This is a genomic window from Microbacterium sp. AC026 (assembly GCF_979258475.1).
Map to the genome: position 1 here is coordinate 1881438 of NZ_OZ409857.1, position 57009 is coordinate 1938446.

45 protein-coding genes and 8 pseudogenes (2 of these 53 running past the window's edge) are annotated in these 57009 nt (G+C 69.3%); 20 read left to right on the top strand and 33 right to left on the bottom strand.

All coding sequences use genetic code 11. The features are described from left to right. The 3 genes and pseudogenes from kdpC to ACZZ93_RS09335 all read left to right on the top strand — a co-directional run. On the top strand, positions 1-428 hold the 3' portion of the coding sequence (kdpC, locus tag ACZZ93_RS09325) for a potassium-transporting ATPase subunit KdpC (RefSeq protein WP_463510933.1). Its footprint begins 172 nt before the window's first position; the window shows 428 of its 600 coding nt (coding positions 173-600); its start codon lies off the left edge, out of view; it ends in the stop codon at positions 426-428. 14 nt (positions 429-442) lie between these two features. Further along, a pseudogene (locus ACZZ93_RS09330) lies at positions 443-2964 on the top strand (ATP-binding protein). Next, positions 2961-3632 carry a response regulator gene (locus ACZZ93_RS09335; protein ID WP_053098537.1) on the top strand — a complete coding sequence of 224 codons (672 nt, stop codon included), beginning with the start codon at positions 2961-2963 and terminating at the stop codon, positions 3630-3632. The pseudogene ACZZ93_RS09330 and the gene ACZZ93_RS09335 overlap by 4 nt, the downstream one beginning before the upstream one ends. Positions 3633-3761: 129 nt before the next feature. Here ACZZ93_RS09335 and ACZZ93_RS09340 read toward each other — a convergent pair whose 3' ends face one another. Both ACZZ93_RS09340 and ACZZ93_RS09345 read right to left on the bottom strand, forming a co-directional pair. Continuing rightward, positions 3762-4556: a TspO/MBR family protein gene (locus ACZZ93_RS09340; RefSeq protein WP_463510934.1), complete on the bottom strand. Its 795-nt coding sequence runs from the start codon at positions 4554-4556 to the stop codon at positions 3762-3764. A 98-nt stretch (positions 4557-4654) separates the two neighbouring features. Beyond that, positions 4655-5218, bottom strand: coding sequence for a TetR/AcrR family transcriptional regulator (locus ACZZ93_RS09345; RefSeq protein ID WP_056277669.1), 564 nt, complete (start codon positions 5216-5218; stop codon positions 4655-4657). Between the two features lie 94 nt (positions 5219-5312). Between ACZZ93_RS09345 and ACZZ93_RS09350 the strand changes: the two genes are divergently transcribed. Next, a complete protein-coding gene (locus tag ACZZ93_RS09350; RefSeq protein WP_056276350.1) occupies positions 5313-6155 on the top strand; it encodes an alpha/beta fold hydrolase in 843 nt (280 codons plus the stop codon). A gap of 63 nt (positions 6156-6218) precedes the next feature. Here ACZZ93_RS09350 and ACZZ93_RS09355 read toward each other — a convergent pair whose 3' ends face one another. The 5 genes and pseudogenes from ACZZ93_RS09355 to ACZZ93_RS09375 form a co-directional block, all read right to left on the bottom strand. Then, complete coding sequence (locus ACZZ93_RS09355) at positions 6219-8993, bottom strand: glycosyl hydrolase 53 family protein (protein ID WP_463510935.1); 2775 nt, start codon at positions 8991-8993, stop codon at positions 6219-6221. Between the two features lie 29 nt (positions 8994-9022). Further along, positions 9023-9933, bottom strand: a pseudogene (locus tag ACZZ93_RS09360) (sugar ABC transporter permease). Next, positions 9933-11555 carry an ABC transporter permease subunit gene (locus tag ACZZ93_RS09365; RefSeq protein WP_463510936.1) on the bottom strand — a complete coding sequence of 541 codons (1623 nt, stop codon included), beginning with the start codon at positions 11553-11555 and terminating at the stop codon, positions 9933-9935. Before ACZZ93_RS09365 ends, ACZZ93_RS09360 begins: the two are co-directional and overlap by 1 nt. 64 nt (positions 11556-11619) lie before the next feature. Next, positions 11620-12846, bottom strand: a complete 1227-nt coding sequence (locus ACZZ93_RS09370; RefSeq protein ID WP_056276340.1) for a sugar ABC transporter substrate-binding protein — start codon at positions 12844-12846, stop codon at positions 11620-11622. Positions 12847-12972: 126 nt separating this feature from the next. After that, on the bottom strand, positions 12973-14979 hold the full coding sequence (locus ACZZ93_RS09375; protein WP_463510937.1) for a beta-galactosidase: 2007 nt from the start codon (positions 14977-14979) through the stop codon (positions 12973-12975). 215 nt (positions 14980-15194) lie between these two features. Here ACZZ93_RS09375 and ACZZ93_RS09380 point away from each other — a divergent pair. Next, positions 15195-16201, top strand: a pseudogene (locus ACZZ93_RS09380) (LacI family DNA-binding transcriptional regulator). Positions 16202-16412: 211 nt separating this feature from the next. On the opposite strand, the gene ACZZ93_RS09385 reads toward ACZZ93_RS09380, so the two are convergent. Further along, positions 16413-16820, bottom strand: a complete 408-nt coding sequence (locus ACZZ93_RS09385; protein ID WP_463511780.1) for a hypothetical protein — start codon at positions 16818-16820, stop codon at positions 16413-16415. A 14-nt stretch (positions 16821-16834) separates the two neighbouring features. Next, positions 16835-17143, bottom strand: a pseudogene (locus ACZZ93_RS09390) (alpha/beta fold hydrolase); the annotation flags it as partial. Here ACZZ93_RS09390 and ACZZ93_RS09395 point away from each other — a divergent pair. Then, complete coding sequence (locus ACZZ93_RS09395) at positions 17027-17365, top strand: hypothetical protein (RefSeq protein WP_463511781.1); 339 nt, start codon at positions 17027-17029, stop codon at positions 17363-17365. The pseudogene ACZZ93_RS09390 and the gene ACZZ93_RS09395 overlap by 117 nt on opposite strands. 212 nt (positions 17366-17577) lie before the next feature. Here the strand turns inward: ACZZ93_RS09395 and ACZZ93_RS09400 are convergent, their stop codons facing one another. From ACZZ93_RS09400 to ACZZ93_RS09440, 9 genes are all read right to left on the bottom strand, one after another. After that, the gene (locus tag ACZZ93_RS09400) at positions 17578-18534 is read right to left on the bottom strand and encodes a siderophore-interacting protein (RefSeq protein ID WP_285363758.1); all 957 of its coding nucleotides are present in this window, start codon (positions 18532-18534) and stop codon (positions 17578-17580) included. After that, entirely contained in the window at positions 18524-19324 is an 801-nt protein-coding gene (locus ACZZ93_RS09405; protein WP_053098527.1) for an ABC transporter ATP-binding protein, read from the bottom strand. The genes ACZZ93_RS09400 and ACZZ93_RS09405 overlap by 11 nt, the downstream gene beginning before the upstream one ends. After that, positions 19321-20403 carry a FecCD family ABC transporter permease gene (locus ACZZ93_RS09410; protein ID WP_083569254.1) on the bottom strand — a complete coding sequence of 361 codons (1083 nt, stop codon included), beginning with the start codon at positions 20401-20403 and terminating at the stop codon, positions 19321-19323. Before ACZZ93_RS09410 ends, ACZZ93_RS09405 begins: the two co-directional genes overlap by 4 nt. Beyond that, complete coding sequence (locus ACZZ93_RS09415) at positions 20400-21449, bottom strand: FecCD family ABC transporter permease (RefSeq protein ID WP_463511733.1); 1050 nt, start codon at positions 21447-21449, stop codon at positions 20400-20402. Before ACZZ93_RS09415 ends, ACZZ93_RS09410 begins: the two co-directional genes overlap by 4 nt. A 26-nt stretch (positions 21450-21475) precedes the next feature. Continuing rightward, on the bottom strand, positions 21476-22510 hold the full coding sequence (locus ACZZ93_RS09420; RefSeq protein ID WP_463510938.1) for an iron-siderophore ABC transporter substrate-binding protein: 1035 nt from the start codon (positions 22508-22510) through the stop codon (positions 21476-21478). Between the two features lie 263 nt (positions 22511-22773). Continuing rightward, entirely contained in the window at positions 22774-22977 is a 204-nt protein-coding gene (locus ACZZ93_RS09425) for a cold-shock protein (protein WP_042538190.1), read from the bottom strand. 77 nt (positions 22978-23054) lie between these two features. Then, positions 23055-25967 (bottom strand): helix-turn-helix transcriptional regulator, encoded by a 2913-nt coding sequence (locus tag ACZZ93_RS09430; protein ID WP_463510939.1) that lies wholly within the window; start codon positions 25965-25967, stop codon positions 23055-23057. A gap of 68 nt (positions 25968-26035) precedes the next feature. Beyond that, positions 26036-26287: a hypothetical protein gene (locus ACZZ93_RS09435; protein WP_053098524.1), complete on the bottom strand. Its 252-nt coding sequence runs from the start codon at positions 26285-26287 to the stop codon at positions 26036-26038. Between the two features lie 184 nt (positions 26288-26471). After that, positions 26472-26927, bottom strand: coding sequence for an SRPBCC family protein (locus tag ACZZ93_RS09440; protein WP_053098523.1), 456 nt, complete (start codon positions 26925-26927; stop codon positions 26472-26474). A gap of 117 nt (positions 26928-27044) precedes the next feature. Here ACZZ93_RS09440 and ACZZ93_RS09445 point away from each other — a divergent pair, with 117 nt between their 5' ends. Continuing rightward, the gene (locus tag ACZZ93_RS09445; protein WP_230100845.1) at positions 27045-28079 is read left to right on the top strand and encodes an FUSC family protein; all 1035 of its coding nucleotides are present in this window, start codon (positions 27045-27047) and stop codon (positions 28077-28079) included. A gap of 22 nt (positions 28080-28101) precedes the next feature. Here ACZZ93_RS09445 and ACZZ93_RS09450 read toward each other — a convergent pair whose 3' ends face one another. Continuing rightward, positions 28102-28299, bottom strand: coding sequence for a hypothetical protein (locus ACZZ93_RS09450; RefSeq protein WP_053098521.1), 198 nt, complete (start codon positions 28297-28299; stop codon positions 28102-28104). Between the two features lie 101 nt (positions 28300-28400). Here ACZZ93_RS09450 and ACZZ93_RS09455 point away from each other — a divergent pair. Next, positions 28401-29068, top strand: a pseudogene (locus tag ACZZ93_RS09455) (DNA alkylation repair protein). A 51-nt stretch (positions 29069-29119) separates the two neighbouring features. Here ACZZ93_RS09455 and putP read toward each other — a convergent pair. Further along, positions 29120-30631, bottom strand: coding sequence for a sodium/proline symporter PutP (putP, locus tag ACZZ93_RS09460; protein WP_187248979.1), 1512 nt, complete (start codon positions 30629-30631; stop codon positions 29120-29122). Positions 30632-30737: 106 nt separating this feature from the next. On the opposite strand from putP, the gene deoD reads away from it, so the two are divergent. Together deoD and ACZZ93_RS09470 are read left to right on the top strand one after the other, a co-directional pair. Next, positions 30738-31451, top strand: coding sequence for a purine-nucleoside phosphorylase (gene deoD / locus ACZZ93_RS09465; protein ID WP_053098518.1), 714 nt, complete (start codon positions 30738-30740; stop codon positions 31449-31451). 172 nt (positions 31452-31623) lie between these two features. After that, complete coding sequence (locus ACZZ93_RS09470) at positions 31624-34137, top strand: DEAD/DEAH box helicase (protein ID WP_056276305.1); 2514 nt, start codon at positions 31624-31626, stop codon at positions 34135-34137. Here ACZZ93_RS09470 and ACZZ93_RS09475 read toward each other — a convergent pair. The 3 genes and pseudogenes from ACZZ93_RS09475 to ACZZ93_RS09485 all read right to left on the bottom strand — a co-directional run bounded on the left by ACZZ93_RS09475 (position 34134) and on the right by ACZZ93_RS09485 (position 36876). Further along, positions 34134-35127, bottom strand: a pseudogene (locus ACZZ93_RS09475) (D-alanine--D-alanine ligase family protein). The gene ACZZ93_RS09470 and the pseudogene ACZZ93_RS09475 sit on opposite strands and share 4 nt — an antisense overlap. Before the next feature lie 34 nt (positions 35128-35161). Then, positions 35162-36271, bottom strand: coding sequence for an alanine racemase (gene alr / locus ACZZ93_RS09480; RefSeq protein WP_463510940.1), 1110 nt, complete (start codon positions 36269-36271; stop codon positions 35162-35164). Beyond that, on the bottom strand, positions 36268-36876 hold the full coding sequence (locus ACZZ93_RS09485; RefSeq protein ID WP_187248983.1) for a M15 family metallopeptidase: 609 nt from the start codon (positions 36874-36876) through the stop codon (positions 36268-36270). Before ACZZ93_RS09485 ends, alr begins: the two co-directional genes overlap by 4 nt. Positions 36877-36978: 102 nt before the next feature. Between ACZZ93_RS09485 and ACZZ93_RS09490 the strand changes: the two genes are divergently transcribed. Next, positions 36979-37650 (top strand): response regulator transcription factor, encoded by a 672-nt coding sequence (locus ACZZ93_RS09490; RefSeq protein WP_053098514.1) that lies wholly within the window; start codon positions 36979-36981, stop codon positions 37648-37650. A 28-nt stretch (positions 37651-37678) separates the two neighbouring features. After that, positions 37679-38739 (top strand): annotated as a pseudogene (locus tag ACZZ93_RS09495) (sensor histidine kinase); the annotation flags it as partial. Positions 38740-38951: 212 nt separating this feature from the next. Here ACZZ93_RS09495 and ACZZ93_RS09500 read toward each other — a convergent pair. Then, positions 38952-39608, bottom strand: a complete 657-nt coding sequence (locus tag ACZZ93_RS09500; RefSeq protein ID WP_187248984.1) for an FMN-dependent NADH-azoreductase — start codon at positions 39606-39608, stop codon at positions 38952-38954. Between the two features lie 79 nt (positions 39609-39687). Here ACZZ93_RS09500 and ACZZ93_RS09505 point away from each other — a divergent pair, with 79 nt between their 5' ends. Continuing rightward, entirely contained in the window at positions 39688-40026 is a 339-nt protein-coding gene (locus ACZZ93_RS09505; RefSeq protein ID WP_053098511.1) for a winged helix-turn-helix transcriptional regulator, read from the top strand. A 162-nt stretch (positions 40027-40188) separates the two neighbouring features. On the opposite strand, the gene ACZZ93_RS09510 is transcribed toward ACZZ93_RS09505, so the two are convergent. The 3 genes from ACZZ93_RS09510 to ACZZ93_RS09520 form a co-directional block, all read right to left on the bottom strand. Continuing rightward, positions 40189-41706, bottom strand: a complete 1518-nt coding sequence (locus ACZZ93_RS09510; protein WP_187248985.1) for an SDR family NAD(P)-dependent oxidoreductase — start codon at positions 41704-41706, stop codon at positions 40189-40191. Positions 41707-41887: 181 nt separating this feature from the next. Continuing rightward, positions 41888-43093 (bottom strand): hypothetical protein, encoded by a 1206-nt coding sequence (locus ACZZ93_RS09515; RefSeq protein WP_463510941.1) that lies wholly within the window; start codon positions 43091-43093, stop codon positions 41888-41890. A gap of 66 nt (positions 43094-43159) precedes the next feature. Further along, entirely contained in the window at positions 43160-44377 is a 1218-nt protein-coding gene (locus ACZZ93_RS09520) for a hypothetical protein (protein ID WP_463510942.1), read from the bottom strand. Positions 44378-44616: 239 nt separating this feature from the next. On the opposite strand from ACZZ93_RS09520, the pseudogene ACZZ93_RS09525 reads away from it, so the two are divergent. The 4 genes and pseudogenes from ACZZ93_RS09525 (at position 44617) to ACZZ93_RS09540 (ending at position 46637) form a co-directional block, all read left to right on the top strand. Further along, positions 44617-45680: pseudogene (locus ACZZ93_RS09525) on the top strand (M4 family metallopeptidase). Next, on the top strand, positions 45655-45960 hold the full coding sequence (locus tag ACZZ93_RS09530) for a protealysin inhibitor emfourin (RefSeq protein WP_053098506.1): 306 nt from the start codon (positions 45655-45657) through the stop codon (positions 45958-45960). The pseudogene ACZZ93_RS09525 and the gene ACZZ93_RS09530 overlap by 26 nt, the downstream one beginning before the upstream one ends. 35 nt (positions 45961-45995) lie before the next feature. Further along, entirely contained in the window at positions 45996-46334 is a 339-nt protein-coding gene (locus ACZZ93_RS09535) for a hypothetical protein (RefSeq protein ID WP_187248989.1), read from the top strand. 60 nt (positions 46335-46394) lie between these two features. Beyond that, the gene (locus tag ACZZ93_RS09540; RefSeq protein WP_053098504.1) at positions 46395-46637 is read left to right on the top strand and encodes a hypothetical protein; all 243 of its coding nucleotides are present in this window, start codon (positions 46395-46397) and stop codon (positions 46635-46637) included. 9 nt (positions 46638-46646) lie between these two features. Here ACZZ93_RS09540 and ACZZ93_RS09545 read toward each other — a convergent pair whose 3' ends face one another. Then, complete coding sequence (locus ACZZ93_RS09545) at positions 46647-47702, bottom strand: mechanosensitive ion channel family protein (RefSeq protein ID WP_056276280.1); 1056 nt, start codon at positions 47700-47702, stop codon at positions 46647-46649. Between the two features lie 85 nt (positions 47703-47787). Here ACZZ93_RS09545 and ACZZ93_RS09550 point away from each other — a divergent pair, with 85 nt between their 5' ends. Both ACZZ93_RS09550 and ACZZ93_RS09555 read left to right on the top strand, forming a co-directional pair. Continuing rightward, positions 47788-48525 carry a ribonuclease H family protein gene (locus ACZZ93_RS09550; RefSeq protein ID WP_463510943.1) on the top strand — a complete coding sequence of 246 codons (738 nt, stop codon included), beginning with the start codon at positions 47788-47790 and terminating at the stop codon, positions 48523-48525. A gap of 38 nt (positions 48526-48563) precedes the next feature. Further along, a complete protein-coding gene (locus tag ACZZ93_RS09555) occupies positions 48564-48986 on the top strand; it encodes a DoxX family protein (protein WP_053098501.1) in 423 nt (140 codons plus the stop codon). 78 nt (positions 48987-49064) lie between these two features. Here the strand turns inward: ACZZ93_RS09555 and ACZZ93_RS09560 are convergent, their stop codons facing one another. Next, positions 49065-50042 carry an SRPBCC family protein gene (locus ACZZ93_RS09560; protein WP_463510944.1) on the bottom strand — a complete coding sequence of 326 codons (978 nt, stop codon included), beginning with the start codon at positions 50040-50042 and terminating at the stop codon, positions 49065-49067. A gap of 1 nt (position 50043) precedes the next feature. After that, positions 50044-50439 carry an ArsR/SmtB family transcription factor gene (locus ACZZ93_RS09565; RefSeq protein ID WP_053098499.1) on the bottom strand — a complete coding sequence of 132 codons (396 nt, stop codon included), beginning with the start codon at positions 50437-50439 and terminating at the stop codon, positions 50044-50046. Positions 50440-50595: 156 nt separating this feature from the next. Between ACZZ93_RS09565 and ACZZ93_RS09570 the strand changes: the two genes are divergently transcribed. Continuing rightward, positions 50596-51642 (top strand): NAD(P)-dependent alcohol dehydrogenase, encoded by a 1047-nt coding sequence (locus tag ACZZ93_RS09570; RefSeq protein ID WP_053098488.1) that lies wholly within the window; start codon positions 50596-50598, stop codon positions 51640-51642. A 138-nt stretch (positions 51643-51780) separates the two neighbouring features. Here the strand turns inward: ACZZ93_RS09570 and ACZZ93_RS09575 are convergent, their stop codons facing one another. The 3 genes from ACZZ93_RS09575 to ACZZ93_RS09585 all read right to left on the bottom strand — a co-directional run. Beyond that, complete coding sequence (locus ACZZ93_RS09575; RefSeq protein WP_463510945.1) at positions 51781-53907, bottom strand: heavy metal translocating P-type ATPase; 2127 nt, start codon at positions 53905-53907, stop codon at positions 51781-51783. Positions 53908-53973: 66 nt separating this feature from the next. Continuing rightward, a complete protein-coding gene (locus ACZZ93_RS09580; protein ID WP_463510946.1) occupies positions 53974-56235 on the bottom strand; it encodes a heavy metal translocating P-type ATPase in 2262 nt (753 codons plus the stop codon). 68 nt (positions 56236-56303) lie between these two features. Continuing rightward, on the bottom strand, positions 56304-57009 hold the 3' portion of the coding sequence (locus ACZZ93_RS09585; protein WP_463510947.1) for an Ig-like domain-containing protein. The gene runs 257 nt beyond the window's last position; 706 of the gene's 963 nt are visible here — the last part of the coding sequence; the start codon falls outside the window, past its right edge; the stop codon is at positions 56304-56306.

The following is a 57009-nucleotide window of genomic DNA, read 5'->3' on the forward strand; positions in this document are numbered from 1 at the left end:
TGATCGGTCAGTCCTTCACGGATGCCGACGGCGACGCGCTGCCCGAGTACTTCCAGTCGCGTCCGTCGGCCGCCGGTGACGGCTACGACGGGGCCGCGTCCAGCGGCAGCAACCTGGGCCCCGAGAACCCCGACCTCGTCGCGGCGATCGACGAGCGCCAGGCGGCCATCGCCGAGCGCGAGGGCGTGAGCACGGATGCCGTGCCGGCCGACGCTGTGACGGCATCCGGATCCGGCCTCGACCCGCACATCAGCGTCGCGTACGCGCTGCTGCAGGTGCCGCGGGTGGCGGCCGAGCGCGACCTGCCCGCGCAGCAGGTGCGCGACCTCGTGGAGTCTAGGATTCAAGGGCGGGATCTGGGATTCCTCGGCGAAGAACGCATCAACGTCGCCGAACTCAATCTCGCGCTCGATGAGCAGGAGGGCTGATGACGGCAGAGCGGATGCCGCGGCGCGGCCGACTCCGCGTGCTGCTCGGCGCAGCCCCCGGTGTCGGCAAGACCTTCGAGATGCTGGTCGAAGGGCGCCGGCTGCTCGACGAGGGCCGCGACGTCGTGATCGCGATCGTCGAGACGCATGAGCGCGCGGCGACCGCCGCGCAGACCATCGGCATCCCCGAGGTCCCCCGTCGCACCGATCTGCACCGGGGCGTGCCGCTCAGCGAGATGGACCTGGATGCTGTGCTCGCACGCCGACCCGAGATCGCGCTGGTCGACGAACTCGCGCACACCAACACCCCCGGCTCGCAGAACCCGAAGCGCTGGCAGGACGTCGGTGCGCTGCTCGACGCGGGCATCGACGTCGTCACGACCGTGAACGTGCAGCACATCGAGTCGCTGAACGCGGTGGTCGAGAAGATCACCGGCATCGCGCAGCAGGAGACGATCCCGGATGCCGTGGTGCGCGCCGCCGACGAGATCGAGGTCGTCGACCTGGCACCGCAGTCGCTGCGCGACCGTCTCTCCGCCGGACTCGTCTACCCGGCGGAGCGGATCGACGCGGCCCTGTCCAACTACTTCCGTCTGGGCAACCTCACGGCTCTGCGTGAACTCGCACTGCTGTGGCTCGCCGACGAGGTCGACAGCGCGCTGCGCAGCTACCGGGCCGACCACGGCATCGAGGGCACCTGGCAGGCGCGCGAGCGCGTGGTCGTCGCCCTCACCGGCGGACCCGAGGGCGAGACGCTGCTGCGCCGAGGGGCCCGCATCGCCGCACGCTCGGCCGGCGGCGAACTGCTCGCCGTACATGTGGCTGCGCAGGACGGGCTGCGCGATGAGACGCCCGGCGCCCTCGCCGCGCAGCGGTCGCTCGTCGAATCCCTCGGCGGCAGCTTCCACCAGATCATCGGCGACGACATCCCCGGCACGCTCGTCGAGTTCGCCCACGGGGCGGATGCCACTCAGCTCGTGATCGGTGTCAGCCGGCGTGGGCGTCTCGCGGCGGCGCTGACGGGACCGGGCATCGGCTCGGAGGTCATCCGCCGCTCCGGCGACATCGACGTGCACATCGTCACCCACGCCGCCGCGGGCGGCCGCGTCGCACTCCCCGCATCACCGGCGGCGCCCTCGGCTGGCGACGTCAAGCGCTCGGGTTCGCACTGGCGCTCGTCCTCGGCCCGCTGCTCTCGTGGGCGATGTTCGCGTTCCGCAGCCCCGAGTCGATCACGGTCGAAGTGCTCGCCTTCCAGCTGCTCGTCGTGATCGTGGCCCTGGTGGGAGGCGTGCGGCCTGCCGTCTTCGCGGCGGTGCTGTCGGGCATCACCCTCGACTTCCTGTTCGTCGCCCCGCTCTTCACCATCACGATCGCGCACCCGCTGCACGTGCTCGCCCTCGCGCTGTACGTGACCATCGCCATCCTCGTCAGCATCATCGTCGACCAGGCCGCCCGGCGAGCCCGCACCGCCCAGCGCGCCGCCGCAGAGGCAGAGCTGCTCGCGGCCGTGGCCGGCAACGTGCTGCGCGGCGACAACGCGGTGCTCGCCCTCGTCAGCCGCACGCGCGAGGCGTTCGGACTCACCGGCGTCCGCCTGCTCACCGCCGACGGCGAGGTGCTGGCCAGCGACGGCGAACCCGTGCCCGACGGACGCGCCACGACGATCCCGGTCGGTGCCGGAGGATCGGCGCCCGCCGTGCTCGAGCTGCACGGCGAACCCCTCGACACCCCCGCCCGACGCCTGCTCGACGCGATCGTCGCGCAGCTGGCGGCGGCCATCGAGCACACCGACCTGCGTGCCACGGCGCGCGAGGTCGCTGCCCTCGCCGAGACCGACCAGGTGCGCAGCGCCCTGCTCTCGGCGGTCAGCCACGACCTGCGCCGCCCTCTGGCCTCGGCCGTCGCCGCGATCGGCGGACTCCGCGGGGCGCACGCGCTGTCGGCATCCGATCGGGAAGAGCTGCTCGCGACGGCCGACGAGAGCCTCGCGACCCTGTCGTCGCTCGTGACCGACCTGCTCGACGTCAGCCGGGTGCAGGCCGGAGTGCTCGCCGTCTCGACCATGCGGCTCGATGTCGCGGGCCCCGTGCTCGCTGCCGTCGACGAGCTCGGCCTCGGGCCGTCGGATGTCGAGCTCGCGCTCGATGCCCGGCTGCCCGCCGTGTCGGCCGACCCGGTGCTGCTGCAGCGAGTGCTCGTCAACGTCATCGCGAACGCCCACCGTCACGCGCCCGCCGACAGCCGGGTGATCGTCTCGACGAGCACGATCGGCGACCACGCCGAGATCCGCATCATCGACCGCGGTGCCGGCGTTCCCGCCGAGAAGCGCGACGAGATCTTCCAGCCGTTCCAGCGCCTCGGCGACACCGACAACACCACCGGCCTCGGCCTCGGCCTCGCCCTCTCGCGCGGATTCGCCGAGGGCATGGGCGGTACCCTGACACCCGAGGACACCCCCGGCGGTGGACTCACCATGGTCATCTCGCTGCCCCTCGCAGCAGAGCCCGACATCATGCAGGAGGAGACGGAGTGAAGCTCCTCATCGCCGACGACGACCCGCAGATGGTGCGCGCACTGCGCATCACCCTCGCCGCCCACGGGTACGAGGTGGTGGTCGCGCCCGACGGCGCGGCCGCCGTAGCCGTCGCCGCACAGACTCACCCCGACCTCATCATGCTCGACCTCGGCATGCCGCGGCTCGACGGCATCGAGGTGATCCAGGCGCTGCGCGGCTGGACGACCGTGCCGATCATCGTCGTGTCGGGTCGCACCGGGTCCGCCGACAAGGTCGAGGCGCTGGATGCCGGAGCGGACGACTTCGTCACCAAGCCCTTCCAGGTCGACGAGCTGCTCGCGCGGCTGCGGGCGCTGTCTCGTCGGGCGGTGCCCGCGGGCGGAGAATCCACCGTCGGGTTCGGCGATGTGGTGGTCGACCTCGCGACGAAGACCGTCACCCGGGCGGGTGCGCGCGTGCACCTGACACCGACCGAATGGCGCATGCTCGAGCACCTCGCCCGGCATCCCGGAGCCCTGGTCACCCGGCAGGACCTGCTCAAGGAGATCTGGGGCAGCGAACAGGTGTCCGACTCGGGCTACCTGCGGCTGTACATGTCGCAGTTGCGCAAGAAGCTCGAGGCCGAGCCGAGCGCACCGGTGCACCTGCTCACCGAGTCGGGCATGGGCTACCGTCTCGTGCTCTGAGACCTCTGCCATTCTCGTCATTCTCGGTTCACAACTCAGCACGAGCTGCTGTCAACCGACGGAATCGGCGGGTTCACCTCGTCGCACGCACGATCTGTGCTGAGTTGTGAACGCCGACCGAGCGCAGAGTCAGAGGGCGATGTCGGCGCGAGGGCGGCGCAGCACTCCCCAGACACCCGCGGCGACGAGGGCGACCGCGACGACGATCGCGACGATCGCGGTCACCGTGCTCTCGGGTTCGCCGGTCAGACGACCGACGGCGAGCCATCCGAGACCCCATGCGGTCGCGAGGGCAGGGGCGATGCGCTTGGTGACGAGGGCGCTGGCAACCCCGATCACGAGCACGACGGCGAGCACGGCGACCGCCCAGATCTCGGCCTGATCAGCCCAGCTCTCGGGCGCGATCTGCGTGAGCCAGGCAGTGGTGTTCGCGACGGTCGCGATGGTGACCCAGCCGAAGTGCAGGCCGTTCGCGCCGTCGACGACGATGCGCTCGGGCCAGGTGCGGGCACGGCTGCGGCCGAGGATCACGATGACGCGAGCGAGGGTCGCGAGCAGCAGGGCGATCACGATGACCGTCAGCGGCAGCGACAGGAACTGCGCCGTCACGAGCCAGAGCCCGTTGAGGATCATCGACGCGGCGATCCATCCGCCGACAGCTCGCTGGCGCTCATCCGCCCGCTGCGCCGGGAGCGCCTGCCACACCGTGTATGCGATGAGGCCGATGTAGATCAGCGACCAGATCGAGAAGGCGGGGCCGGCCGGCGCGAGGTATGAGCCCTGCGCCGAGAGCGCTCCATCCTGCAGCTCGCTGACCGAGGTGCCACCGAAGGCACCGGATCCGACGGCCGCTGCGATGAGCATGAAGGTGGCCGAGGCGATGATGATCGTCTGGCGGGCGATGTCCTGCGTCCGGGAGTCCATGCTCGCAACATACGCGCGCGAGGGCGCAAACGCACCAGCCTTGACACCGGGATGCATAAACGCTAGCCAAGCTAGCTAAATCTGCTCTCCCGTTGCGGTCAGGCGGCGACGGCGGCGTCGATCAGCACTTCGGCGGCGTTGCGCGCCTGCACGGCGACCTGCGGGTCGGCGGCGATCGCCGCGGTGCTCTGCGCACCCTCGGCGAGGATCGACAGCTGCGCGGCGAGGGATGCCGGCGCTCCGGCCGCCACGACGAGGTCGGCCATGTACGCCTGGAACGACGCCTTGTGATCGCGCACGATCTCGGCCACCTCGGGATTCGTGCCACCGAGCTCGCCGAACGCGTTGATGAACGCGCAGCCGCGGAAGTCGTCAGTGCAGAACCAGTCCTCGAGGTATCCGTAGACAGCGAGCAGGCGTTCACGGGGGTCTGCCCCGGCATCCGCCACGGCTCCCGTGAGTCCCGATTCCCACTCTCGGTGCTTGCGCGCGAGGACGGCCGTGACGATGTCGGTCTTGGATGGGAACAGGGCATAGAGGCGACGCAGCGACACGCCGGCCGCAGCCCGCAGCTCATCCATCCCGACGGCCGCGTATCCCTTGCGGTAGTAGAGCTCGTCGGCCGCCGCGAGGATCTGTTCACGCACTGTGTCGTCGGTCATCACCCCAGTGTACTTGACATGAGAACGAGCGTTCTCTACAGTGAAGACATCAGCGAGAACGACCGTTCTCACCGGACCGAAAAGGATCAGGACCATGGGCTACATCACCGTCGGAAACGAGAACAGCACCCCGATCGAGCTCTACTACGAAGACCAGGGATCGGGTCAGCCCGTCGTCCTGATCCACGGGTACCCGCTGAACGGCCACAGCTGGGAGCGCCAGACCCGTGAGCTGCTCGCTCAGGGCTACCGCGTCATCACCTACGACCGCCGCGGTTTCGGCCAGTCCTCGAAGGTCGGCACCGGATACGACTACGACACCTTCGCCGCAGACCTCAACACCGTGCTCGAGACCCTCGACCTGCGCGACGTCGTGCTCGTCGGCTTCTCGATGGGCACTGGAGAGCTCGCCCGCTATGTCGGCACCTACGGTCACGAGCGGGTCGCCAAGCTCGCCTTCCTCGCCTCGCTCGAGCCGTTCCTCGTGCAGCGCGATGACAACCCCGAGGGCGTGCCGCAGGAGGTCTTCGACGGCATCGAGGCTGCAGCCAAGGGCGACCGCTACGCGTGGTTCACCGACTTCTACAACAACTTCTACAACCTCGACGAGAACCTCGGCAGCCGCATCAGCCAGCAGGTCGTCGACGCCAACTGGAACCTCTCGGTCACCAGCGCCCCGGTCGCGGCCTACGCGGTCGTCCCGAGCTGGATCGAGGACTTCCGCGGCGACGTCGACGCCGTGCGCGACGCCGGCAAGCCCACCCTGATCCTGCACGGCACGAAGGACAACATCCTTCCGATCGACGCCACCGCCCGCCGGTTCCACCAGGCCGTGCCCGCCGCGACCTACGTCGAGGTCGAGGGCGCACCCCACGGTCTGCTCTGGACCCACGCCGACGAGGTCAACGCCGCGCTGAAGGACTTCCTCAGCAAGTAGTCCGCGAACGGCCCGAGAGCCCGGCATCCGCCTCAGGATGTCGGGCTCTCGGGCGTGTTGACGTCAGCGCTTGACCGCCACCGTGAGCGTCTTGCTCTGGGTGCTCCCGGCCGCGTTCACGAACTCGACGCGGTAGGTGTGCTTCCCCACCGCACGATCAGCGACCGGCACCGTCACCCGTTGCGCGGCGGGGCTGTTCGCGACCATGTCGCCCTCGGAGATCAGCATGCCGTCCTCATACAGGCGATACGAGGTCGCATTGGTGCCCCACCACATGTCGGCGGTGAGAGTGTATGAGCCGTCCCCGTCCCAGTTGTCGGCCGAGAGCACGGGCGTGCCGGGCGCGGCATCCTTCACCGTCACCGTCACGGGCTTCACCGCCGTCACACCGCGCGAATTGACCAGCTCGCCACTGTAGACGTACGAGCCATTCGTCTTGCCGGTCACGGCGATCTGCGCGCTCTGCGCGGAGGTTCCCCCGAAGGTGAGCGGCACGGTCTTGACCAGCACACCGTTCTCGAACACCCGCAGCTTCGTGGCGTTCTGCCCCCACCACAGGTTCATGGTGAGCGTGAAGTCGCCGTCGAGCAGCCCCGTATCGTGACCGTTGTCGTGCGACAGCACTCCGCGAGCGGGCGCGGTGGTCGCCGCATCCTGAAGCAGGAGCGCGTCGACTGCGGCAGCCAGTGCGTCCAGCGCCCCCGTGACCGCTGACGCACTCGGACTCGCGGCAGCCAGCACGATGTCGGCGCGAGCGACCGCTCCGGGCAACGCGACGGTCGACGACTCGACATAGGCATCGAGGTCGAGAGCCGCGGCCGCATCGCGCCGCTCTCGCAGCTGCGAGGTGTCGGCACCGGGCACCGGTGCGCGCACGAGTTCGAGATCGTCGATCGTCCCCCACGCCCCCGCCGGAAGCGCCGCGGAGACTCGCACGACAGCCGTGCCGTCAGCGCCCACCTGCAGCGCTTCGGTCATCGGCGTCGACCACACGCGCCAGCCGTCGAAGCCGAACGCCGCAGCGGCGCCGGCGACGGACGCAGACGACAGCGACAGCGACGCACGCCCGTCGGCACCCTCCCCGTCGCCCTGCAGCGATGCCCGTGCGACATACGACCCCGCGGGCAGTCCGGAGACCGTCTGCGAGAGATCGAACGAGTATCCGGTACCCGCATAGAAGTGCGCCGAGTGCGTGCCGCTCCGAGGGTCGTCCCACGCGCGCAGCGTGAGCCCCGATCCGGTGACGCTCCACATGCTCGTGTCCGCGTCCTCGAATCCGGGGTTGCGCAGGTAGTTGCGCGCCGAGACGGTGACGGTGGCCGACGCCGCGAGGCCGGCATCCGTCGCGCCCGAGATCACGTACTCGCCGGCGCCCTCGATGAATCCGGCCGCCGACGACCAGGTGACGGGCTGCTGCTCCGACGACCCGTCGTTGTAGAGCACCGTGACCTCGTCGGGCAGCTCGACGGCATCGCCCTCGGTCACCCGCAGCGCGACCGCCTGCACCGACTCGACGGCCCGCGGGGCCTGGGCGCCGCTGCGCACGTACGAGAAGATGTTCAGCGCATCGGATGCCGTGCCGTCGAAGCCGAACAGCGCCTGGTTGTCCCACGCGGATCCGCCGAACCAGTGCCCCGCGTCCTCGGGCTCGTACTCGCCGGCGAAGCTCGACGCCCAGCCCGATCCGTCGCGCTCCCACAGCGTTCTGTTCTGCTCGAGCTGTGCGGGCGGACCCACCGGCAGCCATGCGGGCTCCCAGTAGTAGACGCCGAGTCCCGCCTCACCCACGTCGGCGACGGCCTGCACGACCGCGCGCACCGCATCGGCCTGACCCTGCACGCTCACCGGGTACTGCGTCGCCTCGGACGCCAGGTCGACGACGTTGCCGTGACCGTCTCCGTCGTCGAGCGTGAACGCCCACGAGGTCTCGGCGACCATGACCTTCTTGCCGTAGGTCTCGGCGACGTGCGAGAGCACGGCCGTGAGGTTCTCGGGAGTCCCGTGCCAGAACGGGTAGTACGACGACGCGAACACGTCGTAGTCGACGTCGCGGCGATCGAGCTGCGCGGCGACGTCGGCGTAGAACCCGGCGCGCTCGGGGTTGGTGAAGTGCAGGGCGACGAGCGTGTCCGGCGCCTCGGCCCGCACGGCGGCGGAACCGGCCGAGAACACCTTCGCCATGTCATCCCAGCCGCGCACTCCGGCGACTCCGCCGTTCGTCTCATTGCCGACCTGCACCATGCGGAGGTCGACACCCGCATCGACCAGGCGACGCACCGCATCGCGCGTGAAGGCACCCACCTCGGTCGCCACCTGGTCGGCGGTCATCCCCTCCCACGCCTTGGGCGCCTGCTGCTTCGCGGGGTCGGCCCAGAAGTCGGAGTAGTGGAAGTCGACGAGCACGCCGAGGCCGGCATCCGTCGCTCGCTGCGAGATCTCGATCGCCCGATCGACGTCGACATCGCCCCCGCCGTAGCCGTTGCCGTTCGCGTCGAACGGGTCGTTCCAGACGCGCACGCGGACGTCGGTGACCCCGGCGTCCGCGAGGATCTCGAACAGGTCGCCCGGCGCGCCCTGGGCGTCGCGGAACACCACGCCCGACTCCTCGAGCGACAGCACCGACGAGACGTCGACGCCGCCGATGAAGTCGTCCGGCAGGTCCTCGACCCGGGGGACGGTGATGGCGGCCTCCACCGGCCCGTCGACCGAGACAGCCGCAGGAGCGAGAGCGGATGCCGCCGGCGAGGCGGCCGACGCCGGCAGCGCGACGCCGATCAGGGCGACGGCGGTGACCGTGGCCAGGGCGGTGGAGAGAAGGGAACGCGTGCGACGGTGCATGACGGCCTTTCGAGCGATGGAGGTGCGGATCAGCCCTTGACGGATCCCTGGGTGAGCCCGCCCACGATGTACTTCTGCAGCGAGAAGAACAGCGCGAGCACGGGCACGGCGGCGACCACGACGCCGGCGGCGAAGAGCCCCAGCGTGAGGTCAGCTGGTTCGAGACCCACTGGTACATGCCGACGGCGAGGGTCCAGTTGTCCTCGGACGTGAGGATGATCTTCGACAGGATGAAGTCGCCGAACGCCGCGAGGAACGCGAGCAGGGCGACGACCGCGAGGATCGGCACGACCAGCGGCATGATGAGCCGCCAGAAGATCTGCGCGTGGCTGGCCCCGTCGATCTTCGCCGACTCGTCGATCTCGACGGGGATCGTGTTGAAGAACCCGTACATCAGGAAGGTGTTCGCGCCGAGCGCGCCACCGAGGTACACGCAGATCAGGGCGATCTTCGAGTTGATGCCGAGCGCCGGCACGACGTCGCCGATCGTCTGCAGCATCAGGAAGATCGCGATGAACGCGAGCGCCTGCGGGAACATCTGCAGCACGAGCAGGGTGGTGAGGCTGGCGCGTCGTCCGCTGAACCGGAACCGGGAGAACGCGTACGCGCCGCAGGCGCCCATGAGCACCGAGCCGACTGCGGTGACGCCGCCGATCAGCAGGGTGTTGCCGAACCAGACCCAGTAGCGGGATTCACCCAGAGCGATGTAGTTCGCCGGGTCGAACGCGCTGAACAGCGCACTGGATGCCGCAAGGCTGCCGTTCGGGTTGAGCGAGGCCGAGAGGACGTAGACGAGCGGGAACGCGGCGAAGAACAGCACGCCGGCGGCGAGGATGTACTTCCAGCCGACCTCGCCCCACCATCGACGCCGACGTGCACCCGCGCGCGCGGCCTCGGCATCCTTCGATGAACCGGTCACGATGACTCTGGTCTCACTCATCACTGGTACTCCTCGAGCTTGCGGGTCTGTCGGAAGCTCAGCGCTGAGATGAGACCGACCACGATGAAGGCGATGATCGACAGCGCACTCGCGAGGCCGTAGTCGGCCGCACCACCCGAGACGCCTGAGACGTCGTAGATGGCCGAGACGAGGATGTCGGTCGAACCCAGTGCGTAGGGCGCTCCGGCGATCGCCGGCCCGCCGTTGTTGAAGGTGTAGATGACGGTGAAGTTGTTGAACGCCACCGCGAACGAGGCGATCAGCAGCGGAGCGGTCGAGACGAGCAGCAGCGGCAGCACGATGGCGCGGAAGCGCTGCAGCTTGTTGGCCCCGTCGATCTCGGCGGCCTCGAGCGTCTCGCCGGGGAGCGACTGCAGGGCTCCGGTGCAGACGAGGAACCAGTAGGGGTAGCTCAGCCAGACGTTGACGAAGATCACCGCCGCACGGGTCAGCCACGGGTCGCCGAGCCAGTTGATCTGCGACCCGAAGAAGAACAGGTCGTTGATGACGCCGAACTCGGCGTTGAACATGCCGCGGAACAGCAACGCGGCCATGAACGCGGGGAACGCGTAGGGCAGGATGAACAGCGCTCGCAGGAACCGGCGACCCTTGACCCGCGGGTCGTTGTAGACGATCGCGAGGCCGAGCCCCACGGCGAAGCTGAGGACGACCGAGAGGATCGCGAACGCGAAGGTCCAGACGGTCACGCTCAGCAGAGTGCCCGCGAGATTCGCGTCGGTGAAGAGCTTCAGGAAGTTGGCGAAGCCGACGTTGACCGACCAGCCCGTCGGCAGCGCCGTGCCGTCCTCGGCCACGAACGCGCCGAGTTCTGTGGCGGTGTAGACCGTGCCCGACTGCGTGTCCGTGATGGTCTGCGCCTCGGCATCCCACACCAGCGTCGGTTCGTACACCGAGCCGGTCGAGCCCTCCCGTGTGCGGATGGAGCCGTCGTTCGGGTCGTCCGACACGGGAACCCTGAGGTCCTTGATGGTCGCGCCGAGTGCCGGATCGGTCAGCACGGTCGCCCTCGGGACGACCTCCCAGCCGGGCACCTCGCTGGGGGCGCCGGTCGCGCCGATCTCGGCACCGGATGCGGTGCTCAGCGGCTCGGTGGCCGAGCCGACCTGCACGTCGCCGTCGTCATCGACGATCGCGAAGCCGAGCTCTGCGCCGCGCTGCACGATCGACAGCGGGTAGTCGGACGAGCCCTCGATGCGGCGCTCGCCCTGGATCAGTGCGGCCTCGACCGCCTGCTCCTGGGTGCCGACGTGACCGGTGCCGTAGTTCGTGAAGGCGATGTAGGCCGTGTAGCCGAAGATGAAGATCTGGAAGACGAGCAGGAAGATCAGCCCGGGCAGCAGGTACTTCAGCGGCAGCGCCCTGCGGGTGAAGTACACCCAGTCGGCGATGATCACCAGCAGCACGACGACGCCGAGCACGATCCACGACTCGGCGCTCCAGGCCGAGATGGCCGTCATGATGCCGAAGGCGTTGACCAGCGCCATGAGCGCGAGCTTGATGAGGAAGCCCCAGCCGAGGCCGCGGAAGCGGCGGGCATGGGACTCGCGCGAGGGCTTCACCACGGGAGTGGGCGCCTCGGCGGGCGGTGCCTGGATCGTCATGTGTGCGTCCTGTCTGAGGATCGCAGGACGGGGAGGGGTTCGGGCCCCTCCCCGTCCGGCGGGGTCAGCCGGCGAGGGTCGTCTCGAGGTCGGCGACCATGGTGTTCCACGTCGACACCGGGTCGGCGCCGTTGATGATCTGCGCCTGCGCGGCGTTCCACAGGTCCCAGACGGAGCCCATCTCGGGGATCGACGGCATCGGGACACCGGTCTGCGCCGAGGCCACGAATCCGGCCGTGATCGGGTCGGACGACACCTCTTCGGCGAGCGTGGTCCACGCCGGGATGCGCGGGTCGGCCTCGTACAGCGCGCGCTGCGCGTCTTCGGTGCCGAGGTAGTTCACGAGGAACTCCTGCGCGAGCAGCGCGTTCTTGCTCTTGCTCGAGAGGTAGAAGCCCTGCACGCCGACGAACGGCGCAGCGGTCTCGCCACCCGCAGACGGGATCGGGTTCACGGCGACGTTGACGCCCTCGAACGCGCTGATGGCCCACGGGCCCTGGATCGTGTACGGGGCCTTGCCCGACGCGAACAGCTCGTTGTTGATGTCGTAGTCGACCGTGGTCGAGATGTAGCCGGTGCCGTTCGACCCGTTGGCTCCGAGCCACGTGGCGAACGCCTCGCCGGGCGCGCCGCCCATGCCGACCTCGCTCGTGTACGAGCCGGTGTCGTCCTGCACGAAGACGGGGGCGCCGAACGAGGTCTGCAGTCCGTACATCGTGTATCCGTCGCCGGTCTCGCCACCCGTGTTGATGACGAACGGGCGCTCGGTGCCGGCGGCGACGCCCTTGGCGATCATGTCGTCCCAGCTGGCGGGAGCCTCTGCGCCGACCAGGTCGACGTTCTGCACGAGGGCGATGGTCTCGAGCGAGTACGGCATCGCGTACAGCTGACCGTCGTACGTCATGGCGTCGAGCGCGACCTGCTCGAACTCCGACGCCTTGTCGCCCAGGTCGATCGTGTCGACGACACCGGCCGCGACGAGCGCGCCGAGCCAGTCGTGGGCGCCGACCGTGATGTCGGGGCCTTCGCCGGTCGGGACCTGTGCGATGAAGTCGTTGCGGAGGTCCTCGAAGTTCTTCTGCACGAGGGTGACCTTCGCGCCGGTCTCCTCCTCGAACGCCTCTGCGGCGGCGGTGATCGCGGCTTCGCGCTCGGCGTCCGTCCAGATGACGAGTTCCGCGCCGTCGCCGGATGCGGCGTCGTCGCCGCCTTCGGGTGCGCCGGCGGAGCAGCCCGCGAGGACCACGGCCGCGGCCAGAGCGAGTGCGCCGACTCCGATGTGCTTGCGCATGCGTTTTCCTATTCTGTCGTGGCCGACGATGCGCTGCGCGTCATCGCGACCGGTGAGTGGGTGGTGCTGGGTGAAGCGGGTGGTGCAGGGTGGTGCGGGGTGAAGCGGTTCGTGCGGTTCGTGCGGTCAGTGGGAGGTGCGGATGACGGCGACGCCGCCCGCCGCGATGGTCAGGGCGCCCGAGACCTCGGCGCCGCTGAGGAGCTCGATGCCCGAGGCATCGAGCTCGACGTCGTCGTCACGGTGGTTCACGGCGATCCGGTAGACCGCGTCGGCGCCGTGACGCGTGATGACCTCGAGGCCGTCGGCGACACCCGACGGGGTGATGTCGGCATCCGCGTAGACCTCGTGGAGAAGGGCGCGCATGCCCGCGGCATCCAGACGGGTGCCGACGTACCAGCCGGTCCCGGCGCCATGCGCGTTGCGGGTGATCGCCGGCTCGCCCTCGCCGGGTCCGCCCGAGAAGTTCGCGACGACCTCGGCGCCTTCGAGCGCGATGTCCTCCTGCCAGACGTCGGCGACGATGCCCTCGTGGTCGACCCAGTCGAGGCCGTGGCTCTCGCCCTCGCGCAGCGGCAGGAACTCCTCGACCGTGAGGCCGAGCGCCTCGCGCAACGGCGCGACGAAGCCACCGGCGTGCACGGCGTCGTTCTCGTCGACGATCGCCGAGAAGAACGACACGAGCAGGGTGCCGCCGTCGTTGACGTAGGCGGTGAGGTTGGCGGCATCCGCCGTGCTCAGCAGATACTGCGCCGGAGCGACGACCAGGCGGTAGCCCGAGAGGTCCTGGCCGGGCAGGGCGAAGTCGACCGTGATGCCGTCACGCCAGAGCTGCTCGTAGAAGCGGCGCACCTGGGCGGCGTGCGTGACGTCTTCGGACGGGCGCCACTCGAGGTCCTGCGCCCAGAACGATTCGAAGTCCCAGAGGATCGCGACGTCGGCTTTCACGACGCTGCCCTGCACCTCGTCGAGGCGGCCGAGTGCTGCACCCAGATCGACGACCTCGCGGAAGACCCGCGACTCGGTGCCGGCGTGCGGCAGCATCGCCGAGTGGAACTTCTCCGCACCGGAGCGCCCGGAGCGCCACTGGAAGAACAGGATGCCGTCGGCCCCGCGACCGAGGTGCGTGAGCGAGTTGCGCTTCATCTCTCCCCGGCGCTTCGCGATGTTGCGCGGCTGCCAGTTCACGGCCGAGGTCGAGTGCTCCATGAGGATCCACGGCTTGCCGCCGCCCACCGAGCGGCTGAGGTCGGCGGCGATCGCCAGGCCGATGTGAGCGTCTTCATCGGCGGCCCACAGGTAGTGGTCGTCCGAGACGATGTCGACCTCGCGGCCCCACGCCCAGAGGTCCGTGGTCCAGCTCTGGTTCGCCATGAAGTTGGTCGTGATGGGCTGGGCGGCGTGCGCGCGGATCGCGTCGCGCTCGGCGATGAAGCACGCGCGCAGCTGGTGATCGGTGAAGCGCGCGAAGTCCAGGCGCTGGGCGGGGTTCACGACGCTCGGGGCGATGGCCGGGGCGCCGACGTGCTCCCATGCCGAGTAGTGCTGGCCCCAGAAGGCGGTGCCCCACGCGCTGTTCAGTGCGTCGAGCGAGCCGTACTTCTCCTGGAGCCAGAGCCGGAAGGCGGCGACCGCGTTGGGCGAATAGTCCTCGCCGACGGGAACGCCGTACTCGTTGTGCACGTGCCACAGCACGACGGCAGGATGCTGTGCGTAACGCGCCGCGAGAGCATCCGCGATCCGCACGATCGCCTCGCGGTAGGCCGGCGACGAGTGCGAGGCCATGCCGCGCGAGCCGAAGCCCATCGTGCGGCCCTCGCGGTCGATGACGTGCGCGTCGGGGTTGCTCGCGAAGAACCAGGCGGGCGGCGAGGCCGTCGGGGTGCCGAGGTCGACCCTGATGTCGTTCTCGTGCAGCAGGTCGAGCAGCTCGTCGAGCCAGGCGAAGTCGAACTCGCCCTCGGAGACCTCGATGAGCGCCCACGAGAAGATGCCGACACTGACCAGGTTCACCCCGGCCTCGCGCATCAGGATGACGTCTTCGCGCCACGTCTCGGGCGACCACTGCTCGGGGTTGTAGTCGCCGCCGTAGGCGATTCCGCGCAGGTCGGGCCAGGCGTGGGGCGAGGTCATCGGCACTCCATCGGGTCGGTGTGGTCGTGGTGCGGGTCCCGACGTGCTGTCGCTCATTCGACTGGGACCGGTCTCAGGTTGTCACGGGGACATGACTGGGACCGGTCTCAGTTCTACCCCAGGTTCGGCGTCGACCACAACCGCCGTTACCGAACTGAGACCGGTCCCAGGTTGGACTACCGCTGGACGGGATGCTGTGGGTAGAGTCACAGCAGATGAGTGATGTCAGCGCGAAGCGCAAGCCGACGATCCGCCAGATCGCGGCGCAGGCGGGGGTGTCCCGCAGCACGGTCTCGCGAGTGATCAACGGCGGACACTGGGTGTCCCCCGACGCCAGGCAGGCCGTCGAAGAGGCGATCCTCGCCACCGGCTACACCGCCAACCACCATGCCCGCAGCCTCGCCACCGGCCGCGCCGGATCGCTCGCCTTCCTCCTGACCGAGCCGCAGCAGCTGCTGTTCGACGATCCGACCTTCGCGCTGCTGCTGCGCGGGGCCGCCGAAGCGCTCGCCCAGCGGGCCATGACCCTCGTGCTGCTCGTCGCCGGAACCCCCGCCGAGCGCGAGAGCGTCGCCCAGTTCCTCAGCGCGGGACACGTCGACGGCGTCATGCTGATCTCGTCGCACGAGTCCGACCCGCTGCTCGATCAGCTGATCGAGGTCGGCATCCCGACTGTGTGCTGCGGCGTGCCGCTCGGGCACGAACGCGAGCTCTCGACGATCTCCGTCGACGAGATCGCCTCCGCCCGCACCATGGCCGCGCACCTCGTGACGCAGGGACACCGCCGCATCGGCATGATCGCCGGCCCTGACGACACCCCCGGTGGCCGCTATCGCCTGGTCGGCTTCCGCGAAGAGCTCGGCGACCTCTACGACGAATCGCTGGTCGAGCGCGGCGACTACTCGTACGAGTCAGGACTCGCCGCCATGACGCGGATGCTCGAGCACGACGTCGACGCGGTGTTCGCGGCATCCGACCGGATGGCGGCCGGAGCCATCGCCGCCGCCCGCCGCGCAGGGCGCCGCGTGCCCGAGGACATCGCGATCGCCGGCTTCGACGACTCAGGCCTCGCCGCGACGCACGAGCCCCCGATCACGACCATGCGCCAGCCGTGGGATCAGATCAGCGCGAAGATGGTCGCCGTGCTGCTCGAGGTCATCGCGGGAGCATCCCCCACTCGGTCATCCTCGACACCGAGCTCGTGGTGCGCGACAGCGCGTAGGCGGCATTCGCTCCCGCTCCCGCTCCCGCTCGTGCGCGCGCTCCCGCTCCCGCTCGCGCTCCCGCTCCCGCTCGTGCTCGTGCGCGCGCTGCGAAGGTGATCTCCCGCAGCGAAGGGCCGAAGGCCGCGTGAGGCCCTTCGCAGCGCGAGATCTCCTTCGGTGCGTGCGACGGCTGACGACAGGACGCGTCGACGAGGTCTCGCTCGCCCCCTACGGCCGGTCGAGCACCTCGCGGAGCGTGGCGGCGAAGGCCTCGGGCTGCCCGGCATAGCCGAACTCGCCACCCATGAAGCCGCCGTGGTGACTGGGGAAGACCGTCGCCTGCTGTCCGAGCTTCTCGGCCAGGGCGAGCGCGGTGCGGCCGGTGTAGCCCTTCAGCGACTCCTCCCCGACAGCGACGACGATCCGAGTCGGGGATGCCTTCAGCGCTTCGAGATCCGGCTCGTAGAGCGGCACCGCCCACGAGAGTTCGGACAGCAGTGGATCATTCCGCGAGCCGTCGTCCTCCGTCGGCATCCCGAATGCCGCGGGGTCGGGGGCCGGCTGGGCGAGGAACTCCTCGGTGACCTCTCCTCCCACGACGTCATCGCGACGAACGCCGCCATTCCGGCACCCCATCCTCGCTCCTGATATGCCCGGGCATAGGCGATTCGCGCTCGATGCACCGCTTCGGCATCAGGCAGTACGCTGTCGATCGGCGGCTCGTGGGCGACGAGAGTCACCACGTCCTGAGGGTGCGCGGTGACCAGAGCGAGTGCGCTCACGGCTCCACCGCTGCTCGCGAACATGTCGACAGGGCCTGCACCGAGCGCCTCGATGATCGCGTGGACATCCTCGGCCTGGACATCGGGCTCGTTCGTGACTCCGCCGTCCTTGCGCACGCTTCGGCCCAACCCTCGTGGGTCGTAGGTCACGACGGTGCGATCGCCGAACAGCTTCACCTGCGCCTGGAAGCCGCTCGCATCCATCGGCTGGCCGATCATCATCAGCGGAGGGCGGCCATCCTTCGTCGGGAGTGGCCCATGCACGTCGTAGACGAGGTCGACGTCCGGGAGCTCGAGGGTGTGCTGCGTCATCGGGTGGCCTCCTCGGCGTCGAACGATTCCACTGGGATGCTACGGCGCGGCATCCGCTGGCGCCAGCGCTTCGACACTTCTTCGTGACAGCCGACCGCACCCCGTCTCAGCCGACCGCATCCCGTCTCAGCCGACCGCATCCCGTGTCAGCCGACCGCATCCCGTGAAGGAGATCTCGCTCGGCGAAGGATCGGATGCCGGATCCGCTCCTTCGTTGCGTGAGATCTCCTGCGATGCGCGAGCGCGAACGAGAACGCGAACGCGAACGCGAACGAGAACGGCCCCTGAGCCGACCGGCCTCAGCCGCGCATGGCGACGCCGCGTCGCCAGTAGCCCATGAAGGCGACCTGCGAGCGGTCGATGCCGAGATCCTTGACCAGGTGGCGCCGCAGCGTCGTGACGACGCCGCTCTCGCCGGCGATCCAGAAGTAGCGCTCGGCGGGAGCATCCGCCTCCGCGATCTCCTCGCCGAGACCCGAGTAGTCGGGGGTCTCCCAGAGCAGGGCCTCCGTGTCGATGTCCTTCACGTCGATCTCGTCGGCGGCATCCGCATCTCCGAGGTACTCGAGCACGGCGGGAATCAGCCGCACACCGTGGGGCTCACCCGCATCGCGAGGCAGCCAGTGCACCTCGACCCCGGCAGGCGCGTCGATGCGCAGGACGTCGGCCGGGGACGGCACCTCGATGAAGGCGCAGCCTCGAAGGTCGCTCGGGGCGTCTTCGAGGATGCGCGCGATCGCGGGAGCCGCCGTCTCGTCACCGGCGAGGACGACCGACGTCGCGGTGCCCGGCTCGTACTCGGCGCCGCCGTGTGCGGCCGCGGCGACGCCTCGACGTGGTCCGACGATGAAGAGCTCCTTGCCGACCGCGGCCGCATCGGCCCAGCGCGACGCCGGGCCCGTGAGTCCGGGCGCCAGGTGCAGCACGAAATCGACATCGATCTCGGTGCCCGCATCCGTCGCCCGCAGGTCACGCACCGAGTAGGTGCGCATGGATCCGCGGTCCTCCTCGGGGACGGCGAGGAAGGAACCCCACCAGTCGTCGGTCTCACGATCGAGATCGGGGAGGATGCCGGATGCCGGCGGGAACACGATCTTGATCCGGGAGTCGAAGACGTCACCCGGCGTGCCGAACTCGAGAAGGTCGTCGCCGCCGAACGTGATCCGCACGAAGTTCGGCGACACCCGTTCGACCCCGCGCACCTCGGCGCGAGCGAGCACGTAGGTGGGGCGTTCGGTCGTGGTCTCAGCGGACATGATGCCTTCCGATCGGAGTGACCATCGGCTTCCCGGAGACCGGGTCGATGGTGATCTGGTTCGCGAGGTCGAAGACCTCTTCGACGAGCTGGGCGGTCACGACATCCTGCGGAGCGCCGGTGGCGTGCACCCTGCCCTCCTTCATCGCGACGAGCTCGTCGGAATACCTCGCGGCGAGGTTGAGGTCATGCAGCACCATCACGATCGTGGTGCCGCGCGAGACGCTCAGGTCGGTGAGCAGATCGAGGACCTCGACCTGGTGAGCGACGTCGAGGAACGTGGTCGGCTCGTCGAGCAGCAGGATGTCGGTCTCCTGCGCGAGCGCCATGGCGATCCACACGCGCTGACGCTGGCCGCCCGAGAGCTCGTCCACGCTGCGGTCGGCGAGCTCGGTGGTGCCGGTGGCGGCCAGAGCATCCGCGACGACCTCGTAGTCGTGAGCGCTCCAGCGAGCCAGCATCTTCTGATGCGGATGCCGACCGCGGCCGACGAGATCCGCGACGGCGATGCCCTCGGGAGCGACGGGCGACTGGGGCAGCAGGCCGAGGATGCGCGCGACCTCCTTGGTGGGGCGCGCGTGCACAGACTTGCCGTCGAGCACGACCTGACCCGCCGTCGGCGAGAGCAGACGCGCGAGCGAACGCAGCAGGGTCGACTTGCCGCATCCGTTCGCGCCGACGATCGTGGTGATCTTGCCCGGCGCGATCGCGAGGTCGAGGCCGTCGATGATCGTCCGGTCGCCGTAGGCGAGAGTGACGGACTCCGCCGTCAGAGTGTGCGCCTCGGTCACAGGGAGCCTCCCGAGCGGTTCGTGCGGATGAGCAGGTAAATGAGGTACGGAGCGCCGAGCACGCCGGTGATCACGCCGACCGGGTAGCGCTCGCCGAACGCGAACTGACCGATCAGGTCGCCTCCGAGCACGAGCACAGCGCCGATGAATGCGCTGGGGACGAGCAGGTTCGCTCCCGGCCCCGTGATGCGGGCCGCGATCGGACCCGCCATGAACGCCACGAACGCGATGGGGCCGGTCGCGGCGGTGGCGAACGCCAGCAGTGCGACTGCGCCGAGGATGAAGAGCAGACGAGTCGTGTTGACCCGCACCCCGAGACCGGATGCCGAATCGTCGCCGAGCTGCATCGCCCCGAGCGCCCTGCCCTGCAGGAGCAGCAGCGGCACGATGATGACGGCGGCGATCGCGAGCGGCATCACGCGTTCCCACGAGGCGTTGTTAAGGCTTCCGGTGAGCCACTGCATCGCGGTCTGGATGTCCCAGTTCGCCGCCCTCGACAGCATGTACGAGATGATGCTCTGCAGCATCGCCGCGACACCGATGCCGATCAGGATCAGTCGAGTGCCCGCGAAGCCGTTCTTGATCGACAGCAGGTAGATGACTCCTGCTGTGACGATCGCACCGCCGAGCGCGAGCAGCGAGACGATCGGCCCGTTGAGCGACAGCACGATGATGCCGAACACCGCCGCGGCGCCGGCGCCGTTCGAGATGCCGATGATGTCGGGCGAGGCGAGCGGGTTGCGCAGCAGCGTCTGGAACGAGACGCCGGCGATGCCGAACGCGAAACCCGCGAGGATCGCGAGCACCGCGCGGGGCAGGCGCAGCTCGCCGACGGTGAACGACGCCCCCGGCACGGTCTCGCCGAGGATCACGCGGATCACCTCGTCGAGCGGATAGAACGTGTTGCCGATCATGAGCGCCACGGCGAACAGCACGAGCAGCAGCGCACCGAGCACGATCGTGGCCGTGGCGTGGCGGCGGTGGCGCGAACGGCGGCCCGCGACGAGCGCGGCGACCTCGTCGCGGGTGCGGTCGGATGCTGCGGGAGTGTGGGCGGCAGCCCGGTCGATGGTGCTCACAGTTCACGCACCTTCTGACGACGGACGATCCAGATGAAGAACGGGGCGCCGATGATGGCGGTGATGATGCCGACCTGGATCTCCTCCGAGGTCGGCGCGATGACACGGCCGACGATGTCACTCGCGAGCAGCAGGGCGGCGCCGGCCATGGCCGAGAACGGCAGCAGCCAGCGGTGGTCGGTGCCGATCAGCATCCGGCAGACATGCGGGATCACGAGACCGACGAATCCGATGGGCCCGGCGATCGCGGTGGCTGCTCCGGCGAGGATCACGGCGCCGACCGCCGACATGAGGCGCGTGCGGAAGACGTGCTCGCCGAGTCCCTTCGCCATGTCGTCGCCGAGAGCGAGGGAGTTCATGCCCCGGGCGCTGGCGAAGCAGATCAGTGCGCCGAGCGCGAGCACCGGGGCGGTGATCGCGATGCGCGGCCACTCGGCACCGCCCACTCCGCCGATCTGCCACGACTGGAACGCCTGCAGCAGGTCGACGCGCGGCAGCATGACGGCGCTGATGAGCGAGGCGAAGGCGGCCGAGGTGGCGGCACCGGCGAGCGCGAGCTTGAGGGGCGTGGCACCGCCGCGTCCGAGCGAGCCGACGGTGTAGACGAACGCCGCGGCCAGGGCGGCGCCGATGATCGCGAGCGCCATCTGGCTGTAAGCGTCGGTGAGACCGAGGAAGGCGAGGCCGAAGACGACGGCGAGCGAAGCGCCGTTCGAGACGCCGAGGATGCCGGGGTCGGCGATCGGGTTGCGGGTGACCGCCTGCATCGTCGCGCCGGAGAGTGCGAGCGCTGCACCGACGAGGATCGCGAGCACCGTGCGCGGAAGGCGCTTGATGATCGCCGCCTGGGCGAGGGTGTCATCCTGCCCGGCGAGGGCGGCGAAGATGTCGTCGATGCTCACGGAGCGCACGCCGAAGCAGATCGACAGGATGCAGAGCACGAACAGCACTCCCAGGCCGACGAGCAGCCAGAGCGTGCGCGCCCATGCCGGGCGTCGCAGATCTGCGACGCCCGGCAGGGGAATGGTGACAGCGGTCACGGGAATTCAGTGTGCGAAGGTGACGCCGACGGTCACTTCGCGGCGAGCGGTGCTGCCAGCAGGCCGAGGTAGTCGGACAGGCCCCACTGGATCGACAGCGGCGACGGGTTCGCCGACGCCGCGATGGGGGTGGAGTCGGGCAGGATCACGATGTTGCCGGCGGCGATCGCGGGGATCTTCGACAGCAGCGGGTCGGCCTGCATGGTGGCGATGAGCGAGTCGTCGCCGTAGGTCACGAAGACATCGACGTCGTCGAAGGTGTCAGCCTCTTCGGAGCTCACCGACAGGTAGAACTCCTTGCTGTCTGCGTTCTCCTCGACGATCGACGGAAGCGGAAGACCCAGGTCGTCGTGCAGGTAGCCGGGGCGCGTGTCGATCGCGGTGTAGTAGCCGACCTGGCTCAGGTCGCTCGGGTCGACGTAAGCGAACAGCACTTTCTTGTCCTTGAGGGCGCTGTTCTCCTCGAGGGCGGCCTCGGCGTCGGCGTGCAGCTCTTCGATGAGGGCGTCACCCTCACCCTCGAGGCCGAGCGCCTTCGAGTTCATCTCGATCATGTCGTCGACCGGGGTGCCCCAGGCGACCTCGGGGTAGGCGACGACCGGTGCGATCTTCGAGAGCTGGTCGTACTCCTCCTGCGTCAGACCCGAGTACGCCGCGAGGATGACGTCGGGCTGCGTGTCGGCGACGGCCTCGTAGTCGATGCCGTCGGACTCGTCGAACAGCACGGGCTCTTCGCCGCCGAGCTCGTCGAGCTTGTCCTCGACCCAGGGCAGGATGCCGTTGTCGTCGTCGTCGCCCCACGTGGCCTTGCTCATGCCGACCGGGACGATGCCGAGAGCGAGGGGAACCTCGTGGTTCGCCCAGGCGATCGTCGCGACGCGCTCGGGCTTCTCCTCGATCGTGGTCTCGCCGAACACGTGCTCGATCGTGACGGGGAAGGCACCGTCATCGGCGGGGTTGCCGCCGGCGGAGTCGGAGTTCGAGTCGGTCGACGACGTCGCGCAGGCCGTGAGGCCGACGGCCAGAGCCGCGGCGACACCGGCGGCGATGAGACGAGAGGTGCGCACAGGCGTTCCCTTCGGGTTGGGATGAGGGGTGCGGCGCGGAGGGGCGCCAAGGCTTTGGTAAGCCTGGCCTAATCTAACAGAAAGTTAGGCAAGCCTCATCTTGGGTCCCTGGCCCCGGCGTCATCCTCGCCTCTCGCGCGGGGTCGACATCGCACCGCACCGCCCGATGCGGGGGGCACGGGCACGGGCAGAAAACACCCGGACATGCAGAAAGCCGGCCGGATCCGTGAGGATCCGACCGGCTTCAGGAAGCCTATGCGCGCTCAGAGAGCGCGGATGTTCGCAGCCTGCATGCCCTTGGGGCCACGCTCAGCGTCGAATTCGACCTTCTGGTTCTCACGAAGCTCCTTGAAACCGGAGCCGGTGATTGCCGAGTAGTGGGCGAAGAGGTCGTCCGTGCCGTCATCGGGAGCGATGAAGCCGAAGCCCTTTTCCGCGTTGAACCATTTCACAGTGCCAGTGGCCATGTGTTTTCTACTTTCTGTTTTCAAACGGCCGCTTGCGCGGCCCGCGCCGTGACGGAACGTCCGACATACGCGCCTGCTCAACGTACCACGGCAGGCTGACCGGTGTCCCGGAAGTTCGGATTCTTCTGAAGAACAGCCGCCTCGGTGCGGGTGCTCACCCCGAGTTTGCGCAGCACGGCCGACACGTGGACGCTCACCGTCTTGACGCTGATGAAGAGCCGCTCCCCGATCTGGCGGTTGCTCAGACCCTCGGCGATCAGCTCGAGCACCTGCCGCTCGCGGGCGGTGAGCGGGTCGGCATCCGGTTCGACGCCGGCGGTGCCGGATGCTGCGGTGCCGGATGCGGTGCCGGATGCTGCGGCGAGGCCAGCCGCCGCTTGGAAACCACCGACGATCCGCCCCAGGGGAACGTGGCCGAGGCGCTCCGCCTGGCGCATCGCGGCCGAGAGCACGGCGCTCGCCTCCCCTCGGTCTCCTGCGTCGACGAGTGCGCGAGCGAGAGCCAGACGCGTGGTCACCGCGAACGTCACGGGCACATCGCGGTCGTCTGCGTGCTCGACCGCCTGGCGCAGGGCTGCGACGGACGGGAAGAGGAATGCCTCGAGGATCGTCTCCCACCTGTCGCCTCGCAGCTGCGGAGGTTGGGCGCGCCACGCGTCGCGCACGTCTGCGACCGCCGCCTCGACCTCGACGCCGGATGCCCGCAGCTCGGCGATGAACCATGCCGCCTCGAGCAGCAGTCGACGCTGATGCAGGGACACCGGCCCCTGATCGGCGAGCATCGCCCTGACCTCACCGAGAGCACCCGCGAGGTCGCCCCGCCCCTCGGCGACGGCCACGCGCATCATGACCTCGTCGTACCAGATCTGACGTTCGACCCGACCGGTCTCCTCGAATGCGGGGTGCCACTCGCGAAGGATCTCGGCCGCCTCCTCGTGTCTGCCTCGCCAGGAGAGCACCCGCACGCGCGTCATCGTGGAGTACATGTGCGAGATGCGCAGAGTCCGCTGAGCGAGCTCGCGCGCCAGCATCCCCTCGACCCGTTCGATCTCGCCCATCTCGAGCAGTGGCACGGCCATGTTCTGCGTCATCAGCGCGCCCGTGGTGCGCTCGACGCCGAAAGCGCGCGCGGGCGCGAGCCCCTCTTCGGCGACCCTGACGGCATCGCGATAGCGCCCCAGCAGGCCGAGCAGATCCGAATAGTTGACCCGGTATCTCATCTCGGCGTTCGTGCCTTTGGCGAGCTGCAGGGCGAGCGCGTACTCGCGGTGCCCCGCGTCGAGGTCGCCGAGGTGGGCGCGGGCTCCGCCCCGGACGTTCGCGGCGATCGATGCCTCGTCGTCCGACCCGGCGCGCGCGGCCCGCTCGCCCGCCTCCGCGGCCAACGCGATCGCCTCGTCGAGTCGCCCCGAGATCATGTAGCGACTGGCGAGCTGGTTCAGCACCGAGGCGCGCAGCCGGTCGTCGTCGACGCCCGCCTCGAGGATCTCGAGCGCCTGCTGCAGCAGCGGGACCGCGCCGGCGCGGCCGAGGTTCATCGTGTAGTACGCCTTGTCGCGCAGCAGCCGGGCGTGCATGCGGGGGTCGACCGTCGTCGGATCGACCTCGGCGAGCGCGAGGTCGACCACGGCGAGCGCCCGTTCTCCGTCTCCCGCGTTGCGCAGCACGGAACCGAGAGTGCGCAGCACCTCGAGGCGCGCCACACCCACGACGGCCTCGGCATCCGGCACCTGGATCCACAGGTCGAGGGCGAGCTCGCCGAAGCGGGCAGCGCTCGCGAAGGCGAACCGCGACTTGGCGTCGGCCATCGCGGTGACGGCCGCGGCGAGCGCTCGCCGGTCGTCTTGCGCGAGCTGCCAGTGATAGGCGAGCGCGGCGGAGTCGGCGGTTTCGGCCCCTGAGCAGTTCTCCTCGAGCGCCTCGGCATACGCCCGATGCAGCCGCGCTCTCTCGCCCGGGAGCAGATCGTCGTGCACGGCTTCGCGCAGCAGCGCATGCCGGAACCGGTAGTCGTCGTCGACCACGACGAGGATGCCGCTGAGCGTCGCCTCGCGGATCGCCTCGTCGAGGCGGGCTTCGGGCAGACCCGCGAGGCGGGTGACGAGCGGGTGGGTCAGCGGACGCTCGGCTCCCGAGACGACCTGCACCACCCGCCGGGCGTCATCGCTGAGACGGTCGAATCGGGCGAGCAGCAGGTCGCGCAGACTGCCGGGCAGGGGACCGGTCGAGCACCCGGCGAGCTCTTCGACGAAGAAGGGCACGCCCTCGGCTCGATCGTGGATGCGATCGAGCGCCGCGTCTGTCACGGGCTGCCCGGTGAGCGATTCGACGAGCGCACGGACAGCCGAGGTGCCGAGCCGATCGATCGCGACCCTCTCGAGCAGACGCGCGCGGGTGGACTCGCCGATGAAGCGGCTCACGGCATCGCCGCGTCGCACGTCGTCGGAGCGGCAGGTCAGGATCAGGAGGATGCGGCCGTGCCCGAGGGTGCGCAGCAGGAAGGAGAGCAGCGCCAGGGTCGACTCGTCAGCCCAGTGCAGGTCTTCGACGACGAGCACCTGCGGCGCGTGTTCGGCGGCCGCCTCGATGAGCGCCGCGATCGCATCGCGCAGGCGGTCAGGGCTGGTCTGCGATCGCTCGGTGGGGTTGAGCTCCGGCAGCAGCATGCCCAGCGCCTCGACGCCGACGCCGATCTCCTCCCGCACCCGGTCGGCGCCCATGCTCGCGACGATCGACCGGAGGATGCCGGCGAGCGGCCCGAAGGGCGTGCGCGACGCCCCGAGATCGAGGCACCAGCCGACATGCACGTCTGCGCGGTTCGCCACCTCGGCGCTGAACTCGCGCAGCAGTCGGGACTTGCCGATGCCCGCCTCGCCCTCGATGAGCGCGGCCACCGGGACCCCGTCGACCGCTCGCCGGAACAGCTCGCGGATGGTCGCGAGCTCGGTCTCTCGGCCGACCATCGCGGCGCTGGGAGCGGACGGGGGCATGAATTCATCGTGCCACTCCCCTCCGACATCCGGCGTCGCGCTGCCGTCTGCCCGCAGCGGAGCGACGATCACCGGGCGGGTGCCGGTTCGCGGCCCGCGGATGCGCGGCGCTCGGGCTGCCGTGCAGCATCCGTCGCCGCGTCGCGCGATGCGTCGGTCGTGTGCAGCAGCCGGCCGGCCAGACGCCGGACCGGGCCGGGCTGTCTGCGGACCAGCTGATCGCTGCGCTCCTCGATGACGCGACGGCGTTCTGCCGCGCGAGCGAGCTGCTCCTGGTCGAACTCGGTCGATCTGTAGGCGAGATACGGGTGCTCGAACATGACATCTCCTCGGTGTGCGATGTCCTCAGAATCCGCTCTGAGTCACCCCGACGACATCGGGAGGATGCCCTATCTTCCGTTCGTGAGTTCCCTAGTCGACGCCGGGCGTGCCGTCCGCCGGGCAGCGAAAGAGGTCCGAGCGGTGATGGGGGCACCACCGCTCGGACCTCAGCTCAGGGGTCGATCAGGCGTCGACGTCGCCGCGCCACGCACCGGTCTCGGTGCCGCGCTTCTCCATGAACTCCTTGAAGTTCTGGAGATCCTTCTTCACCGCGTGCGAGCCCGCGCCCACGAGAGAGCCGACCTTCTCGAGAAGCCCCTCGGGCTCCCAGTCGATCTGCACGGTCACGCGGGTCGTGAGGTCTTCGAGCTTGTGGAACGTCACGACGCCCGCATGCTCGGTCTCACCGCCGATGCTGTTCCACGCGACTCGCTCGTCGGGGTGCTGCTCGGTGATCTCCGCGTCGAACTCGCGCGTCGCGCCGCCCACGTTCACCTTCCAGCGGGTGTGCGTGTCGTCCAGCTGGACGATCGACTCCACCTCGTCGAGGAACTGCGGGAAGCTCTCGAACTGCGTCCACTGGTTGTACGCCACGTCGATGGGAACGTGTACGTCGATGGTCTCGATGATCTGCACCATGTGATGCTCCTCACTGTTCGTCGGTCGTGTCATCCCATTCAGCGGCGTTCGACGACTCTTGGCGACGGGGTTGACATCTCCCCTGACGGCACTCGCTAGCCGAGTAGCGTTGCAGGCATGCGCATCCACGCCGCGATCCGCGCCTCGAAGCGCTCACCCCTGCTGCAGGTGGTGAAGTCCGCCGCAGCGACGATCGCCGCATGGATGCTCGCGGGATGGGTGGTTCCGGGACAGCTCCCCGTCTTCGCCGCGATCGCCGCTCTGCTCGTCGTGCAGCCCAGCGTCAACCAGTCGCTGTCGAAGGCGCTCGAACGCAGCATCGGCGTGATCGTCGGCGTGGTGATCGCGGTCGCCCTGGGCCTTCTTCTGGGGTCACCGAGCTGGATCGTGCTGCTCGCCATCGTGGTGGCCATGCTCGTCGCGTGGGCCTTCCGGGCGACGCCCGGCACCGGCAACCAGGTGGCCATCTCGGCGATGCTCGTGCTCGCGCTGGGCTCGACTCCCGACTATGCGATAGCGCGCATCTTCGAGACCCTGATCGGCGTGGTCATCGGCATCGTCGTGAACGCCCTGATCGTGCCGCCCGTGCTGGTCGCCCCGGCCCGACGCGATCTCGGGCTGCTGGGCAGCGAGCTCGCCTCGAGCCTCGACCGACTCGCCGATGCGCTGCCCGAACCCCAGACTCCCGCCACGCTGCATCAGCTCATGCTCGAAGCCAGACTGCTGCGCCCGATGAAGGACGCGGCAGAGGCATCCATCGCTGCGGGTGAGGAATCCCTCACTCTGAACCCGCGCCGGTCGACGCACCGTGAAGAGCTCGTCGAGATGCGCGCACTGCTCGAACGGCTGACGCCCATCGTGACGCAGACCATCGGGATGACGCGCGCCTACTTCGACCACTACGACGACTCCATCGGGGAGGAGCCGGCCGTCACGGCCATCGCGGAGCAGCTGCGGCGCGCAGGGCACGATGTGCGACTGGCTGTGCAGATCGCCGACGTGTCCCCGGAGCCCGAGGCCCTGACCTCGGCGATCCCGGCACTGACCGCGCCTCTCGTCATCCGGCCGCCCTCGTCGACGCACTGGATCCTCATCGGGTCGCTGATGGAGGACCTCAGGCGCATCCGCGCGGAGCTCGTCGACGAGGAATGACAGGGCGACGCGGCGGCGCCGGTCAGTCCTGCTCGGGGTCGTCGGCGAGCACGTCGCCGTCGTCGTCGTCGCTCTCGTCGCCCGAGCCGGAGGGGACGACCGTCGGCGGCTCTCCCTTGTTGTCCTCGGCGCCGAGGTTGTCGTTCTCCTCGGGGCCGGGCGACGGCTCCGTGCTGATGTCGTTGCGGTCGGTGCTGATGTCGTCGCTGTCGCGAGTCATGGCATTTTCCCTTCGTCGGAGTTCGATCTCCTGCGAGATTAGGGCCGCATGCCCGCAGAAAGCCCGGGCCTTGACAAGCGCTCCGGGCCTACCCTGGTGACATGTCCGACATGACCGTTCCCGAGGCTCTGGCCGAGCTCGCCGCCCTCGAGGATCCGAAGATGCGCGCCGCGAACGAGAAGCGCGGCGACGACCACGGCATCAATCTCAGCCGCATGCGCACCCTCGCGAAGCGCATCAAGACAGACCAGCCCCTGGCGAAAGAGCTGTGGGCGACCGGCGACACCGCCGCCCGGCTGCTGGCGCTGCTGATCTGCACGCCGCGCGCGTTCACCGCCGACGAGCTCGACGCGATGCTGCGACAGACTCAGGCCCCCAAGGTCAACGACTGGTTCGTGAACTACGTCGCGAAGAAGACCCCCTCGCGGAGGAGCTGCGGCTGCGCTGGTTCGACGACTCCGACCCGACCGTCGCCGCGGCCGCATGGTCGCTCACGACGGTGCGCGTCGCGAAAGATGCCGAGGGCCTCGACCTCGATCACCTGCTCGATCTGATCGAGCGCGATCTGCAGAACGCGCCCTCGCGGTTGCAGTGGGCGATGAACGAGACGCTCGCCAACATCGGCATCTTCCACCCGGAGCTGCGGTCCAGGGCGCTCGAGATCGGTGAGCGCCTGCAGGTGCTCGCCGACTACCCCACCGCGCCCGGCTGCACCTCGCCGTTCGCGCCGATCTGGATCGGCGAGATCGTGCGGCGGCGCGAGGGCTGAGACCCGATGCGAGGGCTGATCCTCGCATCCGGCGACTCAGCCCTGCGTCCGTCAGCGAGCGCTGCCGACTGCGGCCCGCGGTGCCGTCAGCATCGCTTCGGCGTCCGTGAACTCCTTCTCGATGTCGTCGTTGCGCGTGTAGGTGACGAGGCTCACCACGACGGCCGCGACGAACGCGAACACGAACGCGGGGAGCAGCTCGTACAGGTCGGTGTCGAGGGCCTTCCAGACGAACACCGTCACCGCTCCGACGAACATGCCCGCCAGAGCACCCCAGTTCGTGAGCTTGCGCCAGAACAGGCTGAGCAGGATGATCGGGCCAAACGCGGCACCGAATCCCGCCCAGGCGAACGACACGAGCCCGAGGATCGAGTCGTTCGGCGTGATCGCGAGGATGATCGCGATGATCGCGACGACGAGCACCGCCAGGCGGCCCAGCAGCACCAGCCGCTTGTCGGACGGCGGGGTCTTGCGCACCACCTTGTAGAGGTCCTCGACCAGCGCAGACGAGCACACGACCAGCTGGCTCGACACGGTGCTCATGATCGCCGCGAGCACGGCCGCCAGCACGAGTCCGGCGACGAACGGATGCAGCAGCGTCTGCGACATCAGCAGCACCACGGTCTCGGGGTTGTCGAGGGTGATGCCCTGCTGCGCCATGTAGGCGATGCCGACGAGGCCCGAGATGATCGCGCCGAACATCGAGACGACCATCCAGGAGATGCCGATGCGACGCGCGCTCTTCGCCTCCTGCGGCGAGCGCAGCGCCATGAAGCGCACGATGATGTGCGGCTGCCCGAAGTACCCGAGGCCCCACGCCAGGGCCGAGGCGATGGCGAGGAAGGTGCCGCCGGTGACGGCCCCTCCGCCGAGCAGCGACAGGAATCCCTCTCCGGCGTTCTCGGTGATGAGCGTCGACGTCTCCTCGAGTCCGCCGATCGCGATGACGGCGGCGACCGGCACGACGATCAGCGCGATCACCATCATCAGCCCCTGCACGACGTCGGTGAGGGAGGCCCCGAGGAATCCGCCGAAGAGCGTGTACAGCAGCGTGATGCCGCCGACCAGCAGCATCCCGAACAGGTAGTCGCCGTTGAACGAGCTCTCGAAGAAGACGCCGGCGGCGACCATGCCCGACGAGATGTACAGCGTGAAGAACACCAGGATGATGAGCCCCGAGACGATGCGCAGCGACCGGCTGGTGTCGCGGAGCCGGTTCTCGAAGAAGCTCGGGATCGTGATCGAGTTGCGAGACACCTCGGTGTAGGCGCGAAGCCGTGGGGCCACCAGCAGCCAGTTGAGGTAGGCGCCGATCGTCAGCCCGATCGCGATCCAGGCCTCGATCAGTCCAGCGGCGTAGATCGCGCCGGGAAGACCCATCACGAGCCAGCCCGACATGTCGGCCGCACCGGCGCTGATCGCGGCGACCCACGACGGCAGGTTGCGTCCGCCGAGCATGTAGTCCTCGTGGTCGGAGGTGCGCTTGTAGGCGAAGTATCCGATGAGCAGCATGCCGGCGAAGTACAGCCCGAGCGCCCCGTACAAGAAGATCTGATCGGACATCGTCGTCCCTTTTCCGCGGTGCCGATCACCGCTCGGTACCGATGATCTCAAGGCGGACGCTGTGGTCCGGGCGCGCCACGCAGAGACCGCTGGTTACGCTGAAGCCATGAGCACGCACATCGCCGCACAGCCCGGTCAGATCGCCCCCGTCGTCCTGTTCCCCGGCGATCCGCTGCGGGCGAAGTGGATCGCCGAGACCTTCCTCGACGACGCCGAGCTGTACTCCGAGACCCGCGGGATGCTGGGCTTCACCGGCACCTGGGAGGGCCACCGCGTCTCGGTGCAGGGTTCGGGCATGGGTCAGCCGTCGATGGCCATCTATGCGACCGAGCTGTTCGAGGAGTACGACGTGCAGACGATCGTGCGCGTCGGCTCGTGCGGGGCGCTGACCGAGAAGCTGCAGGTGCGGGACATCATCATCGCGAACGGCGCCTGCACCGATTCGGGCATCAACAGGGTGCGCTTCCACGGACTCGACTACGCACCTGTCGCGGACTTCGGACTGCTGCGCGCGGCGGTCGAGGCGAGCGAGGCCGAGCCCCTGGACTCGGCCGTCCACGTCGGTCTGCTGTTCTCGAGCGACCAGTTCTACAGCACCCGACCCGAGCTGACCGAGCCGTTCGTGCAGCACGGCGCCCTCGGAGTGGAGATGGAGGCCGCGGGGCTGTACACCCTCGCCGCGTACCACGGGCGTCGCGCTCTGGCCATCTGCACGGTGTCGGATCACATCGTCACCGGCGAGCAGACCACCGCTCAGGAGCGCGAGCAGACCTTCGGCGACATGATCCGCATCGCGCTGCGCGCCGCGACGTCCGTCTGAGTCGTTGCGGGCCGGGGCCGGCGCGCTCGCTCGCTCGCAGGCTCGCAGGCTCGCAGGCTCGCAGCGAAGGAGATCTCACGCTTCGAAGGACCGCATCCAGCATCCGCTCCTGCACAGCACGTGTTCCCCTTCGCAGGAGGTGCCCTGCCGGAGGTGGGATGATCGACAGACCATGCCTGCGATCCTCGACCACACGACGCTGACCGACGGATCCGATGCGGATGCCGTCTACACGGCGTTCGTCGAATGGGCCGAGTCGACCGGCATCAGCCTCTACCCCGCCCAGGACGAGGCGGTCATCGAGATCGTCTCCGGCAACAACCTGATCCTGTCGACGCCCACCGGCACCGGCAAGTCGCTCGTCGCGGTCGGCGCGCATTTCGCCGCGCTGGTCGAGGGGCGCCGCTCGTTCTACACCGCCCCGATCAAGGCGCTCGTGAGCGAGAAGTTCTTCTCCCTCGTCGACGTCTTCGGCGCCTCGAACGTCGGCATGATCACGGGCGACTCCTCGGTCAACCCGGATGCCCCGATCATCTGCTGCACGGCCGAGATCCTCGCGAACCTCGCACTGCGCCAGGGCACGGATGCCGCGGTGCATCAGGTCGTCATGGACGAGTTCCATTTCTATGCCGACCCCGACCGCGGGTGGGCCTGGCAGGTACCGCTGCTCGAGCTGCCGCAGGCGCAGTTCATCCTCATGTCGGCCACCCTGGGCGACGTGTCGCAGCTGTCGAGCGACCTCACCCGCAGGACGGGCCGTGACACGGCATCCGTCACTGGCGTCGAGCGCCCGGTTCCGCTGCACTACTTCTATGAGACGACGCCGATCCACGAGACGATCGACGACCTGCTGGGCACGGGCCAGGCGCCGATCTACGTCGTGCACTTCTCGCAGGCCGCTGCGATGGAGCGGGCCCAGGCGCTGTCGAGCACGAAGGTCGCCACGCGCGAGCAGCGCGACGAGATCGCGGCCCTGATCGGCGGTTTCCGCTTCACGACCGCCTTCGGCAAGACCCTCTCCCGCTTCCTCCGCGCGGGCATCGGCGTGCACCATGCCGGGATGCTCCCGAAGTATCGACGTCTGGTCGAGCAGCTCGCCCAGCGAGGTCTGCTGCGCGTGATCTGCGGCACCGACACGCTCGGCGTCGGCATCAACGTGCCGATCCGCACGGTGCTGCTGACCGCTCTGACCAAGTTCGACGGCACCCGGATGCGGCAGCTCAGCGCCCGCGAGTTCCACCAGATCGCCGGGCGGGCGGGCCGCGCGGGCTTCGACACGGCCGGCACCGTCGTCGCCCAGGCTCCGGAGCACGAGAGCGAGAACGTCGCCGCGATCAAGAAGGCCGGCGACGACCCGAAGAAGAAGCGCAAGATCGTGCGCAAGAAGGCTCCCGATGGCTTCGTCTCGTGGGGCGAGCCGTCGTTCCGCAAGCTGATCGATGCCGAGCCCGAGACCCTCACCTCGCACATGCAGATCACGAGCGCCATGATGCTCAACGTGATCGGGCGCGGCGGCGACGTCTTCGGCAACATGCGTGCACTCGTCTACGACAACCACGAACCTCGCAAGCGTCAGCGTGAGCTCGCTCTTCGCGCCATCGGCATCTACCGCACGCTGCTCGAATCGGGCGTCGTCGAGCAGACGGCCGACGGCGAGATCCGCCTGACCGTCGATCTGCAGCCGAACTTCGCCCTGAACCAGCCGCTGTCTCCGTTCGCTCTCGCCGCCTTCGAACTGCTCGACCGCGACCCGGCTGCCGGCACCGGAACCGGGTCGTACGCCCTGGACATGATCTCGATCGTCGAGTCGACGCTCGATGATCCGCGGGCGATCCTCGGACAGCAGGAGTTCCTGGCACGGGGCGAGGCCGTCGCCGTCATGAAGCGCGAGGGCATCGAGTACGACGAGCGCATGGAGCTGCTCGAGGAGATCACATATCCGAAGCCTCTCGACGAGCTGCTGACCGCCGCATTCGAGACGTTCAGCGCCGCGCAGCCGTGGATCCGCGACTTCGAGCTGCATCCGAAATCCGTCGTCCGCGACATGTACGAGCGAGCCATGTCGTTCGGGGAATATGTCGCGTACTACAAGATCGCGCGGTCGGAGGGCGTCGTGCTGCGCTACCTCTCCGACGCCTATCGGGCGGCCTCGCAGACCATCCCCGAAGAGGCGAAGGACGAGGATCTCCGCGACCTGATCGAGTGGTTGGGCGAGCTGGTGCGCCAGGTGGATTCGAGCCTGCTCGACGAGTGGGAGGAGCTGGTCAACGGCGTGCTCCACGGCCCGGACGACGAGCCGATCGTTCCGCCGGCGCCGAAGAGACTGACATCGAACGTCCGCGCCTTCCGCACTCTCGTGCGCAACGAGCTGTTCCGTCGGGTGCAGCTGGCCGCCCGCGAAGACGTCGCCGCCCTCGCCGAACTCGACCCGACCTTCGGCGCCGACGCCTGGTCGGATGCGCTCGACGGATACTTCGCCGATCACGACGAGATCCTCACGGGCGCGAACGCCCGCAGTTCTCAGCTGCTGCTCCTGACCGAGGGTGCGACGGAGTGGACCGTCCGTCAGATCCTCGACGACCCGGCAGGCGACCACGACTGGGGCATCTCGGCCACCGTCGACCTCGCAGCCTCCGACGAAGAGGGCGCGGCCGTGGTCACCGTGACGGGCGTCGACCGCCTCTAGGCGACCCGCTCGAGGCCGGCCCTCCGGCGCGCACCGTCACCGCCTGGCACCTCAGCGGCTCGCACGAGGCGCGACACGAGGTCGACGTACGACACATCGGCCGCCGCGAACATGCGCGGCGCCTGCGAGGCCGCGGTGAGCCCCGGCATCGTGTTGACCTCGTTCAGCACCGGGCCCTCGGCGGAGAGGAAGAAGTCCATCCTGGCGACCCCGGCGCATCCGAGGGCGTCGAACATGGTCAGTGCCGCACGCGTGAGCGAGGTCGTCTCGGCCGTCGACAGCTGCGCGGGCACGGTGAATCGCGCGCTGCCGTCGTACTTCGTGGCGGTGTCGAAGAGGCCGGCGGCGTGGATCTCGAGCGGCGGCGCCGCCCAGCGGACGCCACCGGCTTCGCGCAGGACGGCGACATCGATCTCCTCCCTGCACGACCTCTTCGATGAGGATGCGGCGGTCGAACCGCGCCGCCTCGCGGAGCGCCGGCCCCAGTTCATGCTCTCCCCGCACGAGCGAGACGCCGTAGCTCGAACCGGCCGACACCGGCTTCACCACCACGGGCCCCTCGAACTCGGCATCGCCGCAGTCCGCCGCATCGACGACGCGTCCCCGTGCCGTGCGCAGCCCTGCCGCTTCGGCGACGAGCTTGGTGGCCCACTTGTCCATGCCGATGGCGCCGGCCCGCGGACCCGATCCGACCACGCGCACCCCTGCGAGACCGCACAGTGCCGCGAGTGCTCCGTCCTCCCCCAGGGGTCCATGCACGGCGGGGAATACGACGTCGCAGTCGGCGAGGAGCGGCATCGCGAGAGCGAGGGATCCAGCGGCGGTGGCACCCTCCGAGACGCCCGCCACCTCCCACACGCCCTGCCGCGAGATCGTCACCGTGCTCACGTCGTATCCCCCGAGCCGCAGGGCCTCTGCGACCGCTGCCGCCGAGGCGAGCGACACCTCGTGCTCGGCGTTCTGCCCTCCCCCGATCACCAGCACTCTCATGCGATGGCCCTCTCGACGCGGGGGCCGATGCCCGTCACGACGGTGTGCGGGATGCTCCCCGCCCACCGCGCCCACTCCTGCATACTCGGCACCGCGCCCCCTCGGGTCCGAAGACCACCGCCGTGGTGCCCCTCGGCATCGAGAGGTCAGCCGTGTCGATCACGATCTGATCCATCGACACGCGACCGACGATCGGGCACCGGATGCCGTCGACCGCCACCCCTGCGCCCGCACCGAGCTCCCGCGGGATGCCGTCGGCATACCCGACCCCGATCACGCTCAGATGCGAGGTGCGCGTCGTCGCATATGCGCCGCCGTAGCCGATCGCGGTGCCCGCCGGCACGACACTGCTGTGCACGACCGATGCCGTCAACCGCGCCGCCCCCTGCAGCGGCACCGTCTCCGACGGATCGATGCCGACCAGCCCGGCGCCGACCCTGACCATGTCGAAGTGCGTGGCGGCATCCGTCAGCGTCCCGGACGTCGCCGCGAGATGCACGAGCAGAGGACCGAATCCGGCACGCAGCACGGCATCCCTCGCCTGACGCATCCGGAGCACAGCGGGCGCGTTCTTCGCCGGGTCGGCGGCGTCGGCGTCTGGCAGGTGCCCCATCACCCCGACGACGTCGATGCGTGCACGACCCGAGTCGCGGCCCGTGCGAGCCACCCGCAGCAGCTCGGCCCAGTCCTCGAGCGGTACGCCGCCCCGCGACATGCCCGTGTCCATGTGCAGATGCACGCGAACGCACCCGTTCGGCAGCGCCGACGCATCCGCGATCAGCTGCCGCAGCTCCTCGACCGAGCCGACAGCCAGATCGACGCGATCCGCGACGACCTGCGCGACGTCGACCCCGGCGGGGTTGAGCCAGGCGAGGATCGGCACCTCGACACCCGCCGCACGCAGCGGGGCAGCATCCTCGGCATCCGTGATCCCGAGCCACTCGGCCCCGGCCGCGATCGCCGCGAGAGCGACGGTCACGGCGCCGAGGCCGTAGCCGTCGGCCTTGACGACCGCCATGATGCGGGCATCCGTGGCCGATCGGATCCGCTCGACGTTCGCTCGGATCGCGTCGGGGATCGTGTGCAGTGTCGGCGGGTGAACGCGCGAGAGGGTGAGGCGTGGAGTGGTGAGCGCCGTGGTCATCGCTGCGTCCTGGGATCGGTGGTCGGGTCGTCGTACATCAGCGGGCACCCGTTCGCCGGGGCCGCCGGCCGCAGCTCGAAGTGCCAGCGCTCATTCGCGTAGATCTGGCAGAGGCCGAAGTCCGCGCCGTGGCGTGACAGCCAGTCCTGAGCGGCGAGAGGGCCCAGGTCGACCGCGTCTCCCGATACGTGCTCGGAGTTCTCGGGGGTGGCGACCCAGCGCGCGGCCTCCTCTTCGGAGCCGTACTCGACGACCGCATCCTGACGCAGCACCTGCTGGTAGTCGGCCGACCGCCAGCCGCTGTTCACATGCATCCGCACGCCGTCGTGCTCGGCAGCGGATGCGGCAGCGCGCACGGCGGCGAGCAGGTCGGAGTCGAGATTCGTCACGGCGGGCGTGTCGTCGAACACCGAGACGGCGCCCTCCTCGCGGATCATCCCGTCCGCCTCGCTGAGGGACGACGGCGCGACGGTCGGCACGACGGATGCCGACGCCAGAGACTGCTGACCGATCAGCACGACCGAGACCGTGAGAGCGACGGCGAGCAGGGCGGCACCGACGATCGCGGTGAGGCGTCGCCGTGAGGAGGTGGAGCGAGTGTTCATGTCCTCAGTCAAGAAGGAGGCGTGTTGCGACGACGTATGCGATTTCTCATATGCTCCCGATATGTCCGGGTGCGTAAGCTCTGAGCACATGGGAGCTGTGTCGTGCGTGTGCTGATCGTCGAGGACGAGCCCTATCTCGCGGAGGCTGTGCGAGACGGCCTGAGGCTCGAGGCGATCGCGGCGGACATCGCCGGCGACGGCGACACGGCCCTCGAGCTGCTCAGCATCAACTCCTACGATCTCGCGGTACTCGACCGCGACATCCCCGGTCCGTCGGGAGACGATGTGGCGAGGTCGATCGTGGCCTCGGGCAGCGGCATCCCGATCCTCATGCTCACCGCGGCCGATCGCCTCGACGACAAGGAGTCGGGTTTCGAGATCGGCGCCGACGACTATCTCACCAAGCCCTTCGAGCTGCGCGAGCTCGTGCTGCGCCTGCGGGCGCTCGACCGTCGTCGCCACCGCGCCAGGCCGCCCGTGCTCGAAGTCGCAGGGCTGCGTCTCGACCCGTTTCGCCGCGAGGTCTTCCGCGACGGCAAGTACGTGGCCCTGACCCGCAAGCAGTTCGCGGTGCTCGAGGTGCTCGTCGATGCGGGCGGCGGAGTCGTGAGCGCCGAGCAGCTTCTCGAGCGCGCGTGGGATGAGAACGCCGACCCGTTCACGAACGCCGTGCGCATCACGGTCTCGTCGCTGCGCAAGCGACTGGGCGAGCCGTGGCTGATCCTCACCGTCCCCGGCGTCGGCTACCGCATCGGAACGGATGCCGATGGCTGATCCCGTTCGGCCCGTGAGGCGCCGAGGCATGAGCGCCCGCTGGAAGCTCACGCTGAGTTATGCGGGCGTCGTGGTCGTGTCAGGCATCGGTCTGCTCGCGGCCGTCGCCGTATACCTGCTGCGGTATGTACCGGATGCCGCGATCATCGCCGACCGCTTCGTGCCGAACCGCTCGGACCTGATCCGCGCATTCATTCCGGCTGCGATCGTGATGATGCTCGTGCTGCTCGCGATCGGAATCGGCGGCGGATGGATCATCGCCGGACGGATGCTGGCCCCCTCGACCGCATCGGACGGGCAGCGCAGCTCGCCGCGCAGGGGTCGCTGTCGCACCGGGTCGCCCTCGAGGGACCGCGCGACGAGTTCCGTGATCTGGCCGATGTCTTCGACTCGATGCTCGAGCAGCTCGAGGCGCACATGGGCGAGCAGCAGCGGTTCGCCGCCAACGCCTCGCACGAGCTGCGTACCCCGCTCGCGATCTCGCAGGCGATGCTGGAGGTCGCCCGCAACGACCCCGACCGCGACGTCGACGCGCTGATCGACCGACTGCACGAGGTCAATGCGCGCGCGATCGAGCTAACCGAGGCCCTGCTGATGCTGAGCCGTGCCGAGCGCCGCGCGTTCACCCGCGAGCCGGTCGACCTGTCACTGCTCGCCGAGGAGTCGACCGAGACGCTCCTGCCGTCGGCCGAGCGACGTGGTGTGTCCATCGACGTCGGCGGTGACACCGCGAACGTGCTCGGATCCCCCGCCCTGCTCCAGCAGCTGATCACGAACCTGGTGCACAACGCGATCGTTCACAACCTGCCCGCAGGCGGCACGGTCATCGTGCGGACGCATGTTCTGCCGCAGGCGGTGGCGTTGGTGGTCGAGAACACGGGCGACGTGCTGCCCGCCCATCTCGTCGCCACGCTCGCGGAACCGTTCCAGAGAGGTGCCGACCGCACGCGCGGCGAGGATCACGGCGGTGTCGGATTGGGCCTCGCCATCGTGCAGCGCATCGCCCAGGCGCATGACGGATCCCTCGTGCTCACAGCTCGGCACGGCGGGGGTCTGAACGTGACGGTGTGGCTGCCGCATCCGTTCCCCGGCCGCTCGCCTGAGGCGGCGGTCGGTCGTCTGGAGGTCCGGGTCCTGCCCGGAGGTCCGGTTCCTGTGCCGTCTGCAGGACCGAGGCACGGATGCAGGACCAGAAACCGTGTTCTGACCCCGCATCCGTGCCCTGATCCTGCAGACGGGACACCTGGAGGGGCGGGACCAGACGGGACGCCTGGAGGGGCGGGACCGCTCAGGATGCCGGGTCAGGCGACCTGGTCGCCCCGCAGTGCGGCGAGCTCGCGGCCGTACGTGCGCGCCGACTCCTCGGCGTTCTCCTTGAGCTCGCGGGCGGTGTCGGCGAAGGCGTCGAGAGCGGGGTTCACGCCGACCAGGGTGAACGGACGCTCGACGATGCGCAGGTCGAGGCCCCAGACGTCCTCGAGCACGCGGCGCAGCCATCCGGTGGAGTGGTCCCAGCCCTCCTTGGGCGTTCCGGGGGCGTAGTTGCCGCCGAGCACGGTGACGAGGGTCGCCGGCTTGCCGCGCAATGCGGTGCCCTGCGGGTCGATGCGGGAGTCGGTGTAGGCCAGGTCGAACCAGGTCTTGAAGTGCTGCGAGACGCCGTAGTTGTAGAGCGGCACGGCGAAGAGCAGCGCGTCGGCGCCGATCAGCTCGTCGGCGAAGGTGGTGGCGAGGGCGCGCGCTGCGCGCTGAGCGTCGGTGCGCTCGGCGTCGTCGACGAATCCGCCGGTCACGGCATCCGCCCATGCCGTCGCGGGCACGGGGTCGGCGGCGAGGTCGCGGCGGGTGACCGTGGAGTCCGGGTGCGAGGCGGTCCACTCGGCTTCGACGAGGTCGGCGAGCGAACGGCTGGCGGACGACGCGGGCAGGATGCTGGCATCCAGGCGGAACAGGGACATGAGAAGTGCCTTTCGTTTTTCGTAGTCACTCTGTTTTTCTTAGCGACTCGCGTTAACGTAGCACAGGTATGATGGGCGCATGGCCGAGATCGACGAAGAGCGTCACGTCTGCGACGCCGCCGTCACACTGGCCTTCAGCGTGCTCGGCAAGCGCTGGAACGGCATGATCGTCTCGTCGCTCGGCGGCGGTCCTTCGACGTTCGTCGCGCTGCGCCGCGGGGTGTCCGGCATCAGCGACACCGTGCTCTCCGACCGGCTGGCAGAGCTCGCCGAGGCCGGGCTCGTGGCCCGCGCGGTCGACGCCGGTCCGCCTGTCACGGTCTCGTACTCGCTGACCGACAGCGGACGTGGGCTGCTGCCCATCCTCGATCAGCTCGGCACCTGGGCGTCCGAGAACCTCGAGATCCGCGCGCACTGACCGTCGCGTGGCCCAGGGTGGCGACCAGCACACCGTTCGCAGGACCGAAGCACGGACGCAGGACCAGATTCCCCGTCCCCTCCTGCAGACGGGATCTCGCCCTGCAGACGGCACAGGTCCGGCGGTGCAGTCACGGCGGCCCGCAGCTCAGAGGCCGCCGACTCACCAGGGGCTGGGCTCGTAGTCCTTCAGGAACACGCCGTGGATGTCTTCGCCGGCCTCGCCGCGCACGATCGGGTCGTACACGCGCGCCGCTCCGTCGACGAGGTCGAGCGGGGCGTGGAAGCCCTCCTCGGCCAGGCGCACCTTGGTGAAGTGGGGGCGCTCGTCGGTGATCCAACCGGTGTCGACGGCGGTCATGAGGATGCCGTCGGTCTCGAGCATCTCGCCGGCGCTCGTGCGCGTCAGCATGTTCAGCGCCGCCTTGGCCATGTTCGTGTGGGGGTGGCCGGGGCCCTTGTACCGGCGCGAGAACTGCCCCTCCATCGCCGAGACGTTGACCACGTACTTGCGGTTCGCCGACGAGGCCGCCATCGAGGCGCGCAGGCGGCTGATCAACAGGAACGGCGCCGTCGTGTTGGCCAGCTGCACCTCGAGCATCTCGAGCGGATCGACCTGGTCGATCGACTGCACCCAGCTGTTCGTGCGGTTGACGTCGGGCACGAGTCCGCCGGCGTCGATGGCGGTGCCGTCGGCGTGCTTCTCGAGCGACGACGATCCGGGGGCCATCGCGAGTCGTGCGAGGTCTTCGGCTGTCAGCGCCTGGCCGCCCTGCTCGGCGACCGTGCCGCCGAGCGCCGCGACGGACAGCAGCGGATGCGCATCGACCGAAGCCTGCAGCGCCTGCGGATGCGGATCGGCGGTGTGCCCGAACGTCTCCATCTCGGGCAGCGGTCCGTCGGGAAGCGGCTGCAGCTCGGCATCCGCCAGGAGAGAGTATGACCCCGGTGAGCGGCGCACGGTCTGCGCGGCGTTGTTGATCAGGATGTCGAGCGGTCCCTGAGCCGCGACCGAGTCGGCGAGGCCGATCACCTGAGCGGGGTCGCGCAGGTCGATGCCGACCACGCGCAGGCGGTGCAGCCAGTCGCCCGAGTCGGGCAGCGCCGAGAACCGACGAACCGCATCGCGGGGGAATCGTGTCGTGATCGTCGTGTGCGCGCCGTCGCGCAGCAGTCGCAGGGCGATGTGCATGCCGATCTTCGCGCGGCCGCCGGTCAGAAGCGCGCGCTTGCCGGTCAGATCGGTGCGGGCGTTTCGCTTGCCGTGACTGAAGCGGGCGCAGTCCGGGCAGAGCTGGTGATAGAACGCATCGACCACCGTGTAGGGCTGCTTGCAGATGTAGCAGTTGCGCGGCTTGAGCAGCTCGCCGGCGATCGGGGCGTCGACGACGCTGGTCGCGAGGTCGTGCCCGCGGGTCTCGTCGTCGATGCGGTCGGGAGCGCCGGTCGCCGTGCGGGCGACGACCGCCTTGTCGGCGTCGGCGATCGCGTCGCGGATCTCCTTGCGACGCACGCGCTTGACCGCCTTGAACATCGCGGCCGTCGCATGACGCACGGCCACGAAGTCGGGGTGCTCGTTGTCGATCTGGTGCAGCTCCGACAGGACTCGCAGCGTGGTGGCGAGATCCTCGGGGTCGATACCGGCACCCAGGTCGGAGGCGGCGTCGGGTGCATCGGTCATTGTGCCGATTTTACGCGACTTCTCGGGGTGTCTTCCTGGGAGCGCGGGCGGGGCGCCGGGGCTCGACCTCCACAACTCCGGAGACGCGCGCACCACCGGGTTCGCGCTCCCCGGAACGGCGCACAACGGGGAACGAGAGCCACGTGAATCTCCGGAGTTGTGGAGCGGTACCTCGCGCCGGTCAGTGGCCGGCGGCGCCGACCACGACGAACTCGCCGGGCACGACGTCGAGCGTCGCCTCGGCCGCGACCTCGCCGGTGTGCAGATCGACGGCGACGATGCGGTTCTCTGCCGGCTCGGTCACGTAGGCGACGTCGCCGACCACGCGGAGTCCGGGGTGCGGCTGCTGCCACTCATCGGGGCTCTCCCACGGCTCGATCACATCCCACGAGTCGACCATCGCGCCGGTCTCGTCGAGCACGTTCAGGGTGCCGTCGGATGCGAGCACGATGATGTTGTCGTGCCCGTCGCGGCCGACTCCGCGCCACGTGTATTCGACGCCCTCCGGCAGGTCGACCACCGACAGGCTCTGCGCGTCGGTGTCGACGAGCGCGAGCTGCGACAGCAGGTAGCCCTCCTGGTCGGGGTCGGACTTGTAGTCCAGGGCGGCGATCGCACTCGTCTCGGTCACGTACGCGTTGCCCGAGCGACCGAAGTCGTCAGGCGCCTCGAGCTTGGTGAACGCTCCGTCGGCGAACACCAGCACGCCGTCTTCGCAGCCGAACACGATGGTCTCGCCCTTGAGCGCGCCTTCGCCGTGCACCCCGGGGCACTGCTCGTTGCGGGCGAGCTCGCCGCCGTCCTCCGCGAGCAGGCGGGCGCCGCTGCGCGACTCCGACGTGCCGATGGTCGACAGCAGCGTGCCGTCGGACAGCTCGATCGCGACTCCGTGATGAGCGGCCTCCGATGCGACCGTCCGCGAGTCCGGCAGCGTGCCGGTGCCGACGGCATCCGTGTCGAAGAGCGTCACGTCTCCGGTGCCGTCGTCGAACAGAGCGGTGCGCCCGGCATGCGGGGTGGCGTGACCCGGGGTGACGGCGTCGAAGATCTCGCCGGTGAACTCCACGGTGTCCGAGGCGAGGCCGGTGTCGAGCACGTGGAATCCGTCGGCCGCGGTGACGAAGACGTGTCCGTCGTGGTCACCGGCCGGGTTGACGCGCAGGAAGCCGTCGAGCTCGGCGGAGTCGACGGTCTCGAGGGTCTCGCCGTCGAGCACGGTGATGCCGCCGTCATAGGCGATCGCGACTCTGGTGTCGCCTTCGTGGTCCGACGACGACTCGGACTCTCCGGATGCCGAGGGCGCGGCGGTCGCGCATCCGGCGAGCGCGACCACGGCGAGCGTGGCGATCGCGCCGGCCGCGAGGCGGCTGCGGGCGGGTCGATGCATGGGTGTCTCCTTCTTCTGGGGGTGCGCGGGTGCGCGTGACGACGGATGCCGCCGATGAGTCCGGTGTCAGCCGACGAGCTGGAGGTACTGCGGATCGAGGCCGTCGAAAGTGCGGGTGACGGTGCCGTCGCCGTGGTCGATCTCGTGCACCGCGCCTGTGGCCGGGTCGGAGACGTACGCGTGATCGGCGTCGATGACGAGGTGCACGAGTTCGCGCAGGGCAGGGTCCGCGACGGATGCGGCGAGCAGGGCGCTCGTCCGGACGAGTTCCGAGCCGTCGGCGGCCAGCACTCGCACGGTGCCGTCCGCCGCGATCACGACGGTGCGGCTGTCGTCGTCGCCGATGGCCACGGCGCGCAGCAGCGGGGTGTCCGTGGCGAGCAGCATCCATTCGCGGGCTCGGGAGTCGAGCAGCCAGGCGCCTCTGTCGCCGGCGACGCCTGCGAGATCCGGTCGGTCCGCGCGTCCGGCGAGAACCGGTGCCGCGACGGCGCCCGCGGGGTAGGGGATCGACTCGGCGACGAGCGCACCGCCGACTTGGCGACTCATGAGCACGGCACCGGCGTCGCACGCGAAGACGGCGCCGACACGGGTGAGGTCGACGTCGGTCGCGTTCGTGCAGGGCACGGCGATGCCGGTCGCGGTGCCTTCCGCGTCGAGGATCTCGATCGTCTCGCCGGTGGCGGCGAGGAGGTGCCCGGAGAAGGGGATGACGGGTCCGGCCGGGTCGACGGGGAGGGTGAGATGAGGCGCGTCGTCGAGATCGGCGAGCTTCTCGTGGTCGATGAGGGCGACGTCGCTGCCGAAGCGGATGGCGGTCGCACTGTCACCGACTCGGATGTCGACAGGGCCCTCTCCGTCGATGGTTCCGAGCACCCCCGCGTCGCCGAAGAAGGAGTGAGAGTGGTCGCCGTGCGGCACCGTCCAGCGGCCGGAGTCGATCACGTCGACGACCGTGCGGTCTCCCTCGACATGGGTCACGTGGGCGAAGCGGCCGACGCCGAGCACGGCATCCGCATCCACGTCCCCCTCTACGAGGGTCGAGCGTTCTTCGGTCTCGAGGTCGAGCAGGGTCAGCTCGCCGTCCGCGTCGGCGACGACGAGCGCGAGAGCCGGCGATGCGACCTCGGCCGCTCCCCCGCCGTCGACCCCGTCGTTCGGCGGAATGCTCGCGCTCGATGCAGGAGCCGGGGCATCGGATGCTGCGCACGAGGTCACCGTCAGGGTGGCCGCGAGCAACGACACGAACAGGAGAGTGCGGCCGGCGCGGGGAGAGGGGGTCACAGGAGCCTATGTTATTGATAACGATTCTCAGTATCAAGTCGGGGCCATTTCCGGTCATCGTCGTGTCGTTCCGACATCGTTCGTGTGCGCCGGCTCGGTGGCACATGCTTCCCTCGGCCAGAGGCCCGGGAATCCGGCCGATGCAGGCGCATCCAGCCGACGGAGGCGCACGTACGGCGACTCCGCACGGCCCCGCCAGCCCTCGCCCGAACGTCGGACCCCCGGCGTAGGGTCTGAACATGAGCAGCCACACCGAGATCCCCGGAGTCGTCCCGTCCTACCTGCTCGCGCGCCTGGCCGAGTCGGGCCGCTATCCCCGTGCGGCCGCCGCCGCACGGCAGACGCTGACGGCGGGCAGACCGCCGTTCCGTGCGCGCATCGATCTGTCGATCGACGAGAACGGAGACCTGGTCGCCGAGCTGTCGGACGCGCCGAACCGCACGATCAGCGACGCCGGCAACACCCAGAACCTCCCCGGGGCGATCGTCCGCGCCGAAGACGACGAGCCGGTGGCCGACACGTCGGTCAACGAGGCGTTCGACGGACTCGGGGCGACGTTCGAGATGCTGCTCTCCGCCTTCGGGCGCAACTCGCTCAACGACGCCGGCGCCCTCTCGACGCCACCGTGCACTACGGCATCGACTACGACAACGCCTTCTGGGACGGCGAGCGCATGGTGTTCGGCGACGGCGACGGCGAGGTGTTCGTCGGCTTCACCTCATCGACCACGGTGATCGGCCACGAACTCGCGCACGGTGTGGTGCAGTACACCGCCAACCTCGAGTACCAGGGTCAGCCCGGCGCGCTGAACGAGTCGATCGCCGATGTCTTCGGAGCGCTCACCGAGCAGTACCTCCTCGGGCAGACCGCCGCAGATGCCACCTGGCTCATCGGGGCGGAGATCTTCACGGATGCCGTGCAGGGCAGTGCACTGCGGTCGATGATCGCCCCGGGCACGGCCTACGACGACGACGAGCTCGGCAAAGACCCGCAGCCCGATCACATGAGCGGATTCGTGCGCACGACAGAAGACAACGGCGGCGTGCACATCAACTCGGGCATCCCCAACCGGGCCTTCGCCCTCTTCGCGATCGACCTCGGCGGCAACGCCTGGGAGACCGCCGGAGCGGTCTGGTACCGCGCGCTCACCGGCGGCCTGTCGAGCACTGCGAGTTTCACGGAGTTCGCCGACGCGACCCTCGCCGCGGCATCCGCCATCGACGACGCGACCGCCGCGGCCGCTCGACGTGCGTGGGCGACCGTGGGAGTCTATGAGGATGAGCGAGTCCCCAGAGTCGAGTGACGCGCCGGTCGTCATCGCGGTGGTGCGGACGGGCGGCATCGCCGGCATCCGTCGCAAGTGGCGGGTGGAACCAGACCCGACCGAGACGCACCACTGGATCGCGATGATCGACAGCTGCCCGTGGGATGCCGACAGCGATGCCGATTCTGGCGCAGACCGCTTCGTGTGGCTGATCCGCGTGCGCACACCGTCGGAGGAACGCGAACGCGAGCTCCCCGACTCCGCACTCGACGGGCCGTGGCGAGAACTCGTCGATGCGGTGCGCGAGGCCGCGGCCTGACCGAACGATCCACAGACGACGAGAGGCACAACCCCGTGACGACCGAAGAGGCCGCCCGACTGCTGCAGCTGGCCCGAGACGCCTACGACCGCGCTGACGCGTTGCTGCACCTCAACGTCGAGGTCAGCCGACTCACCGGCGAGGCCTCGACCTGGGGATCTGCGCAGAACGGATTCATGAGCGATGACAGCATCGGCTATTTCCTGAGCGAGGTCGAACGCGTGGGCTGGCGGCTCGATCACACGGGGTACACGTTCGTCGAGTCCGGGGCGACCACCTCGGCGCGCATGCTCAGCACCGGCACCGGCGTCGTCAATCACGGCGCTGTCGAGGGGTACTTCACTTTCCGTCGGCGCCAGCCGGCTGAGGCCTGACCCGATCAATCCGGTGTGAATCCGACCGCCCCTTCGCGAGGCGGGTCGAGAATGGGACCCATGGGACTTTTCCAGCAGCGCTCCGATGACGAAGAGAATCAGTGGACTCTGCCCTCCGAGCCGCTCGAGCGGTCGGAGACCGAGGTGCTCGACGCCGCGCCGGCGGTCGACCCGCTGGCCATAGGACTCGGCCTCGGTGCCGGCGCATCGATCAGCTCCGTCGCCTTCCCCGTCGCCCCGCCCGCTCCCGCGGCGTTCTCGATCGAAGATCGCGAGCCCGAAGACCGCGAGCCCGAAGGCTGACCCGCCTTCTCAGTCCGCGAGCTGCGGGGCACCCAGGTCGACTCGCGTCCGGGGAAGCGCCTCGGGATGCTCACGCTGCAGCCAGCCGATCATCTTCTCCCGTACCTCGCAGCGCAGTGTCCACTGATCGCCCGAGTCCTTGGCCGACATCACCAGGCGCACCGTGACGTAACCGCCCTGTGCCTCCGTCACCGCGGAGTCGTAGGAACGGCCGTCCCAGGCGGGTGACGCCTCGACGATGCGCTGGAACTCCTGCCGCAGCTCATCCATCGGCACTCGCCAGTCGAGATCGAGGTAGACCGTGCCGAGGATCTTGTCGGAACGTCGCGTCCAGGTCTCGATCGGTGTCGTCGTGAAGTAGCTGCACGGAATGACCAGGCGGCGCTCGTCCCAGATGTAGACGACCACGTAGGACAGGTTGATCTCGCCGACCCGCCCCCATTCGCCTTCGACGACGACCACGTCGCCGACTCGGATCGCATCGGTGAAAGCGACCTGCACCCCTGCGATGAGGTTGCCGAGGATCGACTGCGCAGCGAGCCCGGCGATGATGCTGACGATGCCGGCCGAGGCCAGCAGGCTCGTGCCGACGGCCCTCATCTCGGGGAAGCTGAAGAGCACGGCGCCCAGAGACAGCACGGCGATCGTGACGAGGACGAGCCGGTGGATGACGAGCAGCTGCGTGCGACGGCGGCGGGCCTCCGGACCGACGAGCAGCGTCTCCTCTCTGGCCATCAATCGCTCGAAGCCGAACGAGATCGATGCGCCGAGCAACCACGAGCCCGTGAGGATCGTGGCGATCAGGAACAGCCGGGACACCACCGGCCACCATTCCTGTGTCGCCGGCTCTGAGATCGCACCCGCGATCCAGATCGCGACCACGGCGGTCGTCGCGATCATCGCGTTGCGCACGCGTCTGGCGAGATCGCGCACCCACGGCACGCGACGGCTGATCAGCGAGGCGGCGAGCGCCAGCACCGCGAGTGCGGCGGCAGAGATCACCGTGAGGATGGCGATCGACGCGGCGGTGCCGACCCAGGAATCCCAGGAGAAGTCGGTAGGCATCGATCCACACTATGTCCCGCGGCGGGCGGAGGCGAACGCACGAGGCCGCGCAAGGAGTGTCGCCGCGCGCGGCTACGGTTGAGGGATGACGATCACCGCCGCCGCAGACGGCTCCGCCCTGGGCAACCCCGGCCCGAACGGCTGGGCCTGGTACATCGACGACGCCAACTGGGCCGCGGGCGGCTCCCCGCACGGCACGAACAACCAGGGTGAGCTGCGGGCCGTGCTCGAACTGCTGCAGGCGACGGCCGGCATCTCCGAGAAGCTGATGATCGAGTGCGACAGCCGCTACGTGATCGATTCGGTGACCAAGTGGATGCCGGGCTGGAAGCGCAAGGGCTGGCGCAAGTCGGACGGCGGGCCCGTGCTCAACCGCGACCTGCTCGAGGGCATCGACGAGGCGATCCGCGGGCGCGACGTCGAGTTCTCGTGGGTCAAGGGCCACGCCGGCCACCCCCTGAACGAGGCGGCCGACGAGCGCGCGAACGCCGCGGCGAAGGCCTACCAGGCACAGCAGGAGCCGCGCCGCGGGCCCGGGTTCACCATGGCGACGGATGCCGGGGCCGTTGCCGCAGCATCCGCCCCGATCGCCGCCGCAGCGACACGCGGCGAGCAGGATGCTGCGGCATCCCCGGCCGTCGCGACGTCTCTCGCCGAACCCCTGTGGGCCGAGCCATCCGATCTGCTCGACAGCCTCTACGCGCCGGTCGACGATCCGATCGAGGTGCGACTCGCGTTGTCGAGCGACGAACACGCCCGCCTGCGCGATCGCGCCGAGGCACAGGGCGTCACGCTCGAAGAGGCGCTCCGCCGCCTGATCTGACGGCCCTCACCCCTGAGGGCCCCGCGTACACTCGCACCATGGCGAAGAATGTCGCACGCACCATCGGCCGGGTCTTCCTGGGTTCCTCGCTCGTCTTCGCGGGCGTCTCGCATCTGACGTTCGCGCGCGAGGAGTTCCAGGCGCAGGTGCCGGAGTGGGTGCCCATCGACCCGGACGTGACCGTGCTCGCCTCGGGTGTCGTCGAGATCGGGCTCGGCACCGCGCTGCTCGTCGCGCGCAAGCACCGCGGACTGGTCGGCGTGATTACCGCACTGTTCTTCGTCGCGGTCTTCCCCGGCAACATCGCGCAGTGGACGCATCACCGCGACGGCTTCGGCCTCGACACCGACATGAAGCGATTCGTGCGCCTGTTCTTCCAGCCCGTGCTGATCGCCCTGGCCATCTGGTCGACGCGCCGCCCGCGCCGCGACGCGGCCGGCTCCGCTCCCGCCGCTCCATAACTCCGGAGCTCTGCACCGGAACGGCGGAAGACCGGCCGTTCCCGGAGGGATGCGACCGGCCTTCCGGAGTCGTGGAGCTCAGACCGCGAGCAGCTCCCGCTCGAGGCGGGCGTACGAGGTCTCCATGCCGTCGGCCATGCCGGTGGCGAGGATCATGTCGCGCGTCTCCTTGTCGGGGTACTCGGTGTAGAGCGTGATGAGCGTCGCCCCGTCCTCTTCGTAGAGGTTCAGGTCGTTCAGCGTCTCGACCGGCATCCCGATCATCCGCTCGGTCTGCACCGACCGCCGCGGTGCGTCGATCAGCAGCGCCTCGCCCTCGAATCCGAACGGCTGCCCCTCGGTGTCGCCCACGGGCGCCCACGAGTTGCGATAGGTCTGACCGACCTCGGTGGCAACCACGCACTCGGTCATCTCCCACCCGTCGGGTCCGAGCAGCCACTGCTTCATGAGCTCGGGGTCGTTGTGCGCACGCCAGACCAGTTCGCGCGGTCCCTCGACGAGACGCGTGATGCGCACGTGGGTGTCGTCGAGCAGCTCGACCTGCGTGCCCTTGCCCTGCGCGTAGTCGCGCAGATCCTGCAGCACGGCGTCGAGCTGGCTCATCGCCAGCTTCAGACCCTCGATCTGGCCCATCTCGACGACCTGCTCGATCGCCTCGACCGAGTCGAAGTGACTGGTCGTGACCATGCGGGTGCCGTCGGCGGTGGACTCGAACGCGAACGACATCCGCTGCGCGGGGAAGCCGTCGAGAGGATTGCCCTCATCGTCGACGAACGAGTCGAGCACCTCGAAGCTGTGCGGGGCATCGATCGAGAGGAACTCCCACGACCCCGACGACTTCTCGCCGCGCGGCCCGCTCATCGAGTACTGCGCACGTCCGCCGACCGTGTGGTCCCAGGCGGTGAAGGTGGCCGGCCATCCGGGAGGGCCCCAGAAGCGCTCGAGCTGGCGCGGGTCGCTGTATGCGGCCCAGACCCGCTCGATCGGCGCCGCGAAATCGGCGACGACGGTCATGGTGAGGTTGTCGGCATCGGTGGTGACATCCGTGACGGGCATGTCAGTCTCCTTCTTCGGTTCGTGGAACATCGGTGGTGTCGGTCGTATCGGTGCGGGATGCCGGCGTCTCGGCCAGCAGCTCGTCGAGCCGGGCGATGCGCGACCGCCACAGCTCTTCGTATCGGGCGAGGAGCGCCCTGGCGCGGGCGATCATCTCGGGGTTCGCGCGGACGAGCCGCTCGCGTCCCTCGGCGCGCTTGACGATGAGATTCGCCGCTTCGAGCACGGCCACGTGCTTCTGCACCGCGGCGAACGACATCTCGTATTCGGAGGCGAGGGTCGAGACGGACTGCTCCCGCTCGATCGTCCGACGCAGGATGTCGCGTCGGGTCGACGTCGCCAATGCGTGGAACACACGGTCGACCTCCGCTTCGCTCAGTTCTCTTTGTGCAACCATTTGGTTGTACGTTAGACCCGAGTGAGAGCGGATGTCAAGGGTTCTGCTGCAACAGCCACCACTCACGCCCCGGGCGGATACTGGAAGAGACGGCCTCGAGCGCCCACGCCTCCGCACCGCGCGGCAGACCGCTCGGGCGCCAGGAAGAAGAAGCACATGAAAGCTCTCCGTTACGTCGAGATCGGCAAGCCCCCTGTCGTCGTCGACATCCCGATTCCTCAGCCCGGCCCCGGTCAGGTTCTGCTCAAGATCACTGCGGGCGGCGTCTGCCATTCCGACGACTACGTCATGGGCCTTCCTGAGAAGGACTACCTCGAGCAGAGCTATCCGCTGCCCCTGACGCTCGGCCATGAGGGCGCAGGCATCGTGCATGAGATCGGAGAGGGCGTCGACTCGACGCTGAAGGTCGGCGACGCCGTGGCGGTCTACGGTCCGTGGGGCTGTGGCCGCTGCCACAACTGCTCACAGGGCATGGAGAACTACTGCACCAACGCCGCGGCTGAGGGCATCCGCCCTCCCGGCCTCGGCAGCCAGGGTTCGATGGCCGAGTACATGATCGTCGATGATGCCCGCCACCTCGTGCCGCTCGGCGACCTCGACCCCGTGCAGAACGTCTCGCTGACCGACGCCGGCCTCACCCCGTACCACGCGATCAAGCGCTCACTCCCCAAGCTCGGCGCCGGCACCTTCGCCGTCGTCATCGGCACCGGCGGGCTCGGCCATGTCGGCATCCAGATCCTGAAGGCGATCTCGGGCGCCACCGTCATCGCCCTCGACGTGAACGACACGAAGCTCGAGCTCGCCACCGAAGTGGGCGCAGACCACGTCCTGATCAGCGATGCATCCGCCGCCGACAAGATTCGCGAGATCACCGGCGGCCTGGGCGCCAACGCCGTGTTCGACTTTGTGGGCGCGAACCCGACGATGGCCCTGGCGCAGAGTGTCGCCGCACTCGATTCGGACGTGACGATCGTCGGCATCGGCGGCGGAACCATGTCGCTCGGCTTCGGCGCGATCGCCTACGACGCCGCCGTGCGAATCCCCTACTGGGGATCGCGCTCGGAACTGATCGAGGTGCTCGATCTCGCGCGCGCGGGAAAGATCCACGTACAGACCGAGACGTACTCGCTCGACGACGGCCCGAAGGCGTACGAGGATCTCGCCTCGAACAGCATCCGCGGCCGCGCAGTCATCGTCCCGTAGACGGCGCTTTCGCACAGCGGCCGCTCCGTCTCACAGGCGGGGCGGCCGCTGCTGTCTGCACCGCCGATCGAGCACCGTCACCGCACTGAAGCGCCGGTGAGATCTCGGTGTTCGCGGGATCACCGAGGCGATCCCGCGTCAGGCCCGCTCGAGCACACCCCGCACACTCGCCTCCGGCGAGAGGTCGATGCGCCGGAGCAGCTGCGCATTGAGCGCGACGACGATCGTCGAGAGCGACATCAGCACCGCTCCGACCGACATCGGCAGGACGAATCCCACGGGTGCCAGGATGCCGGCGGCGAGCGGCACCGACAGCAGGTTGTATCCGGCCGCCCACCACAGGTTCTGCCGCATCTTGCGGTATGCGGCGCGGGAGAGCTCGATGACCGAGATCACCGAGCGCGGGTCGGAGCTCGCGAGGATCACCCCGGCCGAGGCGATGGCGACATCGGTCCCGGCCCCGATCGCGATGCCGACGTCGGCCTGAGCGAGGGCGGGGGCGTCGTTGACGCCGTCGCCGACCATCGCGACCTTCTTGCCCTCTGCCTGCAGCTCCTTCACCTTGGCTGACTTGTCCTCGGGACGCACCCCCGCGAACACCCGGTCGATGCCGAGCCGGGCCGCGACGGACTCGGCGACCGCCTGGGCGTCGCCGGTGATCATGACGACCTCGACGCCGAGGCGGTGGAGCGCGTCGACCGCCTGCTGAGATTCCGGTCGCACCTCGTCGGCGAGCTTCAGCCCGCCGGCCACCTGTCCGTCGACGGTCACGTGCAGGATGATGGCACCCTCGTCTCGCCACCCGTCTGCGGCGGAGATCTCTCGGCCGCCCACCTCGTCGAGGAGCTTCGGCCCGCCCACGCGCACCTCTCTGCCGTCGACCGTGGCGGTCACGCCCACGGCAGGCGACGACGTGAACCCGGAGGCCTTCGAGAGCGTCAGCCCTCTCTCCTCCGCCGCGCGCACGATCGCGCGAGCGAGCGGATGCTCACTGTCGGCCTCAGCCGAGGCGGCGAGCGCCAGCAGACGATCGGCGTCGATGTCACCGGTCGGCTCGACGGCGGTCACGGTCGGCGCGCCCTTCGTCAACGTGCCCGTCTTGTCGAACAGCACGGCGTCGACGGTGCGCATGCTCTCGAGCGCGAGGCGATCCTTGACGAGCACCCCGCCCCGGGCTGCGCGCTCGGTCGCGATCGACACGACCAGCGGGATCGCGAGGCCGAGCGCGTGCGGGCAGGCGATGACGAGCACGGTGATGCTGCGCGCGACCGCGGCATCCGGATCCCCGACGAGGGTCCACACCAGCGCGGTCAGAGCGGCCGAGAGCAGCGCGAACCAGAACAGCAGGGCGGCTGCGCGGTCGGCGATGCGCTGCGCCCGCGACGAGGAGTTCTGCGCATCGGTCACCAGCCGCTGGATGCCGGCGAGCGCGGTGTCATCCCCGGTGGCGGTGATCTCGACCCGCAGACCGGAGTCGGTCGCGACCGTGCCCGCGGTCACCGTGTCACCGGTCGCACGGGTGACCGGGCGGGACTCGCCTGTCACCATGGACTCGTCCATGGCGGCTGTGCCGTCGATGATGCGACCATCGGCCGGAACGCTCGCCCCGGGACGGATGACGACCACGTCGCCGACGACGAGATCGGCGGGTGCGACCGTGACGATCTCGTCGCCCTCGACCCGTTCGGCCTCGTCGGGCAACAGCGCCGCGAGGGAGTCGAGCGCCGACGTCGTCTGCGCGAGGGACCTCATCTCGATCCAGTGGCCCAGCAGCATGATGACGATGAGCAGTGCGAGCTCCCACCAGAACTCGAGCTCGTGATGGAGGATGCCGAGCGTCGCGCCCCATGAGGCGAAGAACGCGACCGTGATCGCGAGGGCGATCAGCAGCATCATCCCGGGCTTGCGGGCCTTCAGCTCGCTGATCGCCCCGGTGAGGAACGGCCATCCGCCCCAGACATACATGACGGTGCCGAGCACGGGCGAGATGAACCGGGCCCCTCCGGCGACGTCGTAGCCGAAGATCATCGCGAACATCGGCGAGAACGCCACCACCGGCACGGCGAGCAGGAGATTGACCCAGAACAGGCGACGGAACTGACCGACGTGGTCACCGTGCCCGCCATGCCCGCCGTGCCCACCATGTCCACCGTGCTCGCCGTGGTCCGCGTGCTCGCTGTGAGCCCCGTCCGCGTTCCGAGCGTGATCGTCGTGCGAGACCTGGTGGCCTCCCCCGGGGGTTCCGTGCGCGTCGTGTGCAGTCATGGGTCCCGTCCTCCCGTATCGGGTGTCGTTCTCAGTGTGTCTCGGCGGTCGCCGAGAGCCTAGGGGTCACCGCGTCGCGATGCTGCGGAACCCGCGCAGACGCAGGCTGTTGCCCACGACGAAGACGCTCGACAGCGCCATCGCCGCACCGGCCAGCATCGGGTTGAGCATTCCCAGCGCCGCGACCGGGATGGCCGCCACGTTGTAGGCGAAGGCCCAGAACAGGTTGGTCTTGATGGTCGAGAGCGTCGCCCGCGAGAGCCGGATCGCGTCGACCGCGCTGCGCAGATCACCGCGCACCAGGGTGATGTCGGACGCCTCGATCGCGACATCCGCTCCGGTGCCCATGGCCAGGCCGAGGTCGGCCTGGGCGAGTGCGGGTGCGTCGTTGACGCCGTCGCCGATCATCGCGACCGTCTTCCCCTCACCCTGCAGGCGGGTGATGACCGCGACCTTGTCTGCCGGGAGGACTTCGGCGATGACCTCGTCGATGCCGACCTCCGCGGCGATCCGCCGGGCGACGGCCTCGTTGTCCCCGGTGAGCAGGATGGGCGTCAGCCCGATCGCCCTGAACCGGGCGATCGCCTCGGCACTGCTCGGCTTCACGGTGTCGGCGACGACCAGGATGCCGCGAGCCAGGCCGTCCCATCCGACCGCGACGACCGTCTTGCCCTCGCCCTCGGCGCGGGCCTTCGTGGCGGCGAGCTCGGGGCTCAGCGCCTGCGCCCACTCGGCGAGGAGCGAATCCCGGCCGACGATGACGGTGTGGCCGTCGACGACGCCCTGCACGCCCTTGCCCTCGATGTTCGCGAAGTCCTCTGGTGCGGGCAGTGCGCCGATCTCCTGGGTCGCGCCCTTGGCGATCGCCTGCGCGATCGGGTGCTCGGAGGCATCCTCCAGCGCACCGGCCAGCCGCAGGAGATCCGAACGGTCGGTGCCCGGCTCGACGAACACGTCGACGAGCGTCATCCTGCCGGTGGTGACGGTTCCCGTCTTGTCGAGCACCACGGTGTCGACCGTGCGAGTGGACTCCAGGACCTCCGGCCCCTTGATGAGCACTCCCATCTGCGCACCGCGGCCCGTGCCGACGAGCAGCGCGGTGGGCGTCGCGAGGCCGAGCGCGCAGGGGCACGCGATCACGAGCACCGCGACCGCCGCGGTGAACGCCGCCGTCATGGGGAACCCGGCGCCGAGCCAGCCGCCCAGCGTGACGACGGCGATCACGATCACGATCGGCACGAAGACACCCGAGACGCGGTCGGCGAGGCGCTGCACCTCCGCCTTCCCCGTCTGGGCGTCCTCGACGAGCTGGGCCATCTGCGCCAGCTGCGTGTCGGAACCGATCCGGGTGGCGCGAACCACGAGCCGCCCACCGACGTTCGTCGTGGCGCCCGTGACGGCGTCGCCCTCGGCGACCTCGACCGGCACCGCCTCGCCCGTGAGCATCGACGCGTCGACGGCCGACGTGCCCGACACCACGATGCCGTCGGTCGCGATCTTCTCACCGGGCCGCACGACGAATTCATCTCCCACCTGCAGGTCCTCGACCGGGATCTTGGCCTCGACCCCACCGCGCAGCACGGCGACGTCCTTCGCGCCGAGCTCGAGCAGCGCACGCAGCGCCGCGCCGGCCTGCTTCTTCGACCGCTTCTCGAAATAGCGCCCGGCGAGGATGAACATCGTGACACCGGCACCCACCTCGAGGTAGATGTTCGCCGCTCCATCGGACGGAGCGAGCGCGAACTCGAAGGGGTGGGTCATTCCCGGCGTGCCGGCCGTGCCGAAGAACAGCGCGTACAACGACCAGAGGAAGGCGGCCGATGTGCCCAGGGAGATGAGCGTGTCCATCGTCGCAGTGCCGTGGCGGAGGTTCATCCAGGCCGCCCGGTGGAACGGCCAGGCCGCCCAGAGGATCACGGGAGCGGCCAGCGCCAGCGACGCCCACTGCCAGTACGTGAACTGCAGCGCGGGGATCATCGCCATCGCGATCACCGGCACGGTCAGCACGACCGCACCGATCAGGCGAGTGCGCAGCGAGCGAAGCTCCGGGTCCTCGGCGTCCGGATCTCCGGCGTCACGCACCGCCCCCTTCGGGGCAGGCAGCGACGCCGAGTAGCCGGTCTTCTCGACCTCGGCGATCAGCGCGGCCGGGTCGTACCCCTCGGGAACGGTGACCTTCGCCTTCTCGGTCGCGTAGTTGACGGTCGCCACGACGCCCTCGAGCCTGTTCAGCTTCTTCTCGATCCGCATCGCGCAGGACGCGCAGGTCATCCCGCCGATCTCCAGCTCGAGACCTGTCCCCATGGTCGGGGGTGCTGACGTGCTCATGTTCGTTCCTTCTGTGCGATGTCGTTGTGGGTCGCAGCGGGCAGCCGCGGTGGGGCGATGGGTGACGGTCAGTGCGCGTCGTCGTGCGAGTCGCCGTCGGATTCGGGCGCGCCGTCAGCCGGAGCGGCATCGAGCACGAACGCGGCGGTGTGCACGGCGCCGTCGACCTGGAAGTCCAGGTACAGCAGGTAGCGCCCGGCAGTCGGAGCCTCGGCGGCGAACGCGATCTCCGGCCCCGACGTCTCGCCCGGTTCGGGTTCAGCGCCCGCGGCGTGCACGTGCAGGTAGGCGAGGTCTCCGTCCCGGAGTGCCACGAGATGCCCGAAGGCCCCGAGATACGGCTGCAGAGCAGTGACCGGCTGGCCGTCGCGAGTCACGGTGAACCTCAGCTCGCTCACCGCCCCGGCCTCGAGAGCCCCGTCGACCGAGACCGTATAGCCGTCGACCTCGGCGACCTGCGTGGGCTGCGGCTCGACGGGTGCGAACTCGCCCGCCACCTCGACGGTGCGCGCGAGAGTGAGCGACGGCGCATCGGCGCCCGCCGGCGTGAAGTCCGCGAAGACGCGGTATGCGCCGGCATCCGTCCACTCCCACGGCAGCGACCAGGTGCCGGTCGACTCATCGAGCACCGGATGCACGTGGCGGTACTGGCTTCCGTCGGAGCGCACGACGATCAGGTGGAGCTGCTTCTCGTGCGCGGTGGCATACGCCGTCACCGGGATGCCGTCTGCGTCGTCGATCCGGAACGCCAGCTCACCGGGTTCTCCCGTCGAT

What these genes read in the sequence shown, in the direction of transcription:
- ACZZ93_RS09550 (WP_463510943.1), top strand. Translation starts at nt 47,788, where the DNA reads ATGACGATCACCGCCGCCGCAGACGGCTCCGCCCTGGGCAACCCCGGC.
- ACZZ93_RS09555 (WP_053098501.1), top strand. Translation starts at nt 48,564, where the DNA reads ATGGCGAAGAATGTCGCACGCACCATCGGCCGGGTCTTCCTGGGTTCC.
- ACZZ93_RS09445 (WP_230100845.1), top strand. Translation starts at nt 27,045, where the DNA reads ATGCGCATCCACGCCGCGATCCGCGCCTCGAAGCGCTCACCCCTGCTG.
- ACZZ93_RS09515 (WP_463510941.1), bottom strand. Translation starts at nt 43,093, where the DNA reads ATGCATCGACCCGCCCGCAGCCGCCTCGCGGCCGGCGCGATCGCCACG.
- ACZZ93_RS09470 (WP_056276305.1), top strand. Translation starts at nt 31,624, where the DNA reads ATGCCTGCGATCCTCGACCACACGACGCTGACCGACGGATCCGATGCG.
- ACZZ93_RS09545 (WP_056276280.1), bottom strand. Translation starts at nt 47,702, where the DNA reads ATGCCTACCGACTTCTCCTGGGATTCCTGGGTCGGCACCGCCGCGTCG.
- ACZZ93_RS09440 (WP_053098523.1), bottom strand. Translation starts at nt 26,927, where the DNA reads ATGGTGCAGATCATCGAGACCATCGACGTACACGTTCCCATCGACGTG.
- ACZZ93_RS09530 (WP_053098506.1), top strand. Translation starts at nt 45,655, where the DNA reads ATGAGCGAGTCCCCAGAGTCGAGTGACGCGCCGGTCGTCATCGCGGTG.
- ACZZ93_RS09430 (WP_463510939.1), bottom strand. Translation starts at nt 25,967, where the DNA reads ATGCCCCCGTCCGCTCCCAGCGCCGCGATGGTCGGCCGAGAGACCGAG.
- alr (WP_463510940.1), bottom strand. Translation starts at nt 36,271, where the DNA reads ATGACCACGGCGCTCACCACTCCACGCCTCACCCTCTCGCGCGTTCAC.
- ACZZ93_RS09435 (WP_053098524.1), bottom strand. Translation starts at nt 26,287, where the DNA reads ATGTTCGAGCACCCGTATCTCGCCTACAGATCGACCGAGTTCGACCAG.
- ACZZ93_RS09510 (WP_187248985.1), bottom strand. Translation starts at nt 41,706, where the DNA reads ATGACCGATGCACCCGACGCCGCCTCCGACCTGGGTGCCGGTATCGAC.
- ACZZ93_RS09385 (WP_463511780.1), bottom strand. Translation starts at nt 16,820, where the DNA reads ATGGGGTGCCGGAATGGCGGCGTTCGTCGCGATGACGTCGTGGGAGGA.
- ACZZ93_RS09365 (WP_463510936.1), bottom strand. Translation starts at nt 11,555, where the DNA reads ATGACGATCCAGGCACCGCCCGCCGAGGCGCCCACTCCCGTGGTGAAG.
- ACZZ93_RS09345 (WP_056277669.1), bottom strand. Translation starts at nt 5,218, where the DNA reads ATGACCGACGACACAGTGCGTGAACAGATCCTCGCGGCGGCCGACGAG.
- ACZZ93_RS09400 (WP_285363758.1), bottom strand. Translation starts at nt 18,534, where the DNA reads ATGTCCGCTGAGACCACGACCGAACGCCCCACCTACGTGCTCGCTCGC.
- ACZZ93_RS09570 (WP_053098488.1), top strand. Translation starts at nt 50,596, where the DNA reads ATGAAAGCTCTCCGTTACGTCGAGATCGGCAAGCCCCCTGTCGTCGTC.
- ACZZ93_RS09485 (WP_187248983.1), bottom strand. Translation starts at nt 36,876, where the DNA reads ATGAACACTCGCTCCACCTCCTCACGGCGACGCCTCACCGCGATCGTC.
- ACZZ93_RS09375 (WP_463510937.1), bottom strand. Translation starts at nt 14,979, where the DNA reads ATGACCTCGCCCCACGCCTGGCCCGACCTGCGCGGAATCGCCTACGGC.
- ACZZ93_RS09540 (WP_053098504.1), top strand. Translation starts at nt 46,395, where the DNA reads ATGGGACTTTTCCAGCAGCGCTCCGATGACGAAGAGAATCAGTGGACT.
- ACZZ93_RS09565 (WP_053098499.1), bottom strand. Translation starts at nt 50,439, where the DNA reads ATGGTTGCACAAAGAGAACTGAGCGAAGCGGAGGTCGACCGTGTGTTC.
- ACZZ93_RS09560 (WP_463510944.1), bottom strand. Translation starts at nt 50,042, where the DNA reads ATGCCCGTCACGGATGTCACCACCGATGCCGACAACCTCACCATGACC.
- ACZZ93_RS09340 (WP_463510934.1), bottom strand. Translation starts at nt 4,556, where the DNA reads ATGGACTCCCGGACGCAGGACATCGCCCGCCAGACGATCATCATCGCC.
- ACZZ93_RS09500 (WP_187248984.1), bottom strand. Translation starts at nt 39,608, where the DNA reads ATGTCCCTGTTCCGCCTGGATGCCAGCATCCTGCCCGCGTCGTCCGCC.
- putP (WP_187248979.1), bottom strand. Translation starts at nt 30,631, where the DNA reads ATGTCCGATCAGATCTTCTTGTACGGGGCGCTCGGGCTGTACTTCGCC.
- deoD (WP_053098518.1), top strand. Translation starts at nt 30,738, where the DNA reads ATGAGCACGCACATCGCCGCACAGCCCGGTCAGATCGCCCCCGTCGTC.
- ACZZ93_RS09350 (WP_056276350.1), top strand. Translation starts at nt 5,313, where the DNA reads ATGGGCTACATCACCGTCGGAAACGAGAACAGCACCCCGATCGAGCTC.
- ACZZ93_RS09425 (WP_042538190.1), bottom strand. Translation starts at nt 22,977, where the DNA reads ATGGCCACTGGCACTGTGAAATGGTTCAACGCGGAAAAGGGCTTCGGC.
- ACZZ93_RS09450 (WP_053098521.1), bottom strand. Translation starts at nt 28,299, where the DNA reads ATGACTCGCGACAGCGACGACATCAGCACCGACCGCAACGACATCAGC.
- ACZZ93_RS09505 (WP_053098511.1), top strand. Translation starts at nt 39,688, where the DNA reads ATGGCCGAGATCGACGAAGAGCGTCACGTCTGCGACGCCGCCGTCACA.
- ACZZ93_RS09580 (WP_463510946.1), bottom strand. Translation starts at nt 56,235, where the DNA reads ATGAGCACGTCAGCACCCCCGACCATGGGGACAGGTCTCGAGCTGGAG.
- ACZZ93_RS09355 (WP_463510935.1), bottom strand. Translation starts at nt 8,993, where the DNA reads ATGCACCGTCGCACGCGTTCCCTTCTCTCCACCGCCCTGGCCACGGTC.
- ACZZ93_RS09575 (WP_463510945.1), bottom strand. Translation starts at nt 53,907, where the DNA reads ATGACTGCACACGACGCGCACGGAACCCCCGGGGGAGGCCACCAGGTC.
- ACZZ93_RS09370 (WP_056276340.1), bottom strand. Translation starts at nt 12,846, where the DNA reads ATGCGCAAGCACATCGGAGTCGGCGCACTCGCTCTGGCCGCGGCCGTG.